The 43,817-nt window shown below is 69.5% G+C and carries 38 protein-coding genes and 2 pseudogenes; 20 read left to right on the top strand and 20 right to left on the bottom strand.

Translation table 11 applies throughout. The annotated features are described in order from the left end of the window. The 3 genes and pseudogenes from MMB92_RS29345 to MMB92_RS29335 form a co-directional block, all read right to left on the bottom strand. Positions 1-253: pseudogene (locus tag MMB92_RS29345) on the bottom strand (hypothetical protein); the annotation flags it as partial. Next, positions 250-1,035, bottom strand: a complete 786-nt coding sequence (locus tag MMB92_RS29340) for an RNA polymerase sigma factor (protein ID WP_077021739.1) — start codon at positions 1,033-1,035, stop codon at positions 250-252. The gene MMB92_RS29340 and the pseudogene MMB92_RS29345, both read right to left, overlap by 4 nt. Before the next feature lie 226 nt (positions 1,036-1,261). Then, the gene (locus MMB92_RS29335) at positions 1,262-1,561 is read right to left on the bottom strand and encodes a YXWGXW repeat-containing protein (RefSeq protein ID WP_060263996.1); all 300 of its coding nucleotides are present in this window, start codon (positions 1,559-1,561) and stop codon (positions 1,262-1,264) included. 323 nt (positions 1,562-1,884) lie between these two features. Between MMB92_RS29335 and MMB92_RS29330 the strand changes: the two genes are divergently transcribed. The 3 genes and pseudogenes from MMB92_RS29330 to yddG all read left to right on the top strand — a co-directional run bounded on the left by MMB92_RS29330 (position 1,885) and on the right by yddG (position 5,071). Next, positions 1,885-3,570: a metallophosphoesterase family protein gene (locus MMB92_RS29330; protein WP_006485997.1), complete on the top strand. Its 1,686-nt coding sequence runs from the start codon at positions 1,885-1,887 to the stop codon at positions 3,568-3,570. Between the two features lie 82 nt (positions 3,571-3,652). Beyond that, positions 3,653-4,003, top strand: a pseudogene (locus MMB92_RS35325) (hypothetical protein); the annotation flags it as partial. Between the two features lie 126 nt (positions 4,004-4,129). Beyond that, positions 4,130-5,071 carry an aromatic amino acid DMT transporter YddG gene (gene yddG / locus MMB92_RS29320; RefSeq protein ID WP_143272892.1) on the top strand — a complete coding sequence of 314 codons (942 nt, stop codon included), beginning with the start codon at positions 4,130-4,132 and terminating at the stop codon, positions 5,069-5,071. An 18-nt stretch (positions 5,072-5,089) separates the two neighbouring features. Here the strand turns inward: yddG and MMB92_RS29315 are convergent, their stop codons facing one another. Both MMB92_RS29315 and MMB92_RS29310 read right to left on the bottom strand, forming a co-directional pair. Further along, positions 5,090-5,722 (bottom strand): LysE family translocator, encoded by a 633-nt coding sequence (locus MMB92_RS29315; RefSeq protein ID WP_084752139.1) that lies wholly within the window; start codon positions 5,720-5,722, stop codon positions 5,090-5,092. A gap of 118 nt (positions 5,723-5,840) precedes the next feature. After that, positions 5,841-6,737 (bottom strand): LysR family transcriptional regulator, encoded by an 897-nt coding sequence (locus MMB92_RS29310; protein WP_034202272.1) that lies wholly within the window; start codon positions 6,735-6,737, stop codon positions 5,841-5,843. A 321-nt stretch (positions 6,738-7,058) separates the two neighbouring features. On the opposite strand from MMB92_RS29310, the gene MMB92_RS29305 reads away from it, so the two are divergent. The 3 genes from MMB92_RS29305 to MMB92_RS29295 all read left to right on the top strand — a co-directional run bounded on the left by MMB92_RS29305 (position 7,059) and on the right by MMB92_RS29295 (position 9,179). Further along, positions 7,059-7,925, top strand: a complete 867-nt coding sequence (locus MMB92_RS29305) for a sulfite exporter TauE/SafE family protein (RefSeq protein WP_046337914.1) — start codon at positions 7,059-7,061, stop codon at positions 7,923-7,925. Between the two features lie 423 nt (positions 7,926-8,348). Beyond that, on the top strand, positions 8,349-8,606 hold the full coding sequence (locus MMB92_RS29300; protein ID WP_006478949.1) for a hypothetical protein: 258 nt from the start codon (positions 8,349-8,351) through the stop codon (positions 8,604-8,606). 273 nt (positions 8,607-8,879) lie between these two features. Next, on the top strand, positions 8,880-9,179 hold the full coding sequence (locus tag MMB92_RS29295) for a DUF4148 domain-containing protein (protein WP_006486001.1): 300 nt from the start codon (positions 8,880-8,882) through the stop codon (positions 9,177-9,179). 84 nt (positions 9,180-9,263) lie between these two features. Here MMB92_RS29295 and MMB92_RS29290 read toward each other — a convergent pair whose 3' ends face one another. The 3 genes from MMB92_RS29290 to MMB92_RS29280 form a co-directional block, all read right to left on the bottom strand. Further along, positions 9,264-11,036: a sensor domain-containing diguanylate cyclase gene (locus MMB92_RS29290; protein WP_058903190.1), complete on the bottom strand. Its 1,773-nt coding sequence runs from the start codon at positions 11,034-11,036 to the stop codon at positions 9,264-9,266. Further along, the gene (locus tag MMB92_RS29285) at positions 11,033-12,163 is read right to left on the bottom strand and encodes an extracellular solute-binding protein (protein WP_060211163.1); all 1,131 of its coding nucleotides are present in this window, start codon (positions 12,161-12,163) and stop codon (positions 11,033-11,035) included. Before MMB92_RS29285 ends, MMB92_RS29290 begins: the two co-directional genes overlap by 4 nt. Before the next feature lie 182 nt (positions 12,164-12,345). Further along, complete coding sequence (locus MMB92_RS29280) at positions 12,346-13,068, bottom strand: FadR/GntR family transcriptional regulator (RefSeq protein WP_058903192.1); 723 nt, start codon at positions 13,066-13,068, stop codon at positions 12,346-12,348. A 267-nt stretch (positions 13,069-13,335) separates the two neighbouring features. On the opposite strand from MMB92_RS29280, the gene uxuA reads away from it, so the two are divergent. The 6 genes from uxuA to MMB92_RS29250 all read left to right on the top strand — a co-directional run bounded on the left by uxuA (position 13,336) and on the right by MMB92_RS29250 (position 20,263). Further along, complete coding sequence (uxuA, locus tag MMB92_RS29275; protein WP_006486021.1) at positions 13,336-14,397, top strand: mannonate dehydratase; 1,062 nt, start codon at positions 13,336-13,338, stop codon at positions 14,395-14,397. Positions 14,398-14,469: 72 nt separating this feature from the next. Further along, positions 14,470-15,780, top strand: a complete 1,311-nt coding sequence (locus MMB92_RS29270; protein ID WP_043204671.1) for an MFS transporter — start codon at positions 14,470-14,472, stop codon at positions 15,778-15,780. A gap of 129 nt (positions 15,781-15,909) precedes the next feature. Continuing rightward, positions 15,910-17,343 (top strand): PLP-dependent aminotransferase family protein, encoded by a 1,434-nt coding sequence (locus tag MMB92_RS29265; RefSeq protein ID WP_084751494.1) that lies wholly within the window; start codon positions 15,910-15,912, stop codon positions 17,341-17,343. Positions 17,344-17,440: 97 nt separating this feature from the next. Then, positions 17,441-17,830: a hypothetical protein gene (locus MMB92_RS29260; protein ID WP_034202268.1), complete on the top strand. Its 390-nt coding sequence runs from the start codon at positions 17,441-17,443 to the stop codon at positions 17,828-17,830. 214 nt (positions 17,831-18,044) lie between these two features. Further along, positions 18,045-19,829: a nitrite/sulfite reductase gene (locus MMB92_RS29255; RefSeq protein WP_084751495.1), complete on the top strand. Its 1,785-nt coding sequence runs from the start codon at positions 18,045-18,047 to the stop codon at positions 19,827-19,829. Then, positions 19,826-20,263, top strand: coding sequence for a DUF934 domain-containing protein (locus MMB92_RS29250; protein WP_006486022.1), 438 nt, complete (start codon positions 19,826-19,828; stop codon positions 20,261-20,263). Before MMB92_RS29255 ends, MMB92_RS29250 begins: the two co-directional genes overlap by 4 nt. 83 nt (positions 20,264-20,346) lie before the next feature. Here the strand turns inward: MMB92_RS29250 and MMB92_RS29245 are convergent, their stop codons facing one another. The 4 genes from MMB92_RS29245 to MMB92_RS29230 all read right to left on the bottom strand — a co-directional run bounded on the left by MMB92_RS29245 (position 20,347) and on the right by MMB92_RS29230 (position 26,065). Then, positions 20,347-21,630, bottom strand: a complete 1,284-nt coding sequence (locus MMB92_RS29245) for an AcvB/VirJ family lysyl-phosphatidylglycerol hydrolase (protein WP_060263372.1) — start codon at positions 21,628-21,630, stop codon at positions 20,347-20,349. Then, positions 21,627-24,221, bottom strand: coding sequence for a bifunctional lysylphosphatidylglycerol flippase/synthetase MprF (mprF, locus tag MMB92_RS29240; protein WP_048988129.1), 2,595 nt, complete (start codon positions 24,219-24,221; stop codon positions 21,627-21,629). The genes MMB92_RS29245 and mprF overlap by 4 nt, the downstream gene beginning before the upstream one ends. A gap of 413 nt (positions 24,222-24,634) precedes the next feature. Next, positions 24,635-25,069, bottom strand: coding sequence for a hypothetical protein (locus tag MMB92_RS29235; protein ID WP_006486003.1), 435 nt, complete (start codon positions 25,067-25,069; stop codon positions 24,635-24,637). A gap of 81 nt (positions 25,070-25,150) precedes the next feature. Next, positions 25,151-26,065, bottom strand: a complete 915-nt coding sequence (locus tag MMB92_RS29230) for a LysR family transcriptional regulator (RefSeq protein WP_006486000.1) — start codon at positions 26,063-26,065, stop codon at positions 25,151-25,153. 108 nt (positions 26,066-26,173) lie between these two features. On the opposite strand from MMB92_RS29230, the gene MMB92_RS29225 reads away from it, so the two are divergent. Both MMB92_RS29225 and MMB92_RS29220 read left to right on the top strand, forming a co-directional pair. Then, a complete protein-coding gene (locus MMB92_RS29225; protein ID WP_080323773.1) occupies positions 26,174-26,611 on the top strand; it encodes a heme-binding protein in 438 nt (145 codons plus the stop codon). Between the two features lie 4 nt (positions 26,612-26,615). After that, positions 26,616-27,392: an SDR family oxidoreductase gene (locus tag MMB92_RS29220; protein WP_084751497.1), complete on the top strand. Its 777-nt coding sequence runs from the start codon at positions 26,616-26,618 to the stop codon at positions 27,390-27,392. Positions 27,393-27,440: 48 nt separating this feature from the next. Here MMB92_RS29220 and MMB92_RS29215 read toward each other — a convergent pair whose 3' ends face one another. The 5 genes from MMB92_RS29215 to MMB92_RS29195 form a co-directional block, all read right to left on the bottom strand. Next, positions 27,441-31,628: a bifunctional nitrate reductase/sulfite reductase flavoprotein subunit alpha gene (locus MMB92_RS29215; protein WP_084751498.1), complete on the bottom strand. Its 4,188-nt coding sequence runs from the start codon at positions 31,626-31,628 to the stop codon at positions 27,441-27,443. Positions 31,629-31,643: 15 nt separating this feature from the next. Then, positions 31,644-31,988: a nitrite reductase small subunit NirD gene (gene nirD / locus MMB92_RS29210; protein ID WP_006488749.1), complete on the bottom strand. Its 345-nt coding sequence runs from the start codon at positions 31,986-31,988 to the stop codon at positions 31,644-31,646. Positions 31,989-32,019: 31 nt separating this feature from the next. Next, the gene (nirB, locus tag MMB92_RS29205; RefSeq protein WP_077056843.1) at positions 32,020-34,614 is read right to left on the bottom strand and encodes a nitrite reductase large subunit NirB; all 2,595 of its coding nucleotides are present in this window, start codon (positions 34,612-34,614) and stop codon (positions 32,020-32,022) included. Between the two features lie 21 nt (positions 34,615-34,635). Then, on the bottom strand, positions 34,636-35,961 hold the full coding sequence (locus MMB92_RS29200) for an MFS transporter (protein WP_084751500.1): 1,326 nt from the start codon (positions 35,959-35,961) through the stop codon (positions 34,636-34,638). A 145-nt stretch (positions 35,962-36,106) separates the two neighbouring features. Further along, positions 36,107-36,388 (bottom strand): hypothetical protein, encoded by a 282-nt coding sequence (locus MMB92_RS29195; protein WP_154817384.1) that lies wholly within the window; start codon positions 36,386-36,388, stop codon positions 36,107-36,109. 228 nt (positions 36,389-36,616) lie between these two features. On the opposite strand from MMB92_RS29195, the gene cobA reads away from it, so the two are divergent. The 6 genes from cobA (at position 36,617) to MMB92_RS29165 (ending at position 41,711) form a co-directional block, all read left to right on the top strand. Beyond that, the gene (cobA, locus tag MMB92_RS29190) at positions 36,617-37,378 is read left to right on the top strand and encodes a uroporphyrinogen-III C-methyltransferase (protein ID WP_006488745.1); all 762 of its coding nucleotides are present in this window, start codon (positions 36,617-36,619) and stop codon (positions 37,376-37,378) included. Positions 37,379-37,498: 120 nt separating this feature from the next. Next, a complete protein-coding gene (locus MMB92_RS29185) occupies positions 37,499-38,095 on the top strand; it encodes an ANTAR domain-containing protein (RefSeq protein WP_006494730.1) in 597 nt (198 codons plus the stop codon). A 5-nt stretch (positions 38,096-38,100) separates the two neighbouring features. Continuing rightward, entirely contained in the window at positions 38,101-39,153 is a 1,053-nt protein-coding gene (locus MMB92_RS29180) for a CmpA/NrtA family ABC transporter substrate-binding protein (RefSeq protein ID WP_062885574.1), read from the top strand. A gap of 112 nt (positions 39,154-39,265) precedes the next feature. Next, positions 39,266-39,865, top strand: coding sequence for a uracil-DNA glycosylase family protein (locus MMB92_RS29175; protein ID WP_062885575.1), 600 nt, complete (start codon positions 39,266-39,268; stop codon positions 39,863-39,865). A gap of 89 nt (positions 39,866-39,954) precedes the next feature. After that, a complete protein-coding gene (locus MMB92_RS29170) occupies positions 39,955-40,896 on the top strand; it encodes a helix-turn-helix transcriptional regulator (RefSeq protein ID WP_034202257.1) in 942 nt (313 codons plus the stop codon). A 116-nt stretch (positions 40,897-41,012) separates the two neighbouring features. Beyond that, a complete protein-coding gene (locus tag MMB92_RS29165; RefSeq protein ID WP_006494728.1) occupies positions 41,013-41,711 on the top strand; it encodes a fumarylacetoacetate hydrolase family protein in 699 nt (232 codons plus the stop codon). A 54-nt stretch (positions 41,712-41,765) separates the two neighbouring features. On the opposite strand, the gene MMB92_RS29160 is transcribed toward MMB92_RS29165, so the two are convergent. From MMB92_RS29160 to MMB92_RS29150, 3 genes are all read right to left on the bottom strand, one after another. Continuing rightward, positions 41,766-42,305: a DUF4303 domain-containing protein gene (locus MMB92_RS29160; protein WP_062911409.1), complete on the bottom strand. Its 540-nt coding sequence runs from the start codon at positions 42,303-42,305 to the stop codon at positions 41,766-41,768. A gap of 126 nt (positions 42,306-42,431) precedes the next feature. After that, a complete protein-coding gene (locus tag MMB92_RS29155) occupies positions 42,432-43,643 on the bottom strand; it encodes an MFS transporter (RefSeq protein WP_084751501.1) in 1,212 nt (403 codons plus the stop codon). 56 nt (positions 43,644-43,699) lie between these two features. Then, the coding region (locus tag MMB92_RS29150; RefSeq protein ID WP_166962788.1) for a transposase at positions 43,700-43,817 on the bottom strand (118 nt) is incomplete at its 5' end.

Here is a 43,817-nt window from a genome sequence, read left to right as displayed (position 1 = left end):
CGGCGCCGCGCCGGCGGGCGCGCTGCGGCGCGGGCGCCGTCGCGACGATGCGCTCGACGAGCGCCGGCGCCGGAGGCGCGACCGTGTCGTACGCGAGCCACGCATCGAGGTCGGCCGCATCGTCGAGCGCCAGCAGCGCTTCGCGCGGGTTCGCGTGCGCCCACGCCTCGGCGGCCGCGCGCTCGCCGGCCGGCCAGCGCCGCGCGTCCGAGCCGTACGCGGCGACGATGGTACGAAATCGTTCGGGTGTCATCGCTTGTCCTCGCTAGGTGGGTCGCCGGCCAGTTGCGCGCGCAGGTTGCGCCGCGCACGGGCGAGCAGGCTTTCCAGCGCATCGACGGTGATGCCCATCAGGTTGGCCGCTTCCACGTTCGACATGTCCTGATAGTACTGGAGCACCAGCGCTTCCCGCTGCCTCGGCGGCAACGCGGCCAGCGCCTGCCGCACGCGCGCATCGCGCGAACGCAGTTCCGCATGCGCGGCCGGCTCCGGTTGCGGGTCGGGCACGTCGGGCAGCGTATCGACGGGCGCCTCGCGCCGGCCGCGCAACCGGTCGTAGCACAGGTTCAGCACGACGCGATGCAGCCACGTGTCGAAGCGGGCTTCGCCTTCGCGCCAGCGCGGCGCCTGGTTCCAGATTCGCAGGAACGTCTCCTGTGCGACGTCCTCGGCTTCGCTCCGGTCGCCGAGCATGCGCGTCGCCAACGCGAGCAGCCGCGGCAGCTTGCGCGCGACGAGCACGCGCACCGCCGACGCATCGCGCGCGCCGACGCGTGCGACGAGTTCCGCGTCCGGATCGCGGTCGCCGCGATCGCTCAACGCCGCCTGCTCCGTCGCGCGGCGCGTGCGCGCCGCACTGTCACGGCGGCGGGACCCGCCGCCCGGCTGAAGCTCATCGTCGTGCTCTCCTTGCATGCGTCGGGCCATCGCCGGACGGCGCCATGCCGACGGTGCGTCGACGCCGCGCGCGTCGCGCCCGGCATCGCACACGGTGCCGGCCGAGCCGGATTCATCGACATCCGGTTCGCGCCGCATGTCGATCCTCGCAGCCCGCCACGCGAGCGTGGGCCGGCGCGCTCAATATACGACGACCGGCGCGGGCCGGTAATACACCGGACGGGCCGGCACCACGACGCAGCCGGCCAGCGCGATCGCCGCGGCCGCCAGTATCACGATGATTCGAAAAGGCATCGCTTCGACTCATGATGTTGCGTGAAAAATCCGCTGCGCCGGCATCGCGTGCCGCGCGGCGGCCTGCACGTCAGGCCCAGTGGCCCGGCACCCAGCGCCAGGCCGGGCCGCGCGCGGCCCAGTGTCCGGGCACCCAGTGGTAACCGACCCGCACCACTTGCCAGTGGCCCGGAATCCACACGTAGCGGCCCTGCCGCCAGTGCCAGTGGCCCTGATCCCATACGTAACCGGCACGCGGCGCCGGCATGACTTCGACGCGCGGCGGCGGCGGCGCGTGAGGCGCGACGATGACGGCCTGCGCGAATACGGCGGACGTCGCGAGCGCAGCCAGGCATCCGACGGCCAATCGCAATGGAACGGAAAGTTTCATGAAAGACTCCGAAATAACGGGCATCGACCGGAAGCGGTCGTTCATGCGTTAAACGGAGCGGACGGGAGAAATCCGTCGCGGTATCGGCAAATAAATTTCGGAGAAAGTGAACGGGCGCGGGAGCGGACCGGCAGCCACGACGCGCGCCTCTGCACATCGGCGGCCGCAGGCGCAGGGTTGCGGCACTGTCACAACGCGGCAAAACTGCCCTTCGACAATGCACGCGACCGGGATCCCGCTCGTTTCCGGCCCACGCCCCGGCCGTGCGCGCGCATGGCCGCGCGGTTCCGCGTCTCGCGCCCCATCAACGAAAAACACCGACCATGTCGAACCAGGACACTCTCCCTGACCAGCCGAACGAGCCGGCCGCCTCCGTGTCGCGTCGCGGCTTCCTGAAACTCGCCGGCGTCTCCGGCCTCGCCACCGCCGCCGGCGGGCTCGCGGCAGCCCGCGCCGCCGCGTCGAACCCGGACGGCACGCCCGAGCAGGTTCACCTGACGTGGGGCAACGACCCGACGTCCGAAGTCGTGATCTCGTGGGCGTCGCTCGCACCGGCCGTCAATCCGCGCGCGCGCATCGTCGCCGACGGCGAGCCGGCGCGCACCGTGCATGGCGTCCAGCGCCTGTACACCGACGGCCTGAACGGCGAGACCGTGTTCGCGTACCACGCGCGCGTGCACGGGCTGAAGCCGGATACGCGCTACCGCTACGAGATCACGGCCGACAACGACGGCAATGCGGCACAGCCGTTCTCCGCGCACTTTTCGACCGCGCCGCGCGGCCGGGCGCCGTTCCGTTTCACGAGCTACGGCGATCTCGCGACGCCCAACGGCGCGTGGGTGCTGTCGTCGCCGCAAAGCCGCTTCGCGGTGCAGGCCGTCGAGCAGTTCCAGCCGCTGTTCCACCTGCTGAACGGCGACCTCTGCTACGCGAACCTGAACCCCGCGCACCAGCCCGAGGTGTGGCGCGATTTCGGCAACAACAACCAGACGTCGGCCGCGAATCGCCCGTGGATGCCATGCCCCGGCAATCACGAGATCGAGTTCAACAACGGTCCGCAGGGGCTCGACTCGTATCTCGCCCGCTATACGCTGCCGGAGAACGGCACGCATTTCCCCGGCCGCTGGTACAGCTTCCGCGTGAGCTCCGTGCTGTTCGTGTCGCTCGACGCCGACGACGTCGTGTACCAGGACGCCGCCGCGTTCGTCGGCGGCCCCGCGCCGCTCGTGCCGGCCGCGAGCACCGGTCGCCCGCCGATCGAGCCCGGCACGTCGTTCTACGTGCGCGGCTACAGCAACGGCGAGCAGACGCGCTGGCTCGAACGTACGCTGCGTCACGCCGCGCATGACGACGACATCGACTGGATCGTCGTGCAGATGCACCAGGACGCGCTCAGTTCGTCGAAGACGGGCAACGGGTCCGACAAGGGCATTCGCGAAGCGTGGCTGCCGCTGTTCGATCGTTACGGCGTCGATCTCGTGCTGTGCGGCCACGATCACGACTACGAGCGCAGCTATCCGGTGCGCGGCTGCAATCACCGCGCGGGCGTCGACGCGAAGACCGGCGAAGTGGTCGAAACGCTGCAGCCGCGCCCGGTCGGCTCGAACGATCCGAACCGTACGACGTTCGACACGAGTCACGGCACGATCCACCTGATCCTCGGCGGCGGCGGCACCAGCGCGCCGCTCGACGTGTACGGCGAAAACCCGTCAACCGGCTTTGCGCAGGCGAAGGTGTTCACGAAGCCGAACCGGCCGGTGCCCGGCACCGCGCCGAACACGTTCGTGCGCCAGCCGGCCGATGCGCTCGAGGATGCGATCTGGTCCGCGCGCCGCGATACCGGCACCGGCTACGGGATCGCGGTGTTCGATCACGATCCGGGCAAGCCGGGCGGCCACACGACGATCACGATGCGCTACTACCACGCGCCGGGCGCCGACCAGCACCCGACCGCGCAGTACGAGCTGTTCGAGACGATCGAACTGAGCAAGAAGCGGCACGAGCGGTGACCGGGCGGGCGCCCGCTGCGGCGGGCGTCTGACGCTTCGATCGCCCGGCTCGTTGCGCGCGCAACGTGACGGGGCGATCAGGATGCCGCGATTCGCGAAGCACCGGTCGAACGTCGCGCGCGGCATCGCCACGTTTTGCTGCGTGCGCACGTCGAACCCGGACGGGTTGTGGAACAGCCAGTCGCCCGTGTCGCGGTTGGTGCCGAACACGAGGACCCGATGCCCGCCGCGCGACGGCGGCTCGAAACCGTCGTGCCGGATGACAAGGCGGCCCTCTCTTGGTGGTTTCGTGAAGCCGGCACGCGGACGTCGACACGGTGAGCTTCGCCGATCCGGCGGACCCCGGCGGCAATTCCTCGAGTACTCGGCCGAATTCGACCTGAAGCGCATCGTGCTAGAGTGCGGCGGCAAGAATCCGGCGCTCGTGCTGCCCGATGCGCCCGATCTCGACGCGGTCGCGCAGCCGATCGTCGACGGCGCGTTCCGGAGCATGGCGGGCACTGCCCGGCGCCGTCGCGTCATCCGAAATCGAATTGGCATGTTGAAACAGGCAGCAAGCATGAAACGCAAGAACAAGGCAACGCTCATCGGGCTCGGTGCGGTGCTGTTATGGGCCTCGGTGGTCGCGCTCGTTCGCGGCGTCAGCGAAAGCCTCGGCGCGACCGGCGGCGCGGCGATGATCTATACGGTGGCGTCCGTGCTTCTGCTGTTCTCGATCGGCTTCCCCGACCTGAGCCGATTCCCGAAAAACTACCTGCTGTGGGGCGGGCTGCTGTTCGTGTCGTACGAGCTGTGCCTGTCGCTGTCGATCGGCTATGCGAGCAACGGTCGGCAGGCGATCGAAGTCGCGATGGTCAACTATCTGTGGCCGAGTCTCACGCTGGTCGCCGCCATCGCGTTCAACCAGCAGCGCGCGAACCTGCTGGTCGTGCCCGGCGTCCTGCTGTCGATGCTCGGCATCTGCCGGGTGCTCGGCGGCGACCAGGGGCTCGATCCGGCCGGCATGCTGCGCAACGTCGCGGACAATCCGCTCAGCTACGGGCTGGCGTTCGTCGGCGCGCTGATCTGGGCCGGCTATTGCACGGTGACCGCGCGCATCGCCGACGGCAAGAACGGCGTCACGCCGTTCTTCATGCTGGTCGCCGCGGTGCTCTGGATCAAGTTCGCGATCGAAGGCGGCGGCGGCATGACGTTCAGTTTGCACGCGGTCGGGTATCTCGTGCTGGCGGCGTCGGCGCTCGGCTTCGGCTATGCGGCCTGGAACACCGGCATCATGCACGGCAACGTGACGGTCATCGTCGGCGCGTCGTATTTCACGCCGGTGCTCGCCGCCGCCGTCGCCGCCACGCTGCTGCACGCGCCGCTGTCGGCCGAGTTCTGGCAAGGCGCGTCGATGGTGTGCGGCGGCTCGATCCTGTGCTGGCTCGCGACGCGCAGCCGCCGTGACAAGGCCAGGCCCGTGCGGATCGTCAACGAGGCCGACGGTAGCTGCCACGGGTGACGAGACCCGGTGCCATCGTCAATTTTGCGACTCCAGCGCGATCCGCACGGCCAGCCCGGCCAGCACCGTCCCCATCAGCCAGCGCTGAACCACCGCCCAGAGCGGCCGCCCCGCGAGAAAACCCGCGATCGAACCGGCCGCGCACGCGATCAGCGCGTTGACGCTGACGCTCACCGCGATCTGCACGCAGCCGAGCGCCAGCGATTGCGCGAACACGCTGCCGTGCCCCGGCACGATGAACTGCGGCAGCAACGACAGATACATCACCGCGATCTTCGGGTTCGCGAGGTTCGTGACGAAGCCCATCGTGAACAGCCTCACGCGGCTGTCGTGCGGCAACTGCCGGACCTGGAACGCGGAGCGCCCGCCCGGCTTCAGCGCCTGCCACGCCAGGTACGCCAGATACAGCGCGCCGGCAACGCGCAGCGCATCGTACGCATACGGCACGGTCATCACCAGCGCGGTGATGCCCACGGCCGCGCACACCATGTAGAACACGAATCCCAGCGCGACGCCGCCGAGCGACACCAGCCCGGCGCGGCGGCCCTGGCAGATCGAGCGCGAAACCAGATAGATCATGTTCGGCCCGGGCGTCAGCACCATGCCGAGCGACACGAGTCCGAACGCAAACAGGGTGGGCAAGGCTGGCACGGCGCACTCCTTCAGGGCAACGATCACGAGGTCAGAACAATGTATTGCATGTTGACCTTCGCCATCGTGAATAAACTGCAAGCGCCCCATGAGCGCCGTTCATCGTGTCCGCCCGTCGCTATCTGCCCTTTTTCGCACGGGTCCGGACCGTCTTTTCCGCCTTCGCGCGTTGCGCGTCGACGAGCCGTACGAACGCGTCGGTGACCGCGTTGCCGGCGGTATTCCACGCCAGTCGCACCGAGCGATGCAGCCGTGGCGACAGCGCCAGCACGCGCCCGCCGAACGGCGTGTACGTGAGCGTGATGCGCGGCACGATCGACACGCCCATGCCGGCCTCCGCCATCGACAGGATCGTGCGCATCTCGACCACGTTGAATGCGGGCCGAAGCGGCGCGCCGCCGCGCGCGAAGTAATCCGCGATCACCGGCCCGCATCCCGCCTTCGAGAAAATGAACGGCGCCGCGGCCAGCTGCCGGGCCGACACGCTCTTGCGGCCGGCGAACATGTCGTCGGCCGCCACCGCGACGAAATCCTCGTCGAGCAGCGGCAGGTGGTGCGCGAACGTCTTCGCGCCGGCCACCACGCCGACGTCGGCCGTGCCGTCGTCGAGCCACCCTTCGACTTCGCTGTCCGTGCCTTCGAGCAGCACCGCCGATACGCCCGGGTGCATCTCCTTCAACGCCTCGATGGCGGGAACGACGAACGCCAGCGACACGCTCGGCAGCGACGCAACCACCAGCTTCCCTTCGAGCTTGCCGCGCGACAGGCTGAACTGCTGGCGCAGCATCTGCGCTTCCCGCACCACGCTCTGGACATACGGCCACAGGCGTTCGCCGGCCGCCGTCAGCACGACCGGCTGCCGGTCGCGCCAGAGCAGCTTGACCTGCGTGAGGTCCTCCAGCTCCGTCAGCGCATGGCTGATCGCGGATTGACTGCGACTGAGCCGGTCTGCCGCGGCCGTCAGCGAGCCGAGTTCGACCACGGCAGCGAGGGCCTGCAACTGGGCGAGCGTCATCGGATTTCCTCGTTCGAAGGTATGTATGCCGCGCATGAGACGGCCGATTCACTTGAATTATATTGAACCGGTGCGACGGTCATGCAGCCGACACGCGCACCGCGCCATCCGCGAGCCGAATGCCAGATGCAACGCTCGGGTAAGATGCGTGATCGAACCGCCGCGTCGATGCAGGCGCATCACGCTGCACGACGGGCCGGGCCGCACAACCGGCCGATCAGGTTCGCACCGATCCCGAACACCTTGCGTGCACGATGCACGCGACCGCCACGGGCGCCGTCGACGACGCTCGCTGCCGGCTACGCCGTGACATGCCATTCCATGATGCATTTCAATCTGACTGAAGGGGTGCTGGTCTCCAGCCTGCAGGGGCTCACCGCGTTCGAACTGGCCGGCATCGCCGTCGCGCTGCTGCTCGGCGGGATGGCCAAGGGCATCACCGGCATCGGCGTGCCGCTGATCGCGATGCCGATCCTCAGCCAGTTCCTGCCGATCCGGCATGCGGTGCTGCTGCTGTCGATGCCGATCATCCTCGGCAACATCCCGCAGGCGCTGGAAGGCGGCCAGGTACTCGCGACGGCACGCAAGATCGCGGCCCCGATCGCCGGCACCGTGATCGGCAATGTCGTCGGCGTGGCGATCCTGCTGTCCCTCAATCCCGGTCACGCACAGGCCGCCTCCGGCGCGCTGCTGATCGTGGCCGCGACACTGATGCTCGCGGCGCCGAAGCTCGACCTGCCGCAAGCGTGGCAAAAGCCCGTCGGTTTCGCGCTCGGCTTCGGTGCGGCGCTGATGGAAAGCATCGCATCGGTGCCCGGCCCGCTGCTCGCCACCTACCTGATTTCGTCGGGCGCGACCGGGCGCGTATTCACGAAGCAGATCGCGATCATCCTCGTGGTGTCGATCGTCACGCTGATCACGACGTTCAGCGGCGCGGCGCACGCGAGCGGCGCCGACCTCGCGATCTCGGCGGCCGCCAGCCTGCCGGCGATTGCCGGCATGTGGCTGGTTCGCCCGCTGCGGGACAAGATGTCGCCCCGGATCTTCAGGATGGTCGTCCTGCTGTTCGTGCTCGTCGCGGCGGCGCAGATGATCTGGAAGTCGGGCGTATTTCGGCACGGCGGATCGGCCACGGCCCAGACGGGTGGTGTGCACGCGACCCAGCCGTCGATCGCGCATGCGTTCTGAAAGCTGCCACGCGTAGTATGCGCAGACCACCCGGCGTATCGCTCCGACCGACAGCGCGGACGATACGCGGCCGGCTTTGCTGCACGTACGCTGATACCGATGTCAGCATGGCCATGTCGTCAGAGGCAAGAAATGGAAACGTATGTATTGCTGGGCTGCGGATTGGGCCTTGGCCTGTTGATCGCGATCTGGGGCATCTGGTCGCTCCGCTGACGCGCGGCGGCCCCGTCCGCGCGCAAGGAATCCGTCTGGAGCAGGACGCGAAACCGTCGTGTCGATGAACGGTTCCGGTCGATTTGATTCGCAGTCCGATTCGGCCTGCCATCGCCCGCCTCCGAGCCGTCGGCCATCGCCGCCGCCCGGCACGCAGCCCGTCCGGCCCCGCGCCCTGCTCCATTCCCGAAGACGCGTTAGACTAGTCGGATGGAACAATGCCGTTATTGCCAGAGAATCCGCGATGAATGGGATTGCCACGGCGACGAATGCCGCCGGGCAATCGCCAAGGCGCTGCGCCGGCAGCGCGCCGGCCTGCCGATGGTCCCCGACCGCATCCGCAACGAGCTGCCGTCCGGCGCGCCGACCCAGCAGGTGATCGCCGTCCTGTCCCGCCAGCGCCTGCGCGCGCGGCGCGGCAACGAAGAACGCCGCGAGCGCAAGGAAATCGACGACGACGGGGTCTGATCCGACAGCCTCGCCGCTTCGACGCGATATTCGGCGGCCCTTGCCGCCGCGCGCATGCCCGTGCGGCCCCTCTGTTCACGCTCCCGCCAATTGCTTGCAATCCCCGCAATACCGAATGGGGACGGAAGACGTTCGTCTCGAAATTATTACCTCGAGCGCAACGATCTTTCACTCAAACTCGCGTTTACCCTAGGTGAAGCGACGCCTACGATGTAATCAACCGCTGACGACATGGTGTCGAACGCGGAAAGCCAATAAACATCGGAGGTCATCATGAAATCGCTCGTTTCCGCAGTCGTTGCCGCCGCCGCCCTGTCCGCGTCGTTCGGCGCATTCGCCCAAAGCACCGTGACCCGCGCCCAGGTGCGCAACGAACTGGTCCAGCTCGAAAACGCGGGCTACAAGCCCAGCCAGTCGAGCCCGTACTACCCGGCCGACATCCAGGCCGCGCAAGCCCGCGTGCACGGCATCGACAACAGCGGCGCCGGCTCGCAACCGGCCGCGACCGTCGAGGGCGGCGCACCGGTCGTCCGCGCGCAGAACCCGCGCGACTCGGTCTACTTCGGCCACTAAGCCTGCCGCTGCGCGCTTCGCACCTGCAGCCCGCCCATGCGACGAGCCCGTCCCGCGACGGGCTCGTCGCGTTTCGGCCCGCGGTCAGCGGCTGCCGCCGGATGCGACGCGGCCAGTCTCGTCGGGTGCGCCGCTGCGCACCAGATCCTGGTAGCGCACGCACACGCACTGCGGGGACGCCTTCGCCGCGTACATCGCCGCGTCGGCCTTGACGAGCAACTCCTCGGCCGACGCGCCATCCGCCGGAAACTCGCTGACGCCGATGCTCGCGCCGACGGCCATGCGCCCTTCGTCGAACTCGAGCGCCTCGGCCATCACGATCTGGATGCGCGACGCGACATCGCCGATCACCGCCGGCGAACGCACATCCGACATCAGCACGATGAATTCGTCGCCGCCCAGCCGCGCCACCATGTCGCCGCTGCGCAGCACCTGGCTCAACCGCTTCGCGACTGCAACGAGCGTACGGTCGCCAACCGAATGCCCGTGCTGGTCGTTGATCTGCTTGAAGCGGTCGAGATCGACGAACATCACCGCCAGCCCCTCGCGCACCGCGGCCGCATGCCGGATCGCGGCATCGAGATGCTCCATGAACAGCAGGCGGTTCGGCAGGCCCGTCAGCGGATCGTGGCCGGCGAGGTGCGTGAGCTCCTGCTGCTTCGCGCGCAGCATCGCGACCTGTGTGCGAATCTCGACGCGCATGCTGTCGAAACAGCGCGCGAGCACGCCGATCTCGTCGGCCCGCGCGACCGGCAGCCGTTCGGCGGCCGGATCGTCGAACACGTGCGTGGCGGCACGCGCCAGCGTCTGCAACGGCCGCGTGATCGCCCGCGCGAACAGGATCGCGAGGATGACCGCCAGCAGGCTCGATACGAGCACCATCCTGACGATCCGTTCGCCCAGCATGCCGGCCGGCGCGAGCACGTCGGCGAGCGGCCGGCCCATTCCCAGCACGACGAAGCGGTTGCCTTCGTCGTGTCCGAACGGCGTGCGGACGAACGCGAACATCTGGCCGGGCGCCGCATCGGGCTGCGCAAGGCCATTGAGCGTCACGTTCATGCGTCCGCTGTCGAACAGCGCGCGCGTGACGGCAAAGCGATCCTGCATCAGCACGCGCCGGCCGCGATCGAAGCCGAACGTCTGTTCCGGATCGGGATGCACGAGAAAATCGCCCCACTCGTTCGCGAGATAGACCGCATAGTCGTCCGGCAAATCGCGTTCGAGCCGGTCGAACACGCGCGACAGCTCGACGTCGACGACGAGCGCGCCGACCGTCTGGCCCGCTGCGTCGACCACCGGCGTGCCCACGCGCAGGATCGGCAGCCCCTCCGCCGCGTGCGAGCCCGTCTCGTGATTGACCACGATCGGCGACAGGTAGATGTGGCCAGGCGCCGTCGCGAGCGTATCGAATACATAGGAGAACTGCCCTTTCTCCTGGAATTCGCGTTCGGGCAGCACGACGATGCCGCGCGCATCGCGATCGAGGCGAATGCGTTCGATCCCGAAATGCCCGCGCGCGATCAGACGGATCTGCAGGTATTCCGCGTGATTCCGCATGAAGCTGTAATACACCTGTTCGAGCCGCATGCGGCGCGCGTCGTCCGGATGGTCGGCGCCCGCGACGAACGCGGACGACGGCAACTGCGCGAGCACGAGCGCATCGTCGGCGACGTCGGCGAGCGCGGTCGTGAAGCGCTGCCCGAGCAGTTGCGTCGACATCAGCAGACTGTGCTGCGCCTCCTGCACGAGCATCGCGCGGTTGGCGCGATACGCGTAGTAGCCGGTCGTGCCGGACGCGATCACGCCGATGCACGCGAACAGCACCGACAGCTTCGACGTGAGCCCGAGCCGGATCATTTTCCGAACCGCTCCGGCCGGTCGCCCGACACGATGCGGCCCCACAGCGATTCGCGGCGCGCGATGTCCTCCACGGGCTGAAGCCATACGAGATGCTCGTGCCCGGTGTCGAGGCCGCGCGGCGGCTCGAGCGTGTTCGCGAGCCCCTGGCGCTCGGTCAGCAGCGCGCCGATCGCCGGTTCGAGCATGTAGTTGATCCACGCGAACGCGAGCTCGGGACGCAGCGCGCCGCGCGTGACGGCCCAGCAGTCGAGCCACGCGAGCGCGCCTTCGTCCGGGATCACGTAGCCGACGTCCGCGCCGGCGCGGCGCAACTGCTCGACCTGCTGCGTGCCGTAGTTGCCGAACATCAGCGCCGCGCGATGCTGGACGAACAGCGCGGTCGCCTCTTCCGGAAGCGTGTAGTAGGTCAGCAGGTTGCGGCGCAGGTCGATCAGCTTGCGCGCGACGGCAAGCGTCTGCGCGGGCGACAGACGGAACGGATCGGGATAGCCGAGCGCCAGCGCCGTGAACGAGAAATTGTGCTGCGCGCTGTTGAAGTCGAGCACCTTGCCGCGATAGCGCGGATTCCACAGTTCGCGCATCGAGCGCGGCGCGGCCGGCACCTGCTTGCGGTCGTAGATCAGCCCCATCGACGAATAGGTGAACGGGACTGCGTAGGACGCGCCGTCCTGCACGAGGCCGCCGATCATCGCGAGCTGCTGGAAATTCGGCAACTGCCGCCGCCGGTTCGGGATGCGCGACAGGTCGACCGGCGCGAGCAGGTGCTCATGCGCATAGCGCTGGATCTCGGCCGTGTTCGCGGCCAGCACGTCGTACGGCGGCGGCGAGGCGCTGTGCAACCGCGTCCACAACGCTTCGTCGGAATCGACCAGCGTCACTTCCACACGCACATGAAACTGCGCCTCGAATGCGCTGACGATATCGCTGTCCGCATAACCGGGCCACGCCAGCACGCGCAGCACGTTGTCGTTGACGGTTTCGGGTGAGGCGGCGACGGCCGGCGGGACGGGCGCCAGTAAGCCTACCGTCAATATGACAAGCAGCGTACGCACGGCGCGGCGCGCGCGCGTGCCTGCGCCGATTCCCCTGATCAATCGGACCCCGCGTGAATCGCCCGGCTGCATTCGACTGTCCTTTTTCGAGTCGATGCGATATCCCGCAACGAGACCATAAAACGCAGGGTCACGCAATCGGAACAAGCCGCACACGGCGCATATTCATTGGCCTTGCGACTGAATGCGACGCAGTTACCGGGGCCTGCATCGCGGCGCGAATGCAAGCATGCGCGGATACGCGAAGACGAACGTCAGCGCCAGGCCTGCGTGAATTCCGCGATCACGCGCGACAGGTGCGCGCGCATCGCGTCGCGCGCACCGTCCGCGTCGCGCGCCATGATCGCCGCGAAGATCCGCTGGTGATCTTCCTGCGACGCTTCGCGCAGCGCGGTCGAGTGAAAGTGCTCCTCGATCTTGTCCCACAGCGGATCGCTGCGCGCGCAATCCCACATCGCCGTGACCATGTGCAGCAGCACCGTGTTGCCGGTCGATTCCGTGATTCGCAGGTGGAACTGGCGATCGGCCGCGTCGTAGGCGGCCTTGTCGTTCATCTGCTCGCGCATCGTCGTCAGCGAGAAAAACAGGCGGTCGAGATCGGCATCCTTGCGTTCGGTCGCCGCGAGCGCCGCGACTTCCGCCTCGATCAGCCCGCGCGCGCGCAGCGTCTCGATCGGCCCGGGGCCGCGCGGGACTTCGAACGTCACCGGCCGCGCGGCATCGGCCGCCGACACGTAGATGCCCGAGCCGATCCGCACCTCGACGATCCCCTGCACCTCGAGCGCGATGATCGCCTCGCGCACCTGCGTGCGGCTTACGCCGAACTGGTCGGCCAGGCTGCGCTCCGACGGCAGCCGCGCACCGGCTTCGAACGCGCCGGCGGCCACCATCGCGTGAATCTGCCGCGCAAGGCCGATATAGGAGCGGTCCGCGGCATCGGTGTCGCGGCTGGCGGGCAGGCTGGAAAGATCGGTCATCGGAAGGCTCGCAACAGGCTGGCGGGCGCCGCTGCGGCGCCGGATCGTCAAAATGGTACACCAATTTGGCGACACCCCGGCTCGCCCGTTGGCCGGCCTCGCCTGACGCTTTCGGAAACGTCACACGGGCCGACGCTTGCCCGAACAACTGGTAAACCACTATCCCTCAAAACTGGCATACCAATCATAATCCGCACACCGACGACGGGCCGGCACGCTGCCGCCGCGCTCGTCCAACGCATGAACCGCCAGCCAGGAGCCGCTCCAGTGAAGATGTCTTTCCGTTGGTACGGCGAGTCCGATCCGGTCTCGCTGCAATACATCCGCCAGATCCCCGGCGTCACGCACATCGTGTCCGCGATCTACGACGAACCGGTGGGCGAAGTCTGGCCCGCGCACAAGATCGAAGCGCTGAAGGCGACGATCGAACGCGCCGGCCTGCAGTTCGACGTCGTCGAATCGGTGCCGGTGCACGAGGACATCAAGCTCGGCAAGCCGGGCCGCGACCGCCTGATCGACCACTACCGGCAGACCATCCGCCATCTCGGCGCGGCCGGGATCCGCGTCGTCTGCTACAACTTCATGCCCGTGTTCGACTGGACGCGCACCGAGCTGTCGAAGACGCTCGACGACGGCTCGACCTGCCTCGCGTTCAGCACCGACGCGGTCGACCGGATCGATCCGAACGACGGCATCGCGCTGCCCGGCTGGGATTCCAGCTACCGGCCCGAACAGTTGCAGGCGCTGCTCGCCGACTACCGCGACGTCGACGAGAACGCGCTGTGGGCCAACCTCGAATACTTCCTGAAGGCGATCATTCCGGTCGCCGAGGAAGCCGGCGTGAAGATGGCGATCCACCCCGACGATCCGCCGCGCCCGATCTTCGGGCTGCCGCGCATCGTGAAGAACCGCGACGATCTCGCGCGGATCGTGCGTCTCGTCGACTCGCCCGCGAACGGGTTGACGCTGTGCTCGGGCTCGCTCGGCGCCGGCCCCGAAAACGACGTCGAAGCGCTCGTGCGCGAGTTCGGCGCGATGGGCCGCATCCATTTCGCGCACATCCGCAACGTGAAGGTCGACGCGAACGGCGATTTCGAGGAAACCGCGCATCTGTCGAGCTGCGGCTCGCTCGACATCGCCGCGATCGTGAAGGCGTACCACGACACCGGTTTCACCGGCTACGTGCGCCCCGACCACGGCCGCATGATCTGGGGCGAGACGGGCAAGCCCGGCTACGGCCTCTACGACCGCGCGCTCGGCGCGGTCTACCTGAACGGCCTGTGGGAAGCGCTGGCGAAGTTCGACCGCGCGCCGCAAGCGTCGCAGTAATTCGCCTTTCGAGGCGGCCGGCGCAGCGGATCGCCGGTCGCCCGCCACGACATTCCGCGCGGAGACACCGCCATGCCACGCATCCGATGGGCCATGATCCTGATGTGCTTTCTGGCCAACGTCATCAACTTCATCGACCGCGCGAACCTCGCGATCGCGGCGCCCAGCATCCGTGCCGACCTCGGGCTCGACGCGGTCGGCATGGGGCTCGTGCTGAGCGCGTTCTTCTGGACCTATGCGTTCCTGCAGTTACCGGCCGGCTGGTTCATCGACAAGGTCGGCGTGCGCGTGAGCCTCGCGCTGGCCGTCGGCTGGTGGTCGGTGTTCACCGTCGCGACCGGCGCCGCGCGCGGCCTCGCGCAACTGGTCGGCGTGCGGCTGATGCTCGGCGTCGGCGAAGCGGCCGCGATCCCGTCGTTCGCGAAGGTCGCGTTCAACTGGTTCCCGCGCAGCGAGCGCGGCCTCGCCAGCAGCATCTTCGACAGCGGCTCGCGCGTCGGCTCCGCGCTGTCGCTGCCGCTCGTCGCGTGGCTGATCTCGCTCGTCGGCTGGCGCGGGTCGTTCGTGATCACGGGCGGCATCGGCATCGTGTGGGCGCTGGCGTGGTGGTTCGTCTATCGCGACCCGGAACGCTATCGCGCGATCGCGCCGGACGCCGTCGATGCGCTGCTCGCGCAACGCGGCGCGCCGATGGTTGCGGCCGCAACCGACGGCCCGAAGGTGTCGTGGCTCGACCTGTTCCGCTACCGCACCGTGTGGGGGATGATGATCGGCCTGTTCTGCCTGAACTTCGCGATCTATTTCTTCATCACGTGGTTCCCGAGCTACCTGCTGCAGTCGCGCGGCTTCTCGCTCGCGTCGCTCGGCACGTGGGGCATGCTGCCCGCGCTGCTCGCGATTCCCGGCGGCTGGCTCGGCGGCTACGTGTCGGACAGCCTGTTCCGCCGCGGCTGGAGCGCCACCGCCGCGCGCAAGACCTGTCTCGTGCTCGGCATGCTGCTGTCGTCGTCGATCGCGCTGTCCGCGTTCGTCGAAAACGTGTGGGCCTGCCTCGGCCTGTTCGCACTCGCATATGCCAGCCTGTCGTTCGCCGGCGCCAACGTATGGACGCTCGTCGGCGAAGTCGCGCCGACGCCCGCGCACGTCGCGTCGCTCGGCGGCATCCAGAACTTCGCGGGCAATCTCGCGGGCATCTTCATCACGACCTTCACCGGCGTGATGCTGTCGATCACGAAAGGCTCGTTCGTGGTGCCGCTCGCGGTGGCCGGTGCGCTGTGCGTGGTCGGGGCGTTGTCGTACCTGTTCGTGGTCGGCAAGGTCGAGCCGTTGCCGCCGCTGCGTCGCGGCGGCAGCGGACGGAATGTCGAGCCGAACGCGGCGTGACGCGGCGGGACGGCGCGGCCGAAACACCCGCGCTTTCCTTTTCGGGCCGCGCATCGGACAATGAGCCGCGCCCGCCGGCGCGGCGCCGCTCCGGCCCGCGTGCGGCGACGCAGCGCTCCGCCCACGCCGATGAAACGCTACGAAACCCTCGCCCATACGATCGCCGACGACATCCGCAACGGCAACCTCGCCGTCGGCACGCGCCTGCCGTCGTTGCGGCAGATCATCGCGCAGCATGGCGTGAGCCAGTCGACGGTATTTCGCGCGTATTACCTGCTCGAACAGTGGGGGCTGATCCGCGCGCGCGAACGCTCGGGCTACTACGTCGCGCCGGGCGCGCAGCCGGCCGCGAGCCCGGCAACGAAACGCCGTACGCGCCGCACCGACGCAACCCGCAAGGTCGACATCAGCAATCTCGTGTTCTCCGTGCTCGATGCGGCCACGCAGCCCGGCATCGTGCCGCTCGGTTCCGCGTTCCCGGCGCCGCAGCTGTTTCCGCTGCCGCGTCTGGCGAAGTCGCTCGCGCAGGCCACGCGGCTCGTGAGCCCGTGGAGCACGGTCGTCGACCTGCCGCCCGGCAACGAGGCGCTGCGCCAGCAGATCGTGCGGCGCTATCTCGCCACCGGCATCTCGCAGCCGATCGACGAACTCGTCGTCACGAACGGCGCACTCGAAGCGCTGAACCTGTGCCTGATGGCGGTCACGCGGCCGGGCGACGTCGTCGCCGTCGAAGCGCCCGGTTTCTACGCGGCGCTGCAGGCGATCGAGCGGCTCGACCTGCGCGCGGTCGAGATTCCCGTCGATCCGCGCACTGGCCTCGACCTCGCCGCGCTCGCGAACGCGCTCGACCGGCACGACATCCGCGCGTGCTGGTTCATGACCAATTTCCAGAATCCGACCGGCGTCACGCTGACCGCCGACAAAAAGCGCGCGCTCGTCGAATTGCTCGCGGCGCGCAATGTGCCGCTGATCGAGGACGACGTCTACGGCGAACTGCATTTCGGCCCGGACTATCCGCTGCCCGCGCGCGCATTCGACCGTCACGGCCTCGTGATGCACTGCAGCTCGTTCTCGAAGACGCTCGCGCCCGGCTACCGGATCGGCTGGGCCGCCGCCGGCCGGTTCGCGGAGAAAGTGCAGCGGCTCAAGCTGATGACGACGCTGTCGGCCAGCATTCCCGCGCAGGCCGGCATCGCGAACTATCTCGAGCACGGCGGCTACGACCGGCACCTGCGCGTGCTGCGCGGCGCGCTGCACGCGCAGCTCGACCGGATGGACGACGCGCTGCGGCGCTGGCTGCCGGCCGGCGTCGAGTGGGTGCGGCCGGAAGGCGGGTATTTCCTGTGGCTCGCGTTTCCCGACGCGATCGACGCGATGGCGCTGCATCGCGAGGCGATCGCACGCGGCATCAGCTTCGCGCCGGGTCCGCTGTTTTCGGCCGCGCACGGCTTCGAGCGCTGCGTGCGCGTGAACTTCGGCCATCCGTGGAGCCGCGACATCGAGCGCGCGATCCGCGTGCTCGGCGAACTGGTCGCGCAGCCGTCGGTCCGCAAGGCCGGCTGAGCGCGCAGGAAGCGCGCCGCGCTGCCGGTGTCGCGGCCATGCAGCCGATCCGCGCGCGGGTTACATTGCAGGTCCCGCCGCCCCTTCACGATTGCCCATGAGCCCACTGCCTTACCTCGATCACGACGCGCTGCTGACACTGACGGCCGAAGCGGCGCACGTCACGCAGCCATGCACGTGCACCAAGACCTCGCTCGCCGGCTGGACGACCCTGCCGCTGTCGCTGCCGGACACGCAACTGCTCGAATTGGCCACGCTCATGCCGCCGGGCGATGCCGAGCCGACCTACGCGGAATATCATCCGGCCGGCACGCACTATGCATCGGACGACGCGCCGATCGCGCCGCGCCATTTCCCGTACAACCGCTGCACCGTCAGCCGCTGCCGCCCGTGCGGCCGCCTGTTCCTGCGCTACCAGGAAGGCGGCGGCTACTTCATCGACCAGCGCATCCGCGCGCTCGATCCGGCGCTCGTCGTCGACGCATGACCGCGCTCACGGGCATGCACGCATGCCCGGCCTGCGCCGGCGCCCCGCCGGCCATCTGCTGCGCCTTTTCCGTCCCGATCTGCTGCTTGTCCCGCCGCACCGCGTTCCCTACGCTGTCTTCCGTTGCCTGACATCCGTCGCAACGCCCTGCCGCGCCGCGCGCCCTGCCGCGCCGCGCGCCCTGCGCGCCGCGGCGCCTCTCGCGTATCACGTCATGTATCGATATACCGATTTCGACCGGGCGCTCGTGCGCAGCCGCGCCGCCCAGTTCCGCGACCAGCTCGAACGCTGGCAGCAAGGCACCCTCGGCGAGGATGCGTTCCGGCCGCTGCGCCTGCAGAACGGCTGGTACGTGCAACGCCACGCGCCGATGCTGCGCGTCGCGGTGCCGTACGGCGAGCTGTCCAGCGCGCAGCTTCGCGTGCTTGCGCGGATCGCGCGCGATTACGACGTGCCCGACGACGCCACCTACCGCGCCGCGTGCGACGCGCAGGCCTTGCTCGGCACGTTGCGCCTGCCGACCCGCAGCGCGCACTTCACGACCCGCACCAACGTGCAGTTCAACTGGATTCCGCTCGCGAAGGCGGCCGACGTGATGGATCTGCTCGCGACCGTCGACATGCACGGCATCCAGACCAGCGGCAACTGCATCCGCAACATTTCGTGCGACGAACGCGCGGGCGTCGCGCCGGACGAGATCGCGGATCCGCGCCCGTTCGCCGAGGTGATGCGTCAATGGACGACACTGCACCCCGAATTTGCGTTCCTGCCGCGCAAGTTCAAGATCGCGATCACCGGTGCGACCGAGGATCGCGCGGCGACCGACTGGCACGACGTCGGGCTGAAGCTCGTGCGCGACGACGCGGGCGCGCTCGGCTTTCGGGTGAGCGTCGGCGGCGGGATGGGCCGCACACCGATGATCGCGACGCTGCTGCGCGCGTTCCTGCCGTGGCAGCACGTGATGAACTACATCGAGGCGATCGTCCGCGTGTACAACCGCTACGGGCGGCGCGACAACAAGTACAAGGCGCGGATCAAGATCCTCGTGAAGACCGAAGGGCAACGCTACATCGACGACGTCGAGGAAGAGTTCCGCCAGATCGTCGACCTCGACGGCGGCCCGCACACGATCCCGCAGGCCGAATTCGAGCGCGTCGCCGCGTCGTTCGTGCCGCCGCGGTTGAAGCCGCGCACGCTCGACCTCGCCGACGCGAATGCGCGCGTCGCCGCGCAGGCGAGCCGTCATCCGGCGTTCGCGCGCTGGCTCGCCCGCAACGTCGCCGACCACCGCGACCCGGCGCTGCGCATCGTCACGCTGTCGTTCAAGCGCCGCCTGCAGGCACCGGGCGATGCGTCGCCGGAGCAGCTCGACGCGCTCGCCGAGCTCGCCGACCGCTTCACGGCCGGCGAGGCCCGCGTCACGCACACGCAGAACGTCGTGCTGCCGTGGGTGCACGTCGACGACCTGTTCCTGCTGTGGGAAAACGCCCGCGCGATCGGGCTCGCGAGCGCGAACGTCGGGCTGCTGACCGACATGATCGCGTGCCCGGGCGGCGATTTCTGCGCGCTCGCGAACGCGCGCTCGATTCCGGTCGCCGACGCGATCGCCGAGCGCTTCGACGATCTCGACCTGCTGCACGACGTCGGCGACATCGACCTGCACATCAGCGGCTGCATCAACTCGTGCGGCCATCATCACAGCGGCCACCTCGGCATCCTCGGCGTCGACAAGGACGGCGCGGAGTGGTACCAGGTCACGCTCGGCGGCTCGGACGGCTCGAGCGCGAGCGGCCCCGCGCGGCCGGGCAAGGTGATCGGCCCGTCGTTTTCGGCGGACGAGATCGTCGATGTCGTCGACGCGATCGTCAACGCCTATCTCGACGCGCGCATCGACGCGAACGGTCGCGGCGAACGATTCATCGACACGGTGCGCCGCATCGGCACGGAACCGTTCAAGGCCGCCGCGAACGCCGCACGTCATCAGGAAGAGCCGGCATGAAGCACGAGACCTCGAACCCATCCGCACGCATCCGGCTGCTGACGCCGGCCGAGCACGCAGACGACACGCAGCAGCACGACGCGACGACACTGACGATCGGCAACGACGAGGAACTGCCGCCGCTGGCCGCACGCATCGCGCACGCCACGCGCATCGACCTGCAGTTTCCGTCGTTCACCGACGGCCGCGCATACAGCCAGGCCTACCTGCTGCGCAAGCGCTACGGCTTCGCCGGCGACCTGCGCGCGACCGGCGACGTACTGGTCGACCAGTTGCTGCTGATGGAACGCACGGGGTTTTCGAGCGCGGTGCTCGGCGACGCCGCCGATCTCGCGGTCGCACGGCGGCAGCTCGACCGGTTTCCGGGCTTCTATCAGCGCGATGCGCGAACGGTCATGCCGCCGCGGGACGCGGCGGCGCAGCCCGGAAAATGAAACGGGCGGCTCGCTGGCCGCCCGTCCGATGAACCGGAACCAAACCGGCCGGTGCCTGCCGTCACGCGGGCGCCGGCCGATGTTCAGCGCGCCGCCACCGGCTTGCCGAACCCGCCGAGGATCTTCTTCTCGAGCGCGATGTAATCGCGGCCGAAGTGATGATCGCCCAGCGTCCTGATCACGTCGGCGCCCGTGTTCGCGAGCGCCGGACACATCGTGTCCGTCTCTTCCGCACCGTAGAAGCACTGCACGAGCGTCGGCGGTACCTTCGCGATTTCCGGCGCGACCTTCAGCGCCTTGTCGCTCGCGGGCATGCCGAGCCAGCCCGTCACGCGGATCTGGAAATCGGCCGACGGCGCGAAGCCGAGCAGCGACACCACCGCGACCTTGTCGCGCAGGTCGGCCGGCAGCCGGTTGTACGCGAACGGCATCACGTCCGCGCCGAACGAGTAGCCGACCAGCGCCACGCGGCCGGCATGCCAGCGCGCCATGTAGGTGCGCATCACGCGGGCCAGATCGCGGCTCACCTGCGCGGGCGGCTTCTCGCTCCAGAAATAACGCAGGCTGTCGATGCCGACCACCGACACGCCGTCGCGCTGCAGCGCCTCGGCGATCGTCTTGTCGAGATCGCGCCAGCCGCCGTCGCCCGAAATCACGATCGCGAGCCGGTCGCTGCCACCCTTGGCCGGCAGCTCGACGAGCGGCAGGTCGGAGACGTCGAGCTCGTCGTTGCTGCCGGTGGTGTCGCGCAGGTGCGGCGTGACGAGCGACACGAGCTTCGCGGTGTCGCCCGCGGCAGCCGTTTCGACGAAGCCCGGCATCGCGCGTCGCACGATCGTCGGATCGGGCGGGCACGGCTTGAAGCGCGGATCGAGCTTCGCGGCCGGACCGACCGCGACGACGCCGGCGATCGTGTTCTCCGGCGCCATCGCGAGGATCTGCTTCGCGATCGCGCCGCCCTGGCCCACGCCCGCGACGATCGGCGTGAAATAGCGCGACGACTGCGCGAGACGTTCGAGCTGATGGCTGACCGCCTCGGCGTCGCCGTCGAGGTGGTGGCAAGTCTCCTGCTTCGCGGCGAGATTCGCCGCGTAACGCGCGGAATCGACGCCGACCGTCATCGCCCCGGCTTTCGCGAGCGCGTCGGCCGCCTGCTGATCGGCGGCCCGCCAGCCGCCCTCACGCGAGAACAGCACGACGAACCCGCGCAGCGGCCCGCTCGGCCTGGTCACGGTCACGGGCCCGTAGCGGCCGCCGGACACGGTTTCGGCTTTCACCGCGGCCGGCTGCGTGGCGCACGCGGCGCCGGCCAGCATCATTCCCGCGCAGGCGGCTGCCGCCCGCGCGATACCCTTCTTCGACATCATGAACGCCGACCTCCAGCCAGCAATGACAGATCCGCCAGCGTGACGAACACGCCGACCGAGCCCGAGGCCGCGAGATAACGCGGCTCCCAGTGCGGTTCGAACTTGCTCTTGAAAGCGCGCAAGCCGCGGAAGTTGTAGAAGCGGCCGCCGAAGCGCCAGACCATCAGGCCGAGCCGGTGGAACGGCGACGGCATCTTCGCCGCCCCCATCCCCGAGAACGGCGCGATACCCAGGCTCAGCTTGCGGAACCCCGCTTCCTTCAGATGCAGCGCGAGCTGCGTAAACAGATACTCCATCGCGTACGGCGAAGCCTCCGGCAGATGGCGCATCACGCCGACCGTCGCCTCGGTGTTGAGGTCGGTCGTCATGAACGTGACGAACGCGATCGGCTTGTCGGCCTGCCGCACCAGCATCACCGACTGCGTCGCGAGATAGCCGTCGTGGAACGCGGCCACCGAGAAGCTCTTTTCGCGCGCATCGCGGCTGTCGAGCCAGCCGTCCGAGATGCCGCGCAGCGCCGGCAGCGCGGCCGGCACGTCGCCCGGCGCGATCACCTCGACCGTCAGCGCATCCTTGTCGCCGCGCCGCAGCGCATAGCGCAGATGCGAACGGTTCGATCCCTTCAGGTCGAACTGGTCGAGCGCGATGTGCGCTTCCTCGCCCAGCTTCATCAGCGTGAGCCCCGCGTCGAGATACAGCGGCAGCGCGTTCGCGCGCACCTGGTAGAACGCCGCGCGGCCGCTGTGCGCATGCGCGAGCGCAATGAACTTGCTGATCAGCGCCGGCCACTCTTCACGCGGCCCGACCGGGTCGTGCAGCGCGGCCCACGTGCGGCCGTTCTTCGCGTACATCAGGAACGCGCGCCGCGACTCCGAGAACAGGAACGACTTGTCGCCCATCAACGCCAGGCCCGCATCGCTGCATTCCTGCGCGCGGATGATCTGCTCCGCGTCGACCAGGTCCTGCTCCGCGGGCTTCACGAACCGCCCGGGCGCCGGGCGCAGCAATTGCCACAGCGCGAACAGCGCAACGAACACGCCGGACGCGAGCGTCGCGCGCAGCGCCCGCGGCGCACGCGCGTCGAACGAGAAATGCGACCACAGCTCGCGCGTGTAAGGCACGTCGCGGAACGCGAAGAACAGCACCCACACGGCCAGCATCAGCACCATCGCGACCGACACGAACCAGCTGACGGTGAAGCGCTCGGCCAGCAGCGACGAATGACGATTGAAGCGGCGGCGGCTGACGAGCAAAAGCACGAGCAGCGTGCCGAGCACGCCGGCCTCGACGAACGCGAGACCCTTGGCCAGCGACAGCGCGAGGCTCGCGAGCGTCAACGCGAAGGTCATCCACCACGCGCCGTCGAGCCGGCGCAGCAGCCCGCGCGCGACGAACAGCAGCGCGACGCCAAGCACGCTGCAGATCACCTGCGAGCCTTCGAGCACCCACAGCGGCACGATGTGGCGCAGGATCGCGATCCGGTGCCAGAACGCGGGCGTCGCGCTCGAGATCACCAGCATCCCGCCGACCGCGAACGTCACGAGGCTCAGGAACACCGGCGCGAGCTGCGACACGCGCACGGCCTGCCGCGTCACGAGCCGGCGCCGCAGCGCGCGGCCCTCGAAGCCGGCCAGCAGGCCGGCCGACAGCACGAGCGGCACGCCGAAATAGATCGCGCGATACGCGATCAGCGCGGCGACCATCGCGTGCGCGGGCACTTCGCGACCGAGCGTGAAGACCATCGCCGCCTCGAACACGCCGATCCCGCCCGGCGTATGGCCGATCATCCCGAGCAGCAACGCGGCCGCATAAACGGTAATGAAGGTCGGGAAGCCGACCGGCGCTGCCGGCAGCAACACCCACAGCGTCAGGCCCGCGGCCACCACGTCGAGCACCGCATAGACGACCTGCGCGACGAGATCGCGCCGCGCCGGCACGTCGAACGACAGCCATTTGAAGCGCGTGACGACCGGGCGCGCGGTGTTGCCGCACAGCGCGACCAGCGCGGCGAGCGCGACGAGCAACGCGGCGCCCGTCCACGTGAGCACGCCGGGCCCGACGTGCAGCATCGCGGCGAGCGCCTCCGGCACGCAGACCATGCCGACCGCCGTCATCAACACCATCGCGAGCGCCAGCGTGCCGCTGGTGAACACCGTCATCCGGCCGATCTGGGCCGGCGTGACGCCCGACACACCGTACACGCGCGCACGCACCGCGCCGCCCGTCAACGCGCCGAAGCCGGTCGCATTGCCGAGCGCGGAACCGGCAATCGCGCCGATCCACAGCGCGACGCGCGGCACCTTGGCCGCGACATAGCGCAGGCCGACCGCATCGCGGGCGACGAGCGCGAGATAGCTGAGGGCCGTCGCGGCCAGCGACGCGCCCCACTCGGCGACGGACATGTGACGCAACTGGCGGATCACCGACCGGTAGTCGACGGATTCCGACAGATGCTGGAAAACCACGATCAGCAGCAGGCCGATGCCGAGCGCGAGCAGCGGCGACAGCACGCGCTCGTTGCGGATCAGCGCCCGGGCACGGGCGATCACCGCCGCGGCACGGCCGGGCGAACCAGAGTGGCGGGAAGACATAACGTGTTCAGTGGTGGTGCATAGCGTGTCGCGGCGCGGGTTGGCCGGCGGCGACGTATCTGGTTGTTCTGCATGGGCGGCCGGCCGAAGACGGGCTCGTGGCGCCTGGATCAGAACTTACGAGTATACGGAATTAATATTACAGAATCTTTCACGTCGGCTTTGTGCGGATTTGTGGTGTCTCTCGCATCAAAACGCATAAAGAAACCGTGCGTCCTACGAACGCAAGGTGCGCATCATACCGGGAACCGGGGCGGTTTTTTCATCGGATGAATGACTTGCGATGCATTTGGGAGGAATCTGCCGGCACGGCGCCAGCCGAAGAGGACGAAAGCGTCGTGTCGCGAGGCTTTCCCGGAATGGGGGCAGATTGATTCGGACCTCCGCGTGCGCGCAGAAACGTCCGGCCTCCCTTACTTCGCCCGCTCGTGCTCCCCCAACCCGATCGCCTTGTAATCGTAAGTCGGATAGAACTCCGTCCGGTACACCCCCCACGCCGTATCCTCCAGCACGCGATTGACCTCGCGCAGCCGCGCCGCCGGCAATCGCAGCACGACGATCTGCCCGATTCCCATCGTCACCGTCCAGCTCACCACCTCGACGCCCGGCGGCGGAAACGCCTTGTAGAACCCCTGCTTCGCAAGCTGCGCATTCAGCTCGGCGAGCGGCCGCGATTCGTCGTGTTTCAGGAAAACGGTCAGCAGGACCGCGTTGTCGGGCGTCGCGACGGCCGATCCTGCCGGCACCGTCGACGTCTGGCCGACGGCCGGTGCGCTGGAAATCGCGGCGGCCGCCAACGCTGCGGCAATCACGCCGGTTCGAATCGAAAAATGCGGAAATCCGGTCATCACGCAACTCCATGGCGTCGTGGCGGGAGTCGCCATCATGCGCCGACGAATCGATCGCTGCAGTGAGCCGCGCCGATGCGACTACGCCGCGTCCGCGCCAGCGCGCTCGCGCAGCACGTCGATGAACGCGCGCAGCTTGGCCGGCACGTGCTTGCGATTCACGTAATACAGCCACATCGGCGGCAGCGTGCGGCACGTACCGGGCAGCACCTCGACGAGCGTGCCGTCGCGCAGGTCCTGCTCGATCCGCTCGCGCATGAACGCGAACGCAATGCCGACGCCCGCGCGCGCTGCATCGATCACCGCATCGGCATCGTTCGTCACGAATACGCCGTCCGGGTCGAGATCGACGTCGCGTCGCCCGTCGTGCAGCAGCCATTTGTGCAACCGCCCGCTTTCCGTGAACCGGAAACGGATGCACGCGTGACGCTCGAGCTGCGCAATCGACGCCGGCGCACCGTGCCGCGCCAGATAACCGGGCGACGCGACCAGCGCACACGTCAACGCAGGCGCGATCCGTACGCCGATCATGCCCGGCTGCAGCCGGTCGGCGAGGCGAATGCCCGCATCGAACCCCTCCTTTGCGATGTCGACGAGTTCGTTCTCGTAGCGGATTTCGAGCCGGACTTTCGGATAGCGCTCACGAAACGGGGCGAGCACCGGCGCGATCACGAGCAAGCGCGCGAGCGGCAGCGCGGTCACGCGCAACAGCCCGCTCGGCTCGCTGCGCGCATCCTTCAGCGCGTCACGCGCCTGCATGACCTGACGGTACGCGGGCTCGGTCTGCCGCCAGTAACGCTGGCCGGCTTCCGTGAGACTCACGCCGCGCGTGCTGCGGTTGAACAGCTTCACGTTGAGCTCGCCCTCGAGCTGCCCGATCGACAGGCTGACGGCGGCCGGCGTCAGGCCCAGCGCGGCGGCGGCCCGCGTGAAGTTGCCGGCCGTCGCGACGGTCATGAACACGTGCAGGCCGGCCATCGGATCGCGTCTGCTCATCGCTTGCCCATCATTAAAAAAACTTGAAACTGCTTCGAGTGGAATGCGGATTCTCCCATATACCGCCACTGCCTACACTGGCGCTGTCGTCCTGTCGGAGCCCTTCGCATGAACCCGCTCACCGCCGCGCTGCCGCTCGCCGTCGCCCGCCGCACGATCGACGCGGCCCTCGCGCAAGCCGCGTCGCTGCAGGTAGCCGGCGTCGCGATCGCCATCGTCGATGCCGGCGCGAACCTGCTCGCGTTCGTGCGCACCGACGACTGCTTTCTCGGCGCGATCGATCTCGCGCAGCGCAAGGCGCTGACGGCGGTCCGCTTCCGCGCGTCGACCGGCGCGCTCGGCGCGATGTCGGGCGACGGCCCGCTGCGCGGCATCGAACACAGTCACGGCGGGCTCGTCACGTTCGGCGGCGGCGAGCCGCTCGTCGACGGCGACGGACGCTGCGTCGGCGCGATCGGCATCTCGGGCGGCAGCGTCGACGAAGACACCGCGATCGCGCAGCACTGCCGCGACCTTTTTCAGGCAACGTTCCACTCCACAAGGTAAGCACATGGCACAGAAACGCATCCTCATCACCGGCGCGGGCACCGGCTTCGGCCGCGAAGTCGCGCTGCGGCTCGCCGAGCGCGGTCACGACGTGACGGCCGGCGTACGCGCCACGGCCGAGATCGACGACGTCATGGCCGCCGCCGCGCAACGCGACACCACGCTGCGCGCGATCAGGCTCGACGTCACGTCGGCCCACGACCGCGCGCGCGCGGCCGAGCTCGACATCGACGTGCTCGTGAACAACGCGGGGGTCGGCGAAGCCGGCGCGCTGGTCGACCTGCCGGTCGAGATCGTCCGCGCGCTGTTCGACGTGAACGTGTTCGGGCCGCTCGCGCTCACGCAGCAGATCGCGCGCGGGATGCTCGCGCGCCGGCACGGCAAGATCGTGTTCGTGTCGTCGATCGCGGGCCTGATCACGGGGCCGTTCACGGGGGCGTACTGCGCGTCGAAGCACGCGATCGAATCGGTGGCCGAGGCGATGCACGCGGAACTCGCGCCGCACGGCATCCGCGTCGCGGTCGTGAACCCCGGCCCGTACCGCACGGGCTTCAACGACCGGATGATGGAAACGACGCGGCGCTGGCACGATCCGGCCGTGCATACCGTGACGCCCGAGCGGCTGACGTTCCCGCTCGAACAGCACGACCCGGAGGAAATGATCGCGAAGATGGTCGACGTGATCGACGGCGACGGCGGCGCGTTCCGCAACCTGCTGCCGGCGGCGTCGGAAGCGTTCGTGCGCGCCGAGCAGGCGCGTGCTTGGGAACGGCAGCAGTAAGCGCCGCCGGCGAAGCGGCGGACCGACCGTCCGCCGCTCGCGCGAATCTCAGTACACGTCGCGCATGTAGCGCCGCGCCTTCGAAAGCCGCGCGACGTAGTCGTTCGCGGCTTCCTCCGACATGCCGCCGTGCCGGGCGACGATCGCCTTCAACGCCGCATCGACGTCCTTGGCCATCCGCGCGGCGTCGCCGCACACGTAGAAGTGCGCGCCCTCTTCCAGCCACGCGAACAGCTCGGCGCCCTGCTCGCGCATCCGGTCCTGCACGTAGACCTTGTCGGCCTGGTCACGCGAGAACGCGAGATCGAGCCGCGTCAGGAAGCCGCTGTCGCGCATCTCGCTCAGCTCGTCGCCGTAGTAGAAGTCGGTCTGCGCGTGCTGCTCGCCGAAGAACAGCCAGTTGCGCCCGCGCGCGCCGCGCGCCCGCCGCTCGTGCAGGAAACCGCGGAACGGCGCGACGCCGGTGCCCGGCCCGACCATCACGATCGGCACGTCGCCGTTCACCGGCGGCCGGAAGTGCGCGGACTTCTGCACGAACACCGGCACGCGGCCGTCGTCCGCGCGATCGGCGAGGAACGTCGACGCGACGCCTTTGCGCGCGCGCCGGCCGTTGTGATAGCGCACGGCCGACACGGTCAGGTGAATCTCGCCCTCGTGCGCGCTCGGGCTCGACGCGATCGAATAGAGGCGCGGCTGCATGCGCTTGAGCATGCCGACCAGCTCGGCGCCCGACAGCTCGATCGGATATTCGTGCAGCACGTCCGCCAGCTGCTGCCCCCACAGCCATTGCTTGAGGTCGCCCTTGCGATCGTCGCCGAGCAGCGACTTCAGCGCGCCGTTCGCGCTGCGCGACGCGATGAAGGCCAGCGTGTCCGGATGCGGGCGCGTGATGTCGAAGTGGCGTGCGAGCGCATCGCCGAGCCGGACATCGCCGACGCCCGGCACCGACACGGGCGCATCGGCCTTCAGCGCGGTGACGGACAGCAGTTCGTCGACCAGTTCCGGGCAGTTGGTAGGCCACACGCCGAGCGCGTCGCCGGCTTCGTATTCGAGGTTCGCGCCCTGGGTCGACAGCGACACATAGCGCGTGTCCTTTGCAGCGCCCGGCCGGTTCAGCCGCAGGTTCGCGACGAGCTTCGACGGCGCGGGATGCGCCTTCGTCGGCAGCAGCCCCGACGGGCTCAACCCGCCGGACGGCACCGCGTGCAGCGCGGCATCGGCTTCCTTGATGCGCGCGACCACGCGTTCGAGCCACTGGTCGGCCTCGTGCTGGAACTCGACGTCGCAATCGACGCGGGCGCACAGACGTGCCGCGCCGAGCTCCGCGAGCCGCGCGTCGAGCCGGCGGCCGTGGCCGCAGAACCGGTCGTAGTTGCGGTCGCCGAACGCGAGCACCGCGAAATGCACGCCGTCGAGCCGCGCGGCGCTGCCGGCCTGCAGCGCGTCCCAGAACTCGCCGCCGTTGTCGGGCGCATCGCCGTCGCCGAACGTGCTCGTCATCAGCAGCACGTATTGCGCGCCGGCCAGCGACGCGACCGGATAGTCGGACATGCACGCGGTGCGGATCTCGAAGCCCGCGTTCATCAGCTTCGTCGCGTAATCCTCGGTCAACGATTCGATGTTGCCGGTCTGCGACGCCCACAACAACGTGACCTTCGGGCGCGGGCGCACGATCCGTACGCCGCCCGCCGCGGCGGCGTCGGCCGGCAGCGCGGGCGCCGCGCCGGTCTGCGCACCGGCAGGCAGCGCGCGGCTGAACAGGCCCGCGAGCATGCCGTCGAGCCAGAACCGCACGGGCGGCGTCAACGGCGCGCCGGCCGGCAGCACGGGCACGCTGCCTTCGCGACGGCCAGCGCTCGCCTTCAGCCCGCTGACGAGGCCCGCCACGTACAGCCGCTCGGTGTCGGTCAGCGGCGGCGGGGCGAGATCGGCGACGCCGAGCGCGGCCGCGAAAGTGTCGATGTCTGCCATGTCGGATTCCTGTGAAGCAGTCGCGTGCATCATCGCCGGCGCGGGCCGCGCGTCGTCGGCGCATGCATCGGGTTGCGCGGTGTCGTCGTCGACCGGCGCGAACGCATCGGCTTCGACCCGTGTCAGCGCGACCGCGCAGTATTTCAGTTCGGGTTGCTGCGATTCGGGGTCGATCGCGTCGTTCGTCACCGCGTTGATGCACAGGTCGTCGCCGTATACGTCGTTCCAGTGCATCGGCGCGAAACAGTTGCCGCGCCGCACGCGCTCGGTCACGACGGCCGGCAGCACCGCGCGGCCGCGCGCCGAACGAATCTCGACGCTGTCCTTCGCGGCGATGCCGAGCGCGCTCGCATCGTCCGGGTGCAGTTCGACGAACGGGCGCGGGTTGAGCTTGTTCAGCATCGCGACCTTGCCGGTCTTCGTCATCGTGTGCCACTGATGCTGCAGCCGCCCGGTGTTCAGCACGATCGGGAACGTGTCGTCCGGCAGCTCGGCCGGATCGACGTGCGGCCGCGCGAAAAAGCGCGCCTTGCCCGACGGCGTCGGGAACGCGATGCGCGGGGCGTCGCCGCCGTCGGCTGCGGCGCGCAGCGGCTGGTTCACGCCGTCGTTCAGGTAGCGGATCGGGTGCCGCGCGCGCGCGGTGCCCGGCGCGACCGGCCACTGCACGGGCCCGTCGCGCAGCGCCGCGTGGCTCGCGCCGCGCAGGTCGTAGCCGGTCGCGGGGTTCGAGAAACGGACGATCTCGTCGAACACGTCGGCCGCGGACGCATAGTCGAACGCGTCGCCGAACCCCATCGCGCGCGCGACTTCCGCGACGATGCGCCAGTCGGGCAGCGCGTCGCCGGGTGGCGCGACCGCCGCGCGCATCAGCGTCATGTTGCGCTCGGAGTTGATCATCACGCCGTCGCCCTCGGCCCACAGCGCACCGGGCAGCAGGATGTCCGCGTAGCGGTTGGTCTCGGTGTCGAGGAACGCGTCCTGCGCGATCACGAGTTCCGCGGCCTGCAACCCGGCGATCACCGTGCGTCGGTTCGGCACGGTCGCGACCGGGTTCGTGCAGACGATCCAGCACGCCTTGATGTCGCCGGCCGCCATCCGTTCGAACAGGTCGACCGTGCCGTTGCCGGTGTCCTTGCGCAGCGTGCCGGCCGGCACGCGCCACAGGGTCTCGACGAAGCGGCGGTCGTCGTCGGACGCCACCGAGCGCTGGCCCGGCAGCCCCGGCCCCATGTAGCCCATCTCGCGCCCGCCCATCGCGTTCGGCTGGCCGGTCAGCGAGAACGGCCCGCTGCCCGGGCGGCAGATCCTGCCGGTCGCGAGATGCAGGTTGCAGATCGCGTTGGTGTTCCACACGCCGTGCGTGCTCTGGTTGAGCCCCATCGTCCAGCAGCTCGTCCATTCCGGCGCGTCGCCGATCCATTGCGCGGCCGTGCGGATGTCGGCTTCCGCGAGCCCGGTGATCCCGGCGACACGCTCGGGCGTGTAGTCGGCGAGGAACGCGGGCATCGCATCCCAGCCTTCGGTGTACGCGTCGATGAACGCGGCGTCGGTGCGGCCGTTCGCATGCAGCAGATGCAGCAGCCCGTTGACCAGCGCGAGATCAGTGCCCGGCCGGATCTGCAGGAACAGATCGGCCTTGTCGGCGGTGCCGGTGCGGCGCGGATCGACGACGATCAGCTTCGCGCCGGCCTTCACGCGATCCATCATCCGCAGGAACAGGATCGGGTGACAGTCGGCCATGTTCGCGCCGATCACGAAGAACAGGTTCGCGCGATCGAAATCCTGGTACGACCCGGGCGGGCCGTCCGCGCCGAGCGACTGCTTGTAGCCGGTGCTCGCGCTCGCCATGCACAGGCGCGAGTTCGACTCGATGTTGTTGGTGCCGACGAAGCCCTTCGCGAGCTTGTTGACGAGGTATTGCGCCTCGATCGACAGCTGCCCCGACACGTAGAACGACAGCGCATCGGGCCCGTGCGCATCGAGCACCGCGCGCAGCCGGCGCGCGGTCTCGGCGATCGCGTCGCGCGCCGGCAGCGGCACGAGGTCGTCCTCGCGCGCGCGGCGCACGAACGCGCGATCGAGCCGCCCCGAGCGGCGCAGCGCGACGTGCGCCGACGAACCTTTCGTGCACAGCCGCCCGAAGTTGGTCGGATGGTCGGCGTCGCCGGACACCTTGACGACTTCGCCCTCCTCGACGTGCAGCACCATGCCGCAGCCGACACCGCAGTACGGGCACACGCTCTTGACGGGGGTCGCGGTCATGGGCGCTCCGGACGGTCAGGCCGCGACCCACACGAAGCCGTCCTCGACCCGCGACGGATACGCGTTCACCGACTGCTCGGGCGCTTCCAGGCATTCGCCGGTACGCAGGTCGAAGTGCTGCTTGTACAGCGGCGACGCGACCACGACGCGCTCGCCGAGGCTGCCGATCAGTCCGCGCGACATCACGGCGGCCTGCGATACGGGGTCGACGTTGTCGATCGCGAACACGCCGCCGTCGGCATGCGCGACGTGAAACACCGCGATCTGCTCGCCGTTGACGAGCGCGCACACGCCGGTGTTCGGCACGATGTCGTCGAGCGGGCATACACGGGTCCAGGACAGCGGAAGGCGATCGTTCATGATGGGCTCCTTGCAAGGTGGCGGATGTCGGTCACGCGGTGGCGGTTTCGGTCGCGGCTCGGGTCGCCGCCGCGGCGACGACGGGGATCGGCACGGGCTTGCCGCCCGCGCGCTCACCGGGCGTCGCGGGCCGGATCTGGCCGCGCGTCTCGACGAACTCGATGGTCGTATCCGGCGCGTCGCTGTTCACGAAGTGGCGGAAGCGCTTGCGCGTGTCGGGATCGGTGACGGCCTTCTTCCACTCGCACTCGTAGGTGTCGATCACGTGCTGCATGTCGGCTTCGAGTTCGTCGGCGATCGCGAGCTTGTCGTGCACGACGACGTCGACCAGGTAGTCGAGGCCGCCTTCGAGGTTGTCACGCCACACGCTGGTGCGTTGCAGCCGGTCGGCCGTGCGCACGTAGAACATCAGGAAGCGGTCGATGTAGCGGACCAGCGTCGCACGATCGAGGTCGGACGCGAGCAGCTCCGCGTGGCGCGGCTTCATCCCGCCGTTGCCGCACACGTACAGGTTCCAGCCTTTCTCGGTCGCGATGACGCCGACGTCCTTGCCCTGCGCTTCCGCGCACTCGCGCGTGCAGCCGGACACGCCGAACTTGATCTTGTGCGGCGCGCGCAGCCCCTTGTAGCGGTTCTCCAGATCGATCGCGAGGCCGACCGAATCGTCGACGCCGTAGCGGCACCACGTCGACCCGACGCACGATTTCACGGTTCGCAGCGCCTTGCCGTACGCGTGACCCGATTCGAAGCCGGCCGCGATCAGCTCCTCCCAGATCGACGGCAGTTGCTCGACGCGCGCACCGAACAGGTCGACGCGCTGGCCGCCGGTGATCTTCGTGTACAGGCCGTATTTCTTCGCGACCTGGCCGACCGCGATCAGCCCTTCCGGCGTGACTTCGCCGCCCGGCATGCGCGGCACGACCGAATACGTGCCGTCGCGCTGGATGTTCGCGAGGTAGTAGTCGTTCGAATCCTGCAGCCCCGCGTGCTCCTTCTTCAGCACGAACTCGTTGAAGCACGACGCGAGGATGCCCGCGACGGCCGGCTTGCACACGTCGCAGCCGAGCCCGCGGCCGTGCTTGTGCAGCAGCGCGTCGAACGTCGTGATGCGCTCGACGCGAATCAGGTGGAACAGCTCCTGGCGCGAATACGGAAAGTGCTCGCACAGATGGTTGTTGACCGCGAGGCCCTGCTTCTTCATCTCGGCCTTCATGATCTGCGTGACGAGCGGCACGCAGCCGCCGCACGACGTGCCGGCGCCCGTGCACGTCTTCAGCGCGCCGAGGCTCGTCGCGCCGTCGGCCACCGCCGCGCAGATCTGCGACTTCGACACGTTGTTGCACGAGCAGATTTGCGCGCCTTCCGGCAGCGCATCGACGCCGATCGCCGGCTTCGCGGCGCCGTCCGACGACGGCAGGATCAGGAATTCCGGCGATTCGGGCAACTCGATGCGGTTCAGCATCATCTGCAGCAGCGTGCCGTACTCGGCCGCATCGCCAACCATCACCGCGCCGTGCAGGAACTTGCCGCAGTCGGACACCACCAGCTTCTTGTAGACCTGGCGGCGCTCGTCCGCGTACTGGTAGGTGCGGCTGCCGGCCGTCGTGCCGTGCGCGTCGCCGATGCTCGCGACGTCCACGCCCATCAGCTTCAGCTTGGTGCTCATGTCGGCGCCCGCGAACGCGGCCGCCGCTTCGTCGGCGTCGCCCGCGAGTTGCTTCGCGACCACGCGCGCCATGTCGTAGCCCGGCGCGACGAGGCCGTACACGGTGCCGTTCCAGGCCGCGCATTCGCCGATCGCGTAGATGTCGGCGTCGCTCGTGCGGCACGCGTCGTCGATCGCGACGCCGCCGCGCGGGCCGATGTCGAGCCCGCACGCGCGGGCCAGTTCGTCGCGGGGCCGGATACCGGCCGAGAACACGATCATGTCGGTGTCGAGATGCGTGCCGTCGGCGAACGCCATCCGGTGCGTGCCTTCGTCGCCGTCGACGATTTCGAGCGTGTTCTTGCCGGTATGCACGGTCACGCCGAGCGCCTCGATCTTCGCGCGCAGCATCCGGCCGCCGCCGTCGTCGACCTGCACGGCCATCAGGCGCGGCGCGAATTCGACGACGTGCGTGTCGAGCCCCATGTCGCGCAGCGCCTTCGCGCATTCGAGGCCGAGCAGGCCGCCGCCGACCACGACGCCGCGCTTCGCGTGCGCGCCGCACGCCTGCATCGCCTCGAGGTCCTCGATCGTCCGGTACACGAAGCAGCCGGCGCGATCGCGGCCCGGCACCGGTGGCACGAACGGACGCGAGCCCGTGGCGAGCACCAGCTTGTCGTACGCGAGCGTTTCGCCCGACACGAGCGTGACCGTATGCGCGGCGCGGTCGATCGACGCGACCTGCGCGTTCAGGCGCAGGTCGAACTGCGGATGACGCTCGAAGAAGCCGGGTTCGACGAGCGACAGATCGTCCGCCGACTTGCCCGCGAAGAATTCGGACAGATGCACGCGATCGTAGGCCGCGCGCGGTTCCTCGCCGAGCACCGTGACCTGCGGCGCGCCGGCCGCGGCGGCCTCCGCCGCGACGCATTCGAGAAGCTTGTGGCCGACCATGCCGTGGCCGATGACGATGAGTTTCATGATGGCGGTTCCTTCGGTCGATCAGTTCGCGGCGTTGGCGGCGGCCAGCGCGCGATCGCGCAGCTCGGCTTCGCGCGCCTTGTGTTCTTCGCTGAAGCGCACGGCCATCGCGCACAAGGCGGTCGCGGTGACCGCCAGGCCGAGCAGGCTCAGCGCCTGCTGGACGTCGCCGACACCCTTCAGCAGGAAAGCCGCGGCGACCGCGCCGACGTTGCCGCCCGCACCGACGATCCCCGCGACGCCGCCGAGCGCCTTGCGGTCGATGAACGGCACCAGCGCGTAGGTCGCGCCGCACGCCATGTGCGTGAAGAGGCCGAAGGTCAGCATCGCGACGAGCGCGATGCCGATGCCTTGCGCATGCGAGAACCAGATCAGCCCGAGCCCTTCGCCGATGATCAGCGCGCACAGCAGCGTCGCGCGCACGTCGAGGCTGCGGCGCGCGGCGATCTTGTCGGACAGCCAGCCGCCGAGCGCGCGGGCGAACAGCGCGAGCAAGCCGAACATCCCGACCGCGAAACCGGCGTCCTTCAACGACAGCTTGAAGTGATCGACGTAGTACAGCGCGGCGATGTTGTGGATGAACACCTCGACGCCGAAGCACGCGCCGTACGTGACGAACAGCATCCACACGCGATAGTTGCCGCACGCCGCGAAGAAGCTCGCCCAGCCGCCCTTCTTGCCGCTGTCGATCGTCACGCCTTCCTTGCGCAGCGCGACGAAATCGCCTTGCGGGCAGTCCTGCGTGAAGCGCCAGTACGCCCACGCCATCACGAGCATCGCCACGCCCGGCACGACCAGCGCGATGCGCCACGACGCATCCTCGCCGAAGCCGAGCATCAGCCCCGCGGCAACGAGCAGCGGCATCAGCGCCTGCGTCGCGCCCGCGCCGGCATTGCCCCAGCCGGCCGTCGTCGCGTTCGCGGTGCCGACCACGTTCGGCGCGAACATCACCGACGTGTGGTATTGCGTGATCACGAAGCCCGCGCCGATCGCGCCGATGCCGAGCCGGCAGACCAGGAACCACAGGTAGTCGTGCGTGAACGACACGGCGAACACGGGGATCGCGCCGAGCAGCAGCAGGCCCGCATACACGCGGCGCGGGCCGAAGCGGTCGCACAGCGGGCCGACCAGCAGCCGCACGGCGATCGTCGCGGCCACCGCGGCGATGTTGATGTTGGCGACTTGCGCCGCGGTGAGATGGAATTCGCGCGCGATCAGCGGCATCAGCGGCGCGCACGCGAACCACGCGAAGAAGCATACGAAGAACGCCATCCACGTCAGATGGAACGCGCGCATCGGCGCGGTGCGGAGGCTGAAGAGATCGATACGGGTAGCTTTGTCGGTCATGTCATCCGCCAAACGAAAAACGGCGTCCTGCGCACCCGGTCTCGTCGAGACCTGATACGTAGGACGCCGTTGCCCATGAAGCCCGTTGCCGGGCGCTTCGGTATTCGGTACTGCGGACGGATCGCCATTGACCCGCCCGAACGAGCTAATGCAAGCGACGTGCCATGTCGGCGTCAATCGCGCCGGGAACCCCACCGCACAAGGCGCAGCGGGTATCGGGCACGTCACCGCGACGCGCGACGCGCTCTCCGTCGCGATGCACCGAGGCACAGATGTGGTGCGCTGCAGCACTGTCGTCGTGCGGCATCGCGGTGCGCGCGAGCGCGGCACGATACGCGCCGATGCGGCATCGCGACTGCTCGCGCGTCGCGAGCACATGCCCGCTCGCGGCCATCGCACGGTGCGCCGCGTCGCGCAAAGGCGCCATCGTCGCGCCGGTTGGCCCGGATATTGCTGAACCTTCACTACACCGGCAACGGCGCCGGTGGGCAGTCCCCGCAAACCCGGCCCGCCCTTCACGGCGAGCCTTTCCGGACAACGGCGTCCCCCCGTGCACGGCACGGCCGGATGCCGGTGCGTTTCGACCGCCCGCCGCCGCCGAGCAACAACGCGAAGCAGACCGCCGCAGGCATGCGATGCGGCACAGGAACACGACATGACGACAGGCAAAGTCACGCTGCTGGGCGCCGGCCCCGGCGACCCCGATCTCCTCACGCTGAAGGCGGTGAAGGCGCTGGCCGCCGCCGACGTGCTGCTGCTCGACGATCTCGTCGCGCCCGGCATCGTCGAACTCGCGCCGCAGGCGCGCGTGATCCGCGTCGGCAAGCGCGGCGGCTGCCGCTCCACGCCGCAGGCGTTCATCGAGAAACTGATGCGCCGCCATGCGCTGCGCGGCGCGCACGTGGTGCGCGTGAAAGGCGGCGATGCGCTGCTGTTCGGGCGCGCCGGCGAAGAACTCGCGACGCTGCGCGCGGCCGCGATTCCGGTCGAGATCGTCAACGGCATCTCGTCGGGATTCGCGGCCGCCGCGAGCCTCGGCATCTCGCTCACGCATCGCGAACACTGCCAGGGCGTCACGTTCGTCACCGCGCATCGCCAGGACCACGGCGAACCCGACTGGGCCCGGCTCGCGGCGACCGGCACCACGCTCGCGATCTACATGGGAATGAGCCGCGTCGACAGCATCGCGGCGGGCCTGCTCGCCGCGCTCCCCGCGTCGACGCCGGCGGCGGCCGTGCAATGGGCCGGTACGCCCGAAGAGCGTCGCTGGACCGGCACGCTCGACACGCTCGCAAGCGGCATCGAAACCGCGCGGCTCGGCAGCCCGGCCGTGATCCTCGTCGGCGGCGCGATCGGCGAAACGGCCGCGCAGGAGGCGGACGCGGCAATCGGCGCGGCGCTGCCGCGGGCCGCCTGACATGGGCGGCATCGCGCGGCTTCGGCCGCTCCCCGTTTCGTTCACCCCCGGCCGCGCGTGCGGCCCGACTGCCTCGTTCGGCCCTTGCACCGACGCATCACTGCCCCTGTCGCCCGCCTCATGAGTTCGTCCGCCCTGCCCGTCCGCCTGCGCGTGCTGCTCGTCACCGATACCGACAAGCCGATCGGCGAACTCGGCAATGCGCTCGCGCGCCTCGGCTACGAGATGCTGAACGACGTCGCGACGCCCGCGCGCCTGCCGGCGGCCGTCGAGGAGCAACGCCCGGACGTCGTGATCATCGATACCGATTCGCCGTCGCGCGACACGCTCGAACAGCTCGCCGTCATGCATGCGACCGCGCCGCGCCCCGTGCTGATGTTCAGCCACGACGCCGACCAGGAACTGATCCGCGCGGCGGTCGGCGCGGGCGTCAGCGCGTATCTCGTCGAAGGGTTGTCGGCCGAGCGCCTCGCGCCGATTCTCGAAGTCGCGCTCGCGCGCTTCTCGCACGACGACGCGCTGCGCCGCCGGCTGGCCGACGTCGAGCGCGAACTCGAGGAACGCAAGCTGATCGACCGCGCGAAACGCGTGCTGATGGACCAGCGCAAGCTGTCCGAACACGATGCGTATGCGGCGCTGCGCAAGCGCGCGATGGATCAGGGCCTGCGCATCGTCGACGTCGCGCGACAATTGCTCGACGCGTCACCCCAGTCATGAGTGCCATGCATACCTCCCCTCCCGCCGCGCCGGAACGCGCGCATCTTCGCCTCGGGTTCGTCGCGCTGAGCGACGCGGCCCCGCTGATCGTCGCGCAGCGCCTGAATCTCGGCGCGCGTCATGGCCTCTCGCTCGAATTGAGCCGCCAGCCGTCGTGGGCGGCCGTGCGCGACAAACTGCTCAGCGGTGAGCTCGATGCCGCGCACGCGCTCTACGGGCTCGTCTGCGGGCTGCAGCTCGGCATCGGCGGCCCGCGGGCCGACATGGCCGCGCTGATGGTGCTGAACCGCAACGGGCAGGCGATCACGTTGTCGCGGGGCCTCGCCGACGCTTACCGCGAAACCGCCAACGTGCGTGCCGCGTTCGCGACGCTCGGCCGCAAGCCGCTGCTCGCGCAGACCTTCCCGACCGGCACGCACGCGATGTGGCTGAACGCGTGGCTCGCGTCGCACGGCGTCGATCCGCTGCGCGACGTGCGCAGCGTCGTGATTCCGCCGCCCGAGATGGTCGCCGCGCTCGCGGGCGGCGAGCTCGACGGCTTCTGCGCGGGCGAGCCATGGCACGCGGTGGCCGAAGCGTGCGGCGCGGGCCGCACCGTCGCCGTCACGAGCGAGATCTGGCCCGATCATCCGGAGAAGGTGCTCGCGACCCGGCGCGACTTCGTCGCGCTGTATCCGGCCACCGCGCGTGCGCTGGTCCGCACGCTGGTCGATGCGTGCGCATGGCTCGACAGCGCCGCGCACCGCCGCGAGGCGGCCGACTGGCTCGCGTCGCCCGACGCACTCGGCGTGCCGGCCCGGCTGATCGCGCCGCGCCTGCTCGGCGACTATGGCGCGGGGCCGTTCGCCACGCCGCCGCTGCCGATCCGCTTCCACGACGGCGGCGCCGTGAACCGGCCCGATCCGCGCGAGGCCCTGTGGTTCCTGTCGCAATACCGGCGCTGGGGCATGCTCGACGGTTCGCACGACGATGCGGGGATCGCCGCGGCGATCGCGCAAACCGCGTTGTATGATGCTGCGGTCGCCGAAGGCGGCGCAGCGGGCCCGTCACGGGCGTGACGCGCGCCGCACGGTGCAGCCCGCGTGTGCCGCCGGGCCACGGCGCCCGGCCGCTGCCCGCCCGCGCCGCCCACGCGGCACCGCCTTGCCACTCCGTCCCCGCTCCGAATCGATGCCGAAACGAACGCGCGCGCCGCTCGACGTGCTGCTCACCGAAGTCCGCGCGTGCCGTGCATGCGAAGCCGACCTGCCGCTCGGCCCGCGCCCGGTCGTGCGCGCCCATCGCGACGCGCGCATCCTGATCGTCGGGCAGGCGCCGGGCGCACGCGTCCATGCGAGCGGGATTCCATGGGACGACGCGAGCGGCAAGCGGCTGCGCGACTGGCTCGGCGTCGACGTCGAGACCTTCTACGACGAGACGCGCTTCGCGATCGTGCCGATGGGCTTCTGCTACCCGGGCCGCGGCGCGAGCGGCGACAACCCGCCGCGCCCCGAATGCGCGCCCCTGTGGATCGACCGGCTGCTGGCCGAACTGCCGTCGATCCGGCTCACGCTGCTGATCGGCCAGTACGCGCAGCGGCATTTCCTGCGCGGCGCGCGCAAGGCGACGCTGACCGATACCGTGCAAGCCTGGCGCGACTACGGCCCGGCCGTCCTGCCGCTGCCGCATCCGTCGCCGCGCAACCAGGCCTGGTTCAAGCACCATCCATGGTTCGACGCCGAGGTCGTACCCGAGCTGCGGCGCCGGATCGCGCCGCTCGCGGCAGGCTGAGCGGGGCCCGCGAGCCGGCGCCCGGCCCCGGCGCGCCCGGTTCGCTGTACCATCGCGGCTCAACCGCGTCACGAACAGCACAATCCTTCATGCCCTCCACCGCCCCGCCGCGCCTGTACGGGATGCCCGAACGCAGCGACCGGCTCGATTTCTACATCCGCGACCAGGCGTCGCGCCAGGCGATCACCGAGCCGCACCGGCACGCGTATTTCCAGATCCAGTTCAACCTCGGCGGCGACACCGAGCAGCGCATCGGCGGCGTCACGCGGCCGTTTCCGCGCGGCGCGCTCGCGTTCGTGCTGCCGCACCGCGAGCACCTGATTCCGCATCCGGAAGGCGCGCACTTCATCGTGATCAATTTCAGCCAGGCGTTCCTGCGCGCCGATCTCGACGTCGATCCGCTCGATCTCGAGGACGTGCCCGCGCACCGCTTCCCCGAACTGACGCCGTTCCGCTTCCAGGAGCACCTCGATTTCATCCTGACCGGCGATACGTACGACGAAGCGCGCCGCCTCGCGCTGTGCATGCTCGACGCCGATCGCGTGCGCACCTTCGGCTCGACCACGTTGCTGCGCGGCTACCTGCTGCAACTGATCGGGCTCGTCTGCACGCAGTACGCGGGCGCGCTCGACAAGCTCGCGCAGCGCGGCGCCCAGCGCGCCGGCCGGCGTGACGCGCTGGCCCGCGTGCTGCGCCACGTGCGGGCGAACCTGACGCGTGAGGACCTGACGCTCGCCGCGACCGCCGAAGCCGCGTTCCTGTCGCCGAACTACCTCGCACACCTCGTTCGCAAGGAAACCGGCAGCACCTTCACCGATCTCGTCACCGAGCGCCGGATCGCGCTCGCGCAGTCGCTGCTGGCCCACACCAGCCGGCGCATCGCGGACATCGCGCGCTCGGTCGGCTTCCGCGACGAAGGGTATTTCGCGCGGCGCTTCCGCGCGCGGGTCGGCGTGTCGCCGAAGGCGTACCGCGACGCGAACGCCGCGCTGCCCGCCGCCGACGACACGCAGGCGGCCACCGACGCGTAGTTTTGTCCCGGTAAAACGCAGTTGCGTCGCATCCGGGCGCATGCGCGTCGGGTATCGTTGCACGCATGCCGGCCGCTGCGCCGGCCATCCGTCTTCCTACCGAACGAGGCCATCCGATGTCCGCCTATGTCATCGACGCCGCCGAGCGTCCTTCCGTCGAAGTCGAACAGTCGTCCGCGCGCTTTCCGGTGCGCCGCGTATTCTGCGTCGGCCGCAACTACGCCGACCACGCCCGCGAAATGGGCGCCGACCCCGACCGCGAACCGCCGTTCTTCTTCACCAAGCCCGCCGACGCGATCGTTCCGGCCAGCGGCACGGTCGCCTATCCGCCGCTGACGAGCGATCTCCATCATGAAATCGAGCTGGTCGTCGCGATCGGCAAGGACGGCCGGTCGATCGACCCGGCCGACGCGCTGTCGCACGTGTGGGGCTACGGCGTCGGCGTCGATCTCACGCGCCGCGACCTGCAGGCCGAAGCGAAGAAGCTGAGCCGGCCGTGGGACTGGGCGAAGGGGTTCGACGCGTCGGGCCCCGTAACCGCGCTGCGCGCGGCGACGGCCACCGGCCATCCGGCCGCCGGCCGCATCTGGCTCGCGGTCAACGGCGACACGCGCCAGCAAGGCGACCTGGCCGACATGATCTGGCCCGTGCCCGACGTGATCGCGTACGTGTCGCGCTCGGTCGAGTTGAAGGCCGGCGACCTGATCTTCACCGGCACGCCGGCCGGCGTCGGTGCGCTGCAGCCGGGCGATCGCGTGACGGGCGGCGTCGACGGCATCGCGACGTTCGAATTCGTGGTCGGCGCGAAGCCGTAACGCGGCACGCACGGCGGCGCCTGTCCGGGCCGCCGCGCGAGATCCCGATGCAGGTCAGTCGTAGCGGCGCAGAAAGGCGTCGGCGACGGCCGGCGGATTCAGCGCTTTCGCCGACACGTTTTCCAGCGCCTCGGCCGCATCGTCGTCGCTGATCGACACGAACAGCGTGATCGCCGCCCGGTCGTCGCCCGTGCCGAACACGCCGTCGCGATCGAGCAGCCGCAATGCCTCGATCATGTCGGCGTGCAGTTGCCGGGAAAATTCGCTGAAGCGCGACGGGACGAACTGCGGGCTCAGCACTTCGTCGGCCAGCCGGCCGCAGATCGCGTTGAACGGCGAAGCCTCGGCCGCCGCGTACGCCCACTCGGCCACGCCCCACACGAACCACGGGTCGTCGTCCGCCACCGCCTGCCGCGCGCGGACCCGGCGCAGCCCTTCGACCGAATTGGCCGCCGGCACCACCGTCATCGCACCGCTGTCGGTGTACAACGCAAACGCGTAGAAATGCTCGTCCGGGTGCAACGCCCGCAGCGCCCGGAAGGTCGCCCTCGCGGCATCGGCAATATCCCGCTGGAAATCAGAAAAATCGCTCATCGCATCCTCGTCCAGTCGCCTTTTGCGCTCGTCGGGACACGCGGCGCGCGGCTCGTGCGTCGTCTCCCGGCATGCGGCGGATTGTCCGTCATTCGGCCGCGCGCCGGTACCGGGGCGCACCCGCGCTCACCGCCCGGCGTCCTGTCCGTCGAACACCCGCACGCACACGGCGGCCGCCAGCGCGATCGCCGCCGACAGCAGCATCATCGCGAGCGGCAGGTAGCCTGCGTTGCCGACGGTCAGCAGCGCGCCCGTCAACGACGACAGCGCGGCGCCGCCGCCGATCGTCATCGCGCCGGCCAGCCCCGACGCGCTGCCCGCCAGTTCCGGGCGCACCGACACCGCGCCTGCATGGGCGCCGGGGTTGCTCAGCCCGTTGCCGATGCCGACCAGCACGCACGGCCCGAACCATGCGAGCGCGTGCGTCGCGCCGCCGAACACCAGCGCAAGCCCGATCAGCGGCCCCGCGCACGCGACGACCCGCCCGCCCAGGATCGTCGTGGCCAGCGCGTAGCGGCGCGCGCCCCGCGCGGCCAGCAAGCTGCCGCACACGAAACCGGCCGTGATCGTCCCCATGTAGACGCCGATCTCCGCCGGCGCGATGCCGAATCGCGTTTTCGCGGCGAGCGGCGCGCCGGCCAGGAACGCATAGAACGCGCCCGTCGAAAACGCCATGCACAGCGCATAGGCCCAGAAGCGGCGCGCACGGAGCAGCGCCGGATACGCGCGAAGCTGCTGCCCGAAGCTCGACGACCGGCGCGTATGGGTTTCGACGAGATCGCGCGCGCACCAGGCGAACAGCGCGACGCCGACCGCGCCAAGCAACCAGAAGCTCGCGCGCCAGCCGACCGTCTGGTCGAGTGCGCCGCCGAGCGTCGGGCCGAGCATCGGCGCGAATGCGGCCGCCATCGCCGCATAGCCGATCCGGCTCGCCGCGCGCGCGCCGCCGCCGGTGTCGCGGATCGCCGCCATCGACACCGGATAGACCGACGTGATCGCCGCCTGCATCAGCCGGCAGCCGAGAAACACGCGGATATCGGCCGCCATCGCGCAACCGAGCGACCCGAGCGCGAATAGCGCGACGCTCGTCAGCACGATCGGCCGCCGCCCGAACCGGTCGGACAGCGGCCCCGTCACGAACTCGAGCGATGCGGCCACCGCCGCATACCCGCCGAGCGACAGCGCGACGAGCGCATAGTCGGTGTGCAGGTCGCGCACGATCGCCGGCAGCGACGGCAGGAACAGGCTCAGCGGCAGGACCGACAACGCGCACAGCAGGATCAGCGTGGCGTGCCGCGGCGACGCCGGGTCGGACGCGGTCGACAGGTTCGATGACAAGCGGATGCCCTCCCGCGCACGGGCCGCACGGCCGTGCGCAACACAAAAAAAAAGGTTCATCGTGGATTACCGGGGAACGCGGCGCGGATCTTGAGGAAGAAGTATTCCTCGTCGCGGTACCCGTAAGCCCTGCGCTTGATGACCTTGATAGTGTTGTTGATTCCCTCGACGACG

Origin of the sequence: Burkholderia sp. IO2, from assembly GCF_029522185.1 — a bacterium.
GTDB lineage: Bacteria > Pseudomonadota > Gammaproteobacteria > Burkholderiales > Burkholderiaceae > Burkholderia > Burkholderia cenocepacia.
Note: the sequence above shows the minus strand (reverse complement) of the source record. Positions and strands in the feature narration are given on the sequence as shown.

What these genes read in the sequence shown, in the direction of transcription:
- nirD (WP_006488749.1), bottom strand. Translation starts at nt 31,988, where the DNA reads ATGAACGATCGCCTTCCGCTGTCCTGGACCCGTGTATGCCCGCTCGAC.
- MMB92_RS29185 (WP_006494730.1), top strand. Translation starts at nt 37,499, where the DNA reads ATGAGTTCGTCCGCCCTGCCCGTCCGCCTGCGCGTGCTGCTCGTCACC.
- MMB92_RS29310 (WP_034202272.1), bottom strand. Translation starts at nt 6,737, where the DNA reads ATGACGCTCGCCCAGTTGCAGGCCCTCGCTGCCGTGGTCGAACTCGGC.
- MMB92_RS29270 (WP_043204671.1), top strand. Translation starts at nt 14,470, where the DNA reads ATGCCACGCATCCGATGGGCCATGATCCTGATGTGCTTTCTGGCCAAC.
- MMB92_RS29330 (WP_006485997.1), top strand. Translation starts at nt 1,885, where the DNA reads ATGTCGAACCAGGACACTCTCCCTGACCAGCCGAACGAGCCGGCCGCC.
- nirB (WP_077056843.1), bottom strand. Translation starts at nt 34,614, where the DNA reads ATGAAACTCATCGTCATCGGCCACGGCATGGTCGGCCACAAGCTTCTC.
- MMB92_RS29160 (WP_062911409.1), bottom strand. Translation starts at nt 42,305, where the DNA reads ATGAGCGATTTTTCTGATTTCCAGCGGGATATTGCCGATGCCGCGAGG.
- MMB92_RS29180 (WP_062885574.1), top strand. Translation starts at nt 38,101, where the DNA reads ATGCATACCTCCCCTCCCGCCGCGCCGGAACGCGCGCATCTTCGCCTC.
- MMB92_RS29305 (WP_046337914.1), top strand. Translation starts at nt 7,059, where the DNA reads ATGATGCATTTCAATCTGACTGAAGGGGTGCTGGTCTCCAGCCTGCAG.
- MMB92_RS29195 (WP_154817384.1), bottom strand. Translation starts at nt 36,388, where the DNA reads ATGGCGCCTTTGCGCGACGCGGCGCACCGTGCGATGGCCGCGAGCGGG.
- MMB92_RS29250 (WP_006486022.1), top strand. Translation starts at nt 19,826, where the DNA reads ATGAAGCACGAGACCTCGAACCCATCCGCACGCATCCGGCTGCTGACG.
- MMB92_RS29295 (WP_006486001.1), top strand. Translation starts at nt 8,880, where the DNA reads ATGAAATCGCTCGTTTCCGCAGTCGTTGCCGCCGCCGCCCTGTCCGCG.
- MMB92_RS29300 (WP_006478949.1), top strand. Translation starts at nt 8,349, where the DNA reads ATGGAACAATGCCGTTATTGCCAGAGAATCCGCGATGAATGGGATTGC.
- MMB92_RS29280 (WP_058903192.1), bottom strand. Translation starts at nt 13,068, where the DNA reads ATGACCGATCTTTCCAGCCTGCCCGCCAGCCGCGACACCGATGCCGCG.
- MMB92_RS29235 (WP_006486003.1), bottom strand. Translation starts at nt 25,069, where the DNA reads ATGACCGGATTTCCGCATTTTTCGATTCGAACCGGCGTGATTGCCGCA.
- MMB92_RS29285 (WP_060211163.1), bottom strand. Translation starts at nt 12,163, where the DNA reads ATGCAGCCGGGCGATTCACGCGGGGTCCGATTGATCAGGGGAATCGGC.
- MMB92_RS29220 (WP_084751497.1), top strand. Translation starts at nt 26,616, where the DNA reads ATGGCACAGAAACGCATCCTCATCACCGGCGCGGGCACCGGCTTCGGC.
- MMB92_RS29265 (WP_084751494.1), top strand. Translation starts at nt 15,910, where the DNA reads ATGAAACGCTACGAAACCCTCGCCCATACGATCGCCGACGACATCCGC.
- MMB92_RS29230 (WP_006486000.1), bottom strand. Translation starts at nt 26,065, where the DNA reads ATGAGCAGACGCGATCCGATGGCCGGCCTGCACGTGTTCATGACCGTC.
- yddG (WP_143272892.1), top strand. Translation starts at nt 4,130, where the DNA reads ATGAAACGCAAGAACAAGGCAACGCTCATCGGGCTCGGTGCGGTGCTG.
- MMB92_RS29245 (WP_060263372.1), bottom strand. Translation starts at nt 21,630, where the DNA reads ATGATGTCGAAGAAGGGTATCGCGCGGGCGGCAGCCGCCTGCGCGGGA.
- MMB92_RS29200 (WP_084751500.1), bottom strand. Translation starts at nt 35,961, where the DNA reads ATGACCGACAAAGCTACCCGTATCGATCTCTTCAGCCTCCGCACCGCG.
- MMB92_RS29255 (WP_084751495.1), top strand. Translation starts at nt 18,045, where the DNA reads ATGTATCGATATACCGATTTCGACCGGGCGCTCGTGCGCAGCCGCGCC.
- MMB92_RS29335 (WP_060263996.1), bottom strand. Translation starts at nt 1,561, where the DNA reads ATGAAACTTTCCGTTCCATTGCGATTGGCCGTCGGATGCCTGGCTGCG.
- mprF (WP_048988129.1), bottom strand. Translation starts at nt 24,221, where the DNA reads ATGTCTTCCCGCCACTCTGGTTCGCCCGGCCGTGCCGCGGCGGTGATC.
- MMB92_RS29215 (WP_084751498.1), bottom strand. Translation starts at nt 31,628, where the DNA reads ATGACCGCGACCCCCGTCAAGAGCGTGTGCCCGTACTGCGGTGTCGGC.
- MMB92_RS29260 (WP_034202268.1), top strand. Translation starts at nt 17,441, where the DNA reads ATGAGCCCACTGCCTTACCTCGATCACGACGCGCTGCTGACACTGACG.
- MMB92_RS29290 (WP_058903190.1), bottom strand. Translation starts at nt 11,036, where the DNA reads ATGATCCGGCTCGGGCTCACGTCGAAGCTGTCGGTGCTGTTCGCGTGC.
- MMB92_RS29340 (WP_077021739.1), bottom strand. Translation starts at nt 1,035, where the DNA reads ATGCGGCGCGAACCGGATGTCGATGAATCCGGCTCGGCCGGCACCGTG.
- cobA (WP_006488745.1), top strand. Translation starts at nt 36,617, where the DNA reads ATGACGACAGGCAAAGTCACGCTGCTGGGCGCCGGCCCCGGCGACCCC.
- MMB92_RS29170 (WP_034202257.1), top strand. Translation starts at nt 39,955, where the DNA reads ATGCCCTCCACCGCCCCGCCGCGCCTGTACGGGATGCCCGAACGCAGC.
- MMB92_RS29225 (WP_080323773.1), top strand. Translation starts at nt 26,174, where the DNA reads ATGAACCCGCTCACCGCCGCGCTGCCGCTCGCCGTCGCCCGCCGCACG.
- MMB92_RS29165 (WP_006494728.1), top strand. Translation starts at nt 41,013, where the DNA reads ATGTCCGCCTATGTCATCGACGCCGCCGAGCGTCCTTCCGTCGAAGTC.
- MMB92_RS29175 (WP_062885575.1), top strand. Translation starts at nt 39,266, where the DNA reads ATGCCGAAACGAACGCGCGCGCCGCTCGACGTGCTGCTCACCGAAGTC.